This window comes from Amycolatopsis sp. NPDC039088, assembly GCF_055598845.1.
In genome coordinates, this window is record NZ_JBVKAE010000047.1 from 1 (window position 1) to 57445 (window position 57445).

56 protein-coding genes are annotated in these 57445 nt (G+C 68.5%); 26 read left to right on the plus strand and 30 right to left on the minus strand.

Features of this window, described 5'->3' with window-relative positions; translation table 11 throughout:
- Positions 1-191 (plus strand): hypothetical protein (locus ACZ7KI_RS38235; RefSeq protein ID WP_470277894.1); only part of this gene is annotated, 191 nt, incomplete at its 5' end.
- 34 nt (positions 192-225) lie between these two features.
- Here ACZ7KI_RS38235 and prcA read toward each other — a convergent pair.
- From prcA to dop, 4 genes are all read right to left on the minus strand, one after another.
- A complete protein-coding gene (gene prcA, locus ACZ7KI_RS38240) occupies positions 226-987 on the minus strand; it encodes a proteasome subunit alpha (protein WP_470277895.1) in 762 nt (253 codons plus the stop codon).
- 65 nt (positions 988-1052) lie between these two features.
- Complete coding sequence (gene prcB, locus ACZ7KI_RS38245) at positions 1053-1889, minus strand: proteasome subunit beta (RefSeq protein WP_465501853.1); 837 nt, start codon at positions 1887-1889, stop codon at positions 1053-1055.
- 73 nt (positions 1890-1962) lie between these two features.
- Positions 1963-2157, minus strand: a complete 195-nt coding sequence (locus tag ACZ7KI_RS38250; RefSeq protein WP_037319666.1) for a ubiquitin-like protein Pup — start codon at positions 2155-2157, stop codon at positions 1963-1965.
- Between the two features lie 97 nt (positions 2158-2254).
- Positions 2255-3757 (minus strand): depupylase/deamidase Dop, encoded by a 1503-nt coding sequence (gene dop / locus ACZ7KI_RS38255; protein WP_470277896.1) that lies wholly within the window; start codon positions 3755-3757, stop codon positions 2255-2257.
- Between the two features lie 43 nt (positions 3758-3800).
- Here dop and ACZ7KI_RS38260 point away from each other — a divergent pair, with 43 nt between their 5' ends.
- Positions 3801-4319 carry an NUDIX domain-containing protein gene (locus tag ACZ7KI_RS38260; RefSeq protein ID WP_470277897.1) on the plus strand — a complete coding sequence of 173 codons (519 nt, stop codon included), beginning with the start codon at positions 3801-3803 and terminating at the stop codon, positions 4317-4319.
- On the opposite strand, the gene ACZ7KI_RS38265 is transcribed toward ACZ7KI_RS38260, so the two are convergent.
- From ACZ7KI_RS38265 to ACZ7KI_RS38275, 3 genes are read right to left on the minus strand one after another with little or no spacing between them, the layout of a single operon-like run.
- A complete protein-coding gene (locus ACZ7KI_RS38265; protein ID WP_470277898.1) occupies positions 4316-4918 on the minus strand; it encodes a hypothetical protein in 603 nt (200 codons plus the stop codon). The genes ACZ7KI_RS38260 and ACZ7KI_RS38265 overlap by 4 nt on opposite strands.
- Positions 4919-4973: 55 nt before the next feature.
- Positions 4974-5927 (minus strand): aldo/keto reductase, encoded by a 954-nt coding sequence (locus ACZ7KI_RS38270; RefSeq protein ID WP_470277899.1) that lies wholly within the window; start codon positions 5925-5927, stop codon positions 4974-4976.
- Positions 5924-6268: a hypothetical protein gene (locus ACZ7KI_RS38275; protein ID WP_470277900.1), complete on the minus strand. Its 345-nt coding sequence runs from the start codon at positions 6266-6268 to the stop codon at positions 5924-5926. The genes ACZ7KI_RS38270 and ACZ7KI_RS38275 overlap by 4 nt, the downstream gene beginning before the upstream one ends.
- Positions 6269-6409: 141 nt before the next feature.
- On the opposite strand from ACZ7KI_RS38275, the gene ACZ7KI_RS38280 reads away from it, so the two are divergent.
- The gene (locus ACZ7KI_RS38280) at positions 6410-7321 is read left to right on the plus strand and encodes a DMT family transporter (protein WP_470277901.1); all 912 of its coding nucleotides are present in this window, start codon (positions 6410-6412) and stop codon (positions 7319-7321) included.
- 59 nt (positions 7322-7380) lie between these two features.
- Here the strand turns inward: ACZ7KI_RS38280 and arc are convergent, their stop codons facing one another.
- Positions 7381-9183, minus strand: a complete 1803-nt coding sequence (arc, locus tag ACZ7KI_RS38285; protein WP_465501846.1) for a proteasome ATPase — start codon at positions 9181-9183, stop codon at positions 7381-7383.
- Between the two features lie 363 nt (positions 9184-9546).
- Here arc and ACZ7KI_RS38290 point away from each other — a divergent pair, with 363 nt between their 5' ends.
- Entirely contained in the window at positions 9547-10377 is an 831-nt protein-coding gene (locus tag ACZ7KI_RS38290; protein WP_470277902.1) for a nuclear transport factor 2 family protein, read from the plus strand.
- A gap of 10 nt (positions 10378-10387) precedes the next feature.
- Entirely contained in the window at positions 10388-10837 is a 450-nt protein-coding gene (locus tag ACZ7KI_RS38295) for a hypothetical protein (protein WP_470277903.1), read from the plus strand.
- A 9-nt stretch (positions 10838-10846) separates the two neighbouring features.
- Here ACZ7KI_RS38295 and ACZ7KI_RS38300 read toward each other — a convergent pair whose 3' ends face one another.
- Both ACZ7KI_RS38300 and ACZ7KI_RS38305 read right to left on the minus strand, forming a co-directional pair.
- Entirely contained in the window at positions 10847-11671 is an 825-nt protein-coding gene (locus tag ACZ7KI_RS38300; RefSeq protein ID WP_470277904.1) for a tRNA (adenine-N1)-methyltransferase, read from the minus strand.
- Positions 11672-11732: 61 nt separating this feature from the next.
- On the minus strand, positions 11733-12884 hold the full coding sequence (locus ACZ7KI_RS38305; protein WP_470277905.1) for a site-2 protease family protein: 1152 nt from the start codon (positions 12882-12884) through the stop codon (positions 11733-11735).
- 128 nt (positions 12885-13012) lie between these two features.
- Between ACZ7KI_RS38305 and ACZ7KI_RS38310 the strand changes: the two genes are divergently transcribed.
- From ACZ7KI_RS38310 to ACZ7KI_RS38320, 3 genes are all read left to right on the plus strand, one after another.
- A complete protein-coding gene (locus ACZ7KI_RS38310; protein WP_470226946.1) occupies positions 13013-13906 on the plus strand; it encodes a RecB family exonuclease in 894 nt (297 codons plus the stop codon).
- Between the two features lie 10 nt (positions 13907-13916).
- Entirely contained in the window at positions 13917-14702 is a 786-nt protein-coding gene (locus ACZ7KI_RS38315; protein ID WP_470277906.1) for a thioesterase family protein, read from the plus strand.
- 67 nt (positions 14703-14769) lie between these two features.
- Entirely contained in the window at positions 14770-15705 is a 936-nt protein-coding gene (locus tag ACZ7KI_RS38320; protein ID WP_061986579.1) for a ParA family protein, read from the plus strand.
- Positions 15706-15777: 72 nt separating this feature from the next.
- Here ACZ7KI_RS38320 and hisG read toward each other — a convergent pair whose 3' ends face one another.
- The 6 genes from hisG to metH all read right to left on the minus strand — a co-directional run bounded on the left by hisG (position 15778) and on the right by metH (position 23279).
- The gene (gene hisG / locus ACZ7KI_RS38325; RefSeq protein ID WP_470277907.1) at positions 15778-16623 is read right to left on the minus strand and encodes an ATP phosphoribosyltransferase; all 846 of its coding nucleotides are present in this window, start codon (positions 16621-16623) and stop codon (positions 15778-15780) included.
- Positions 16624-16656: 33 nt separating this feature from the next.
- A complete protein-coding gene (locus ACZ7KI_RS38330; RefSeq protein WP_076161940.1) occupies positions 16657-16920 on the minus strand; it encodes a phosphoribosyl-ATP diphosphatase in 264 nt (87 codons plus the stop codon).
- Between the two features lie 71 nt (positions 16921-16991).
- Entirely contained in the window at positions 16992-17483 is a 492-nt protein-coding gene (locus ACZ7KI_RS38335) for a methylated-DNA--[protein]-cysteine S-methyltransferase (RefSeq protein ID WP_470277908.1), read from the minus strand.
- Positions 17484-17499: 16 nt separating this feature from the next.
- Positions 17500-18963: an AlkA N-terminal domain-containing protein gene (locus ACZ7KI_RS38340; protein ID WP_470277909.1), complete on the minus strand. Its 1464-nt coding sequence runs from the start codon at positions 18961-18963 to the stop codon at positions 17500-17502.
- Between the two features lie 55 nt (positions 18964-19018).
- A complete protein-coding gene (locus ACZ7KI_RS38345) occupies positions 19019-19699 on the minus strand; it encodes an HAD family hydrolase (RefSeq protein WP_470277910.1) in 681 nt (226 codons plus the stop codon).
- A gap of 16 nt (positions 19700-19715) precedes the next feature.
- Positions 19716-23279, minus strand: a complete 3564-nt coding sequence (gene metH / locus ACZ7KI_RS38350) for a methionine synthase (protein WP_470277911.1) — start codon at positions 23277-23279, stop codon at positions 19716-19718.
- A 39-nt stretch (positions 23280-23318) separates the two neighbouring features.
- Between metH and ACZ7KI_RS38355 the strand changes: the two genes are divergently transcribed.
- Positions 23319-24218 (plus strand): PAC2 family protein, encoded by a 900-nt coding sequence (locus tag ACZ7KI_RS38355; protein ID WP_470277912.1) that lies wholly within the window; start codon positions 23319-23321, stop codon positions 24216-24218.
- Between the two features lie 108 nt (positions 24219-24326).
- Here the strand turns inward: ACZ7KI_RS38355 and ACZ7KI_RS38360 are convergent, their stop codons facing one another.
- Genes ACZ7KI_RS38360 through ACZ7KI_RS38370 form a run of 3 tightly spaced genes read right to left on the minus strand, consistent with a single transcriptional unit; the run spans position 24327 to position 26980 of the window.
- The gene (locus ACZ7KI_RS38360; protein WP_470277913.1) at positions 24327-25151 is read right to left on the minus strand and encodes a metallophosphoesterase family protein; all 825 of its coding nucleotides are present in this window, start codon (positions 25149-25151) and stop codon (positions 24327-24329) included.
- A 15-nt stretch (positions 25152-25166) separates the two neighbouring features.
- Positions 25167-26405: an MFS transporter gene (locus ACZ7KI_RS38365; RefSeq protein ID WP_470277914.1), complete on the minus strand. Its 1239-nt coding sequence runs from the start codon at positions 26403-26405 to the stop codon at positions 25167-25169.
- The gene (locus tag ACZ7KI_RS38370; RefSeq protein WP_470277915.1) at positions 26402-26980 is read right to left on the minus strand and encodes an ArsR/SmtB family transcription factor; all 579 of its coding nucleotides are present in this window, start codon (positions 26978-26980) and stop codon (positions 26402-26404) included. Before ACZ7KI_RS38370 ends, ACZ7KI_RS38365 begins: the two co-directional genes overlap by 4 nt.
- A gap of 152 nt (positions 26981-27132) precedes the next feature.
- On the opposite strand from ACZ7KI_RS38370, the gene ACZ7KI_RS38375 reads away from it, so the two are divergent.
- Together ACZ7KI_RS38375 and ACZ7KI_RS38380 are read left to right on the plus strand one after the other, a co-directional pair.
- Positions 27133-27612 (plus strand): MarR family winged helix-turn-helix transcriptional regulator, encoded by a 480-nt coding sequence (locus ACZ7KI_RS38375; protein ID WP_470277916.1) that lies wholly within the window; start codon positions 27133-27135, stop codon positions 27610-27612.
- A gap of 149 nt (positions 27613-27761) precedes the next feature.
- On the plus strand, positions 27762-29375 hold the full coding sequence (locus ACZ7KI_RS38380) for an ABC-F family ATP-binding cassette domain-containing protein (RefSeq protein ID WP_470277917.1): 1614 nt from the start codon (positions 27762-27764) through the stop codon (positions 29373-29375).
- Between the two features lie 81 nt (positions 29376-29456).
- On the opposite strand, the gene mshC is transcribed toward ACZ7KI_RS38380, so the two are convergent.
- The 4 genes from mshC to ACZ7KI_RS38400 form a co-directional block, all read right to left on the minus strand.
- Positions 29457-30695, minus strand: a complete 1239-nt coding sequence (gene mshC, locus ACZ7KI_RS38385) for a cysteine--1-D-myo-inosityl 2-amino-2-deoxy-alpha-D-glucopyranoside ligase (RefSeq protein WP_470277918.1) — start codon at positions 30693-30695, stop codon at positions 29457-29459.
- 75 nt (positions 30696-30770) lie between these two features.
- A complete protein-coding gene (locus tag ACZ7KI_RS38390) occupies positions 30771-31535 on the minus strand; it encodes a MerR family transcriptional regulator (protein WP_470277919.1) in 765 nt (254 codons plus the stop codon).
- Between the two features lie 28 nt (positions 31536-31563).
- Positions 31564-33519 (minus strand): vWA domain-containing protein, encoded by a 1956-nt coding sequence (locus ACZ7KI_RS38395; protein WP_470277920.1) that lies wholly within the window; start codon positions 33517-33519, stop codon positions 31564-31566.
- Between the two features lie 37 nt (positions 33520-33556).
- Positions 33557-34954, minus strand: a complete 1398-nt coding sequence (locus tag ACZ7KI_RS38400) for a sigma 54-interacting transcriptional regulator (protein WP_470277921.1) — start codon at positions 34952-34954, stop codon at positions 33557-33559.
- A 136-nt stretch (positions 34955-35090) separates the two neighbouring features.
- Here ACZ7KI_RS38400 and ACZ7KI_RS38405 point away from each other — a divergent pair, with 136 nt between their 5' ends.
- From ACZ7KI_RS38405 to ACZ7KI_RS38415, 3 genes are all read left to right on the plus strand, one after another.
- Positions 35091-35543 (plus strand): hypothetical protein, encoded by a 453-nt coding sequence (locus tag ACZ7KI_RS38405; RefSeq protein WP_470277922.1) that lies wholly within the window; start codon positions 35091-35093, stop codon positions 35541-35543.
- Position 35544: 1 nt separating this feature from the next.
- Positions 35545-36762, plus strand: coding sequence for a sensor histidine kinase (locus ACZ7KI_RS38410; RefSeq protein WP_470277923.1), 1218 nt, complete (start codon positions 35545-35547; stop codon positions 36760-36762).
- Positions 36763-36832: 70 nt separating this feature from the next.
- Entirely contained in the window at positions 36833-37630 is a 798-nt protein-coding gene (locus ACZ7KI_RS38415) for a hypothetical protein (RefSeq protein WP_470277924.1), read from the plus strand.
- 9 nt (positions 37631-37639) lie between these two features.
- Here ACZ7KI_RS38415 and ACZ7KI_RS38420 read toward each other — a convergent pair whose 3' ends face one another.
- A complete protein-coding gene (locus ACZ7KI_RS38420) occupies positions 37640-38686 on the minus strand; it encodes a ferrochelatase (protein WP_470277925.1) in 1047 nt (348 codons plus the stop codon).
- A gap of 85 nt (positions 38687-38771) precedes the next feature.
- Between ACZ7KI_RS38420 and ACZ7KI_RS38425 the strand changes: the two genes are divergently transcribed.
- From ACZ7KI_RS38425 to ACZ7KI_RS38435, 3 genes are all read left to right on the plus strand, one after another.
- Complete coding sequence (locus ACZ7KI_RS38425; protein ID WP_470277926.1) at positions 38772-39356, plus strand: TetR/AcrR family transcriptional regulator; 585 nt, start codon at positions 38772-38774, stop codon at positions 39354-39356.
- A gap of 70 nt (positions 39357-39426) precedes the next feature.
- The gene (locus ACZ7KI_RS38430) at positions 39427-40605 is read left to right on the plus strand and encodes a Cmx/CmrA family chloramphenicol efflux MFS transporter (protein WP_470277927.1); all 1179 of its coding nucleotides are present in this window, start codon (positions 39427-39429) and stop codon (positions 40603-40605) included.
- Positions 40606-40613: 8 nt separating this feature from the next.
- Positions 40614-41018 carry a nuclear transport factor 2 family protein gene (locus ACZ7KI_RS38435; protein WP_470277928.1) on the plus strand — a complete coding sequence of 135 codons (405 nt, stop codon included), beginning with the start codon at positions 40614-40616 and terminating at the stop codon, positions 41016-41018.
- Between the two features lie 328 nt (positions 41019-41346).
- Here ACZ7KI_RS38435 and fabI read toward each other — a convergent pair whose 3' ends face one another.
- Together fabI and fabG are read right to left on the minus strand one after the other, a co-directional pair.
- Positions 41347-42114: an enoyl-ACP reductase FabI gene (fabI, locus tag ACZ7KI_RS38440; RefSeq protein ID WP_061986623.1), complete on the minus strand. Its 768-nt coding sequence runs from the start codon at positions 42112-42114 to the stop codon at positions 41347-41349.
- 49 nt (positions 42115-42163) lie between these two features.
- Positions 42164-42868: a 3-oxoacyl-ACP reductase FabG gene (gene fabG / locus ACZ7KI_RS38445; protein ID WP_470277929.1), complete on the minus strand. Its 705-nt coding sequence runs from the start codon at positions 42866-42868 to the stop codon at positions 42164-42166.
- Positions 42869-43059: 191 nt separating this feature from the next.
- Between fabG and ACZ7KI_RS38450 the strand changes: the two genes are divergently transcribed.
- The 8 genes from ACZ7KI_RS38450 to ACZ7KI_RS38485 all read left to right on the plus strand — a co-directional run bounded on the left by ACZ7KI_RS38450 (position 43060) and on the right by ACZ7KI_RS38485 (position 52031).
- Positions 43060-44418 carry an MFS transporter gene (locus tag ACZ7KI_RS38450; protein ID WP_470277930.1) on the plus strand — a complete coding sequence of 453 codons (1359 nt, stop codon included), beginning with the start codon at positions 43060-43062 and terminating at the stop codon, positions 44416-44418.
- 16 nt (positions 44419-44434) lie between these two features.
- A complete protein-coding gene (locus tag ACZ7KI_RS38455) occupies positions 44435-45097 on the plus strand; it encodes a response regulator transcription factor (protein ID WP_470277931.1) in 663 nt (220 codons plus the stop codon).
- Positions 45098-45100: 3 nt separating this feature from the next.
- Positions 45101-46504 (plus strand): sensor histidine kinase, encoded by a 1404-nt coding sequence (locus ACZ7KI_RS38460; RefSeq protein WP_470277932.1) that lies wholly within the window; start codon positions 45101-45103, stop codon positions 46502-46504.
- Positions 46501-47442 carry a TAXI family TRAP transporter solute-binding subunit gene (locus tag ACZ7KI_RS38465; RefSeq protein ID WP_470277933.1) on the plus strand — a complete coding sequence of 314 codons (942 nt, stop codon included), beginning with the start codon at positions 46501-46503 and terminating at the stop codon, positions 47440-47442. Before ACZ7KI_RS38460 ends, ACZ7KI_RS38465 begins: the two co-directional genes overlap by 4 nt.
- 100 nt (positions 47443-47542) lie before the next feature.
- The gene (locus tag ACZ7KI_RS38470; RefSeq protein WP_470277934.1) at positions 47543-48829 is read left to right on the plus strand and encodes an alpha/beta hydrolase family protein; all 1287 of its coding nucleotides are present in this window, start codon (positions 47543-47545) and stop codon (positions 48827-48829) included.
- Positions 48830-49173: 344 nt separating this feature from the next.
- Complete coding sequence (locus ACZ7KI_RS38475; protein ID WP_470277935.1) at positions 49174-49923, plus strand: hypothetical protein; 750 nt, start codon at positions 49174-49176, stop codon at positions 49921-49923.
- Entirely contained in the window at positions 49923-51515 is a 1593-nt protein-coding gene (locus tag ACZ7KI_RS38480) for a hypothetical protein (RefSeq protein ID WP_470277936.1), read from the plus strand. Before ACZ7KI_RS38475 ends, ACZ7KI_RS38480 begins: the two co-directional genes overlap by 1 nt.
- An 84-nt stretch (positions 51516-51599) precedes the next feature.
- Positions 51600-52031, plus strand: a complete 432-nt coding sequence (locus tag ACZ7KI_RS38485; protein WP_470277937.1) for an acyl-CoA thioesterase — start codon at positions 51600-51602, stop codon at positions 52029-52031.
- Here the strand turns inward: ACZ7KI_RS38485 and ACZ7KI_RS38490 are convergent.
- Positions 52019-53614, minus strand: coding sequence for an alkaline phosphatase D family protein (locus ACZ7KI_RS38490; protein WP_470277938.1), 1596 nt, complete (start codon positions 53612-53614; stop codon positions 52019-52021). The two genes, ACZ7KI_RS38485 and ACZ7KI_RS38490, sit on opposite strands and share 13 nt — an antisense overlap.
- Before the next feature lie 111 nt (positions 53615-53725).
- Between ACZ7KI_RS38490 and ACZ7KI_RS38495 the strand changes: the two genes are divergently transcribed.
- Complete coding sequence (locus ACZ7KI_RS38495) at positions 53726-54187, plus strand: tRNA (cytidine(34)-2'-O)-methyltransferase (RefSeq protein WP_470277939.1); 462 nt, start codon at positions 53726-53728, stop codon at positions 54185-54187.
- An 18-nt stretch (positions 54188-54205) separates the two neighbouring features.
- Here ACZ7KI_RS38495 and ACZ7KI_RS38500 read toward each other — a convergent pair whose 3' ends face one another.
- The 3 genes from ACZ7KI_RS38500 to ACZ7KI_RS38510 form a co-directional block, all read right to left on the minus strand.
- Positions 54206-55186 (minus strand): VWA domain-containing protein, encoded by a 981-nt coding sequence (locus ACZ7KI_RS38500; protein WP_465501806.1) that lies wholly within the window; start codon positions 55184-55186, stop codon positions 54206-54208.
- Positions 55183-56067, minus strand: a complete 885-nt coding sequence (locus ACZ7KI_RS38505) for a DUF58 domain-containing protein (RefSeq protein ID WP_465494975.1) — start codon at positions 56065-56067, stop codon at positions 55183-55185. The genes ACZ7KI_RS38500 and ACZ7KI_RS38505 overlap by 4 nt, the downstream gene beginning before the upstream one ends.
- Before the next feature lie 69 nt (positions 56068-56136).
- Positions 56137-57207: an AAA family ATPase gene (locus tag ACZ7KI_RS38510; RefSeq protein WP_465501805.1), complete on the minus strand. Its 1071-nt coding sequence runs from the start codon at positions 57205-57207 to the stop codon at positions 56137-56139.
- Positions 57208-57445 lie beyond the last annotated feature (238 nt).

Below are 57445 nucleotides of genomic sequence, written 5' to 3' on the forward strand. Positions count from 1 at the left end.
TCAACGACATCAGCAGCTACACCCCACAGATCCACAACCACCACAAGACCCTGACCAGCGTAAACACCACCAACCAGGAGAAAACCAACGGCATCACTCAACGTCCCAATTCCTTCATAGACGTCGGCCTGCGCCATGACGAAGAGGTCCCCGACCAGCAAGATTTCGACTTTGCCGGGACCCTGCCTTGAAAGTAGGGAAGGAGGCCTTCACGGATTTACTGGCTCAGTCCTTCTTGGACTCGCCTTCGGGCTTGTCGCCCTCGGCCTTGTCCTTCTCCGGCTCCTCCGGCTCGGGAGGCAGCAGCGCGTCCAGCGCCGCCCCGGCGATCCTCCGGAACTTGCGGTTGCGCCGCTCCCGCTCCAGGACGGCGACCTCGAGCTTCACCGGGTCCGAGTCACCGTTCGTGGGCGCCGGGGTGTTGGCGCGCAACGCCTTCACCGCGACCCCGAGCGCGTCGGCCAGCTCCATGTCCGGCTCGAAGCTGTCCTTGAGCTTCGTGGTGAGTGTGTCGGCCTGACCACCCATCACGACGAACTTCGGCTCGTCGTAGATCGAACCGTCGTAGGTCAACCGGTACAGCTGGTCTTCGGCCGCGGTCGCGCCGACCTCGGCGACACAGACCTCCACCTCGAACGGCTTCAGCTGCTCGGTGAAGATGCTGCCCAGCGTCGCGGCGTACGCGTTCGCCAGCGCACGCGCGCTGACGTCCCGACGGTCGTACTGGTAGCCCTTCAGGTCCGCGTGCCGGATACCGGCGACCCGCAGGTTCTCGAACTCGCTGTAGCGGCCCACGGCCGCGAAACCGATCCGGTCGTAGATCTCCGACACCTTGTGCAACGTCGCCGAGGGGTTCTCGGCCACGAACAGCACGCCACCGCGGTACTTGAGCACGACCACGCTCCGGCCGCGCGCGATGCCCTTGCGCGCGATCTCGGAACGCTCCCGCATCAGCTGCTCGGGAGAGGCGTACAACGGCATCGTCACTGTGGTGCTCCGCTCTTTCTGGCTCTCATCGGAAAGGGAACAGGGAGGAAGGCCTCGAAACCTACCTAGCGTCCGCGCTCGGCCCGCGCGGCCACGACGGCCTCGGCCACCGCTGTCGTCTGCTCCACCGGCACGGCGACGGCACCCTGTTCCGCGGTGACCGTGACGACCGTCGGGAAGATCCGGCGCACCAGATCCGGCCCACCGGTCGCGCTGTCGTCGTCCGCCGCGTCGTACAGCGCCTCGACCGCCACGCGGATCGCGCCTTCGGCGTCCGCGTCCGGGTCGTACAGCTTCTTCAGCGCGCCCTTCGCGAACAGCGAACCCGAACCGATGGCGTGATACCCGGCGCGCTCCTCGTAACGCCCGCCCGTGGGGTCGTACGACACGATCCTGCCCGCGTGCTTGGCGTCCTCCGCCTCGAGGTCGTAGCCGACGAACAACGGCAGCACGGCCAGGCCCGCCATCGCCATCTCCAGGTTGGACTTCACCAGCCCGGCGAGCTTGTTCGTCTTACCGTCGAGCGAGAGCGACACACCTTCGATCTTCTCGTAGTGCGCCAGTTCGACCGCGTACAGCCGCACCATCTCGATCGCCAGCCCGGCCGAACCCGCGATCCCCACCGCCGAATACTCGTCGGTGACGTGCACCTTCTCCATGTCGCGCGAAGCGATCAGGTTGCCCGACGTCGCCCGCCGGTCACCGGCGATCAGCACCCCGCCCGCGAACTTGACCGCGACGATCGTCGTACCGTGCGGCGCGTCGAGACCGGCCGCCCCGGCCGCGACCCGCCGCTCGGGGAGCAGCTCGGGCGCCTGCGCCCGAAGGAAATCCGAGAACGACGAGGTCGCAGACGAGAAGTACGCGGCGGGCAGCGCCGACTTACCCGAGGTGTGTTCCATACGTGCTCAAAGTTCCAATCTGTGTGATCCGCCGGCTCCGCACCGGCGGCCGCGCGGGCCGCCGGAAGACGAGCTACTCGCCGCCCTTTTGCACGTACGCGCGGACGAAGTCCTCGGCGTTCTCCTCGAGCACGTCGTCGATCTCGTCGAGGATCGTGTCGACGTCCTCACCGAGCTTCTCGCGTCGCTCCTGGCCCGCCGGACCGCCGTCCTCGAACTCTTCGTCCGAGTCGCCGCCGCCGTGCTTTTCGATCTTTTCCTGAGCCATCTCGCCTCCCGGTCTGGCCGATGTTTCCTAGCCTACCCAGCGGCCCCGACATTCCGTGGGACCTGTGATCGCTTAACACTGAGGAAAGGAAAACCCGCTAGTCCGAACCGGTGAGTGCCTCCACCAGCTCCTCGGCGGTCGCGGAGTCGTCCAGCAACTTCCCCACGTGGGCCTTCGTGCCCCGCAGCGGCTCCAACGTCGGGATCCGCACCAGCGACTCCCTGCCGACGTCGAAGATGACCGAATCCCACGACGCCGCGGCGATGGAGTTGGCGTACTTCTCCAGCGTGCGGCCCCGGAAATAGGCCCTGGTGTCCGAAGGCGGCGTCGTGATCGCCTCCAGCACCTCCTCCTCGGTCACCAGGCGCTTCATCGAACCCCTGGTGACGAGCCTGTTGTACAGGCCCTTGTCCAGCCGGACATCCGAGTACTGCAGGTCGACCAGCCGCAATCGCGGCGCGCCCCAGCCCAGCTGGTCCCGCGCGCGGTAGCCCTCGAGCAACCGCAGCTTGGCGGGCCAGTCCAGCCTGTCCGCGCATTCCTGGGGGTCCCGCGCCAGCGCGTCCAGGATCTCGCCCCAGACCCGCAGGACCTCCTTGGATGCCTCGTCCGCGCCGGTGCGCTCCAGATTCGCCGACGCGATCTCGTGATAGGCGAACTGCAGGTCCAGTCCGGTGTACTTCCGCCCGTTGGCCAGCGACACCTTCGCCTTCAGCGTCGGGTCGTGGCTGATCTGGTGCACCGCCCGCACCGGCTCGTCCAGTTTGAGGTCGTCGAACCGGATGCCCGACTCGATCAGGTCCAGCACCAGTGCCGTCGTCCCGACCTTGAGATAGGTCGAGTACTCGGCCAGGTTCGCGTCCCCGATGATGACGTGCAGCCTGCGGTACTTGTCCGCGTCGGCGTGCGGCTCGTCGCGGGTGTTGATGATCCCGCGTTTGAGCGTGGTCTCCAGGCCGACCTCGACCTCGATGTAGTCGGAGCGCTGCGAGAGCTGGAAACCGGCTTCCTCGCTCTGCTGACCGATACCGACCCGGCCCGAACCGGTCATCACCTGACGGGACGCGAAGAACGGCGTCAGCCCGGCGATTACCGCGGTGAACGGCGTCGACCGCTGCATCAGGTAGTTCTCGTGCGTGCCGTAGCTCGCGCCCTTGCCGTCGACGTTGTTCTTGTACAGCTGCAACTGTGGCTGCCCGGGGACGGTGGCGGCCTTGCGCGCCGCCTCCTCCATGACCCGTTCGCCCGCCTTGTCCCAGATGACCGCGTCGCGCGCGTTCGTCACCTCGGGTGCCGAGTACTCCGGGTGAGCGTGATCGACGTACAGCCGCGCGCCGTTGGTCAGGATCACGTTGGCCGCGCCCAGGTCCTCGACGTCCGGGTCGTGACCGGGGCCGCTCGGCCCGGTCAGGTCGAACCCGCGGGCGTCACGCAAGGGCGATTCGACCTCGTAGTCCCATCGCGCCCGCCTGGCTCGCGGGATGTCGGCCGCGGCCGCGTAGGCCAGCACGACCTGTGTCGAGGTGAGTACCGGGTTCGCCGTCGCGTCGCCCGGCACCGCGATGCCGTACTCGACTTCGGTTCCCATGATCCGCCGCATACCCACCACCCTACGGGGTCGGAGCCGTGCGACGATGCCCCCCATGTCAGGCAGTGACGAACTCGTTGCGCTCTATGACCTCGGCGGAACCGCCGTGGGGGCGGCCGTCCGCTCCCGGGTGCGTGCCGAGAACCTGTGGCACGCCGCCGGCGTGGTCTTGGTCCGTTCGAGTGACGGAAACTCCGTCTACGTGCACTTGCGCACGCCCACGAAGGACGTCTATCCCTCCACTTGGGACTGCTGGGCGGGAGGCATCGTCGCGGCGGGCGAGACCCCGGAGGACTGCGCACGCCGTGAACTGGCTGAAGAACTCGGTGTTCACGGAGTGGAACTACAGCCGCTTTTCGTCCACATCACCGACGACGGCACGATCCGCTGCCACAACTTCGCTTTCGAGGCGCGCTGGGACGGCCCCTTCGTGCATCAGCCGTCCGAAGTCGTCGAAGGACGATGGCTGACGCTGGACGAGTTGCGTTCGTGGCTCGAGGATCCGGAGAGCCGGTTCGTGCCGGACGGACGGCTCGGTGCGCTGGAGTGGTTCCGGCGGGAAGCCGCCCGCTAGGCCGAACGGAGGCGCTGCGCGACGATCGGCAGCAACCGCCGCGCCGCGTCGGTCGCCCGCGCCTCGGTCCCGGCGGTCACGCTGAGCGCGGAAACGAGCTTCCCCTTGGCGAGCAGCACCGTGCACGTCGTGCCCTCACACCAGGCGCGCTGTGCTTCGACGCCCGGCTGCCTCGTCAAGGTGAGTTTCTTGCCCTCGCAGTCCGCCCGGGTGACGACCTCCGAAGCGTCGCGGTCGGTGTACTCGGTGACCTGATGCTCCAGCGTCGAGCCGCTCGGATACGACCACGCCGTCGAGCGGCTCGTGCCGCGGGTGAGGCCGGTCAGACAGCCGGACACCTTGCTCTCGCTCGGGACGACCTCTTCCTCGGCGACGTCCTCGTCGGTCAGCAGCGCGGCGGAAACCGCCGCGGGCACCGGGGCCGAGGTCGACGGCGGCACCGGCGCGGCCTGCGGCTTGACCGAAGGCTGCGTGGGTTCGACCGTCGGCGTCGGCGCCGGGTCGTCGTAATAGGTGTCGAGATCGTTGGGACGGTCGGCGCATCCCGACAAACCGAACAGCGCGACCGTCGCCACCGCGAGCACCTGCCGATGACGCACCCTCAAGCCTCCCCGGTGTCCCGCCAGTGATTTGCCGCGAGACTAGACCAGTCCGTCAGTGCCAGCCGAGGCAGGACCTGCGCCGCCAGTAGGCGGTGGGTTCTTCGGCGAGTCCGCCCAGCTCCGCGAGCTCGTCCGCGGTCAGCTTCGCCTTGACGGCAAGGAGATTCTCCGCGAGCTGGGCCGTGCTCGACGGGCCGATGACCGCCACCGGCCGCCACTCCTGCGCCAGCACCGCCGCGATCGCCACCGCGTCCGGACCGGTCTCGTGCTCCCGCGCGATCCGGGCGAGCACCGAAGGCGGCTCGACCACGAGACGTCCGTTGGCGACGGTTTCCTTGACCAGGACCCGTTTTCCGGCCGCGTGTGCTTCCGCCAGCGCGGGGCCGACCGAGGGTTCGAGCAGGTTCCACGTGGACTGCACGGCGCTGAAGACCGGCGTGCCGGACACCTCCACTTCGAACGCGCGGCGGACGGCGTCGGCCTGTGCCGGGCCGGACGTGGAGAATCCCACCGGGACACCGTCGGCGGCTAATTCGGCCAGCGCGCCGATCAACCGCTCGTCGGTGAACAGCGGACTGTCCACGGTGAGCGAGTGGACTTGGTAGAGCGACACCGCTTTCCCGAGCAGGCCAACGGTTTCCGCCCACTGTCCGACGAACCGGGCCGCGGTGTGCTCCTTGACCTCGTGCACTTCCGCGTCGAGTTTCCACTCCCCCACGTAGCGGTAGCCCCATTTACTCGACACGGTGACGTCCGCGTGGGCGCGATCGGCGAGCCAGCCGGCGAGGAACTCCTCCGAGGAACCATACGAACGGGCGACATCGATCCAGCGGACGCCGGCATGGTACGCCTCGTCAAGCACGTCGTAGGTCGCCGCTCGCATCGCTTCGAACTCGCGTCCGGGCGGCAGCGCGTCCGTCCGGCCGAGATTGATGTACGCGGGCCTGCCGAGCGCGGCCAGTCCGACGGCGATCCGTTCGCCGACGGGGATTTCCGAGTCTGTCACCGGGTTCCTTCGTTCTTGTGGCGGAGGATCGCGAGCCACTGGCTCGAGTTCTGCGCCTGCCGATGGAGCTTTTCGAGACGGGCGGCCGGGGCTCGAACGTAACCCTTGCCGAAGACCGGCGCGATCTGGCGGAGGCTGGCGCCCTCTTCCCTGGCGGCGAGCAGCGCCCAGTCGGACGCGTCGGCGCAGGCCGCGGAGGCGCGCCGCAACTCCCCCAGCAGTTCGATGAGTTCGGGGGCGCTCACCTCGCCCGCCCCCACGGCGGCCGCCGTCGTTTCCAGCCACGCCAGGACATCGGCTTCGGTGATCGGCGCGCGCGGGCGCCCGGAGGTTTCGCTCACAGCCGACGAGTATAGGTCGTTATACGCACCTCGAAGAGGACCGCCACGCGGAGCGATCGGACACATCGTCCGAAAACCGCTGGAGTACACAGTGGATTCCCGATTCACTGAGCCGGGGATCAGGACTCAGGAGAAGGACAATTGGGACGTTTCGGTATCGCGATCCGGTTCGCGGCACTCGCGATCGTGTGGGGTGCGAGTTTTCTGTTCATCAAGGTCGGTCTCACCGGCCTGTCGCCCGCCCAAGTGGCGCTCTCCCGCGTCTGTCTCGGCGCGGTGGCGCTGATCGTCATCGCCGCCTGGCGGCGAAAGCCACTTCCCCGTGATCCGGTGCTCTGGGGTCACCTCGCGGTCGTCTCCGTGCTGCTGTGCGTCATCCCGTTCCTGTTGTTCTCCTGGGCCGAGCAGTACATCTCTTCCGGGCTGGCCAGCATCTTCAACGCGACCACCCCGCTGATCACCATGCTCATCGCCGCGGCGGCCCTGCCGTCCGAGCGGTTCACGAAGGCCCGCACGACCGGCCTGATCCTCGGTTTTCTCGGTGTGCTCACGATCGTCGGCGTCTGGCAAGGGATCGACGTCTCCCATGAGCTGACGGCACAGCTGGCCTGCCTCGGCGCGACGACCTGCTACGGGATCTCGTTCGTCTACGTCCGGCGGTTCATCTCCTGGCGGAACCTCGACGCGCCGACCATCGCGCTCGGACAGGTCAGCTGCGGTGCCGTGGTGATGCTGGCGTTGGCGCCGTTCATCGCGACGTCGCCGGTGCGCCTCGACACGCCGATCGTTCTCAGCATGATCGCGCTCGGCGCGCTGGGCACGGGGCTCGCCTACGCCTGGAACGCCTCGATCATCGCGGCGTGGGGCGCGTCGAACGCGTCGGCGGTGACCTACCTCACACCTGTTGTCGGCGTACTGCTCGGTGTCCTGGTCCTCGACGAACCCTTGGCGTGGAACCAGCCCGTCGGCGCGTTGCTCGTCGTGTTCGGGATCTTGGCCGCACACGGGCGGCTGAGCCTGCGCAAAAAAGCCCAGGAACCCGTACCCGCGTAAGAACACACCGAAGGGCCCTTCACCGCATGGCGTGCGGTGAAGGGCCCTTCGGTTTCGTATTACAGGTACTGACCGGTGTTCGTGGCGGTGTCGATCGCCCGCCCGGAATCCTGGTTCTTGCCGGTGACGAGCGTGCGGATGTAGACGATCCGCTCGCCCTTCTTACCGGAGATCCGGGCCCAGTCATCGGGGTTGGTCGTATTCGGCAGGTCCTCGTTCTCCGCGAACTCGTCCACGATCGCGTCCAGCAGATGCTGCACGCGCAAGCCGGGCTGCTGGGTTTCCAGCACCGACTTGATGGCCGACTTCTTCGCCCGGTCCACGATGTTCTGGATCATCGCGCCCGAGTTGAAGTCACGGAAGTACAGGACCTCCTTGTCACCGTTGGCGTAGGTGACCTCGAGGAACCGGTTCTCGTCCGTCTCCTCGTACATCCGCTCGACCGTGTGCTGGATCATCGCGTCGAACGTCGCCCGGCGGTCGCCGCCGAATTCGGCGAGGTCGTCCGCGTGGATCGGCAGACCGTCGGACAGGTACTTGGAGAAGATGTCCTTCGCGCCTTCGGCGTCCGGACGCTCGATCTTGATCTTGACGTCGAGCCGGCCCGGCCGCAGGATCGCCGGGTCGATCATGTCCTCACGGTTGGAGGCGCCGATGACGATGACGTTCTCCAGGCCCTCGACACCGTCGATCTCCGAGAGCAGCTGCGGGACGATCGTGGTCTCCACATCGGAGGACACGCCCGAACCGCGGGTGCGGAAGATCGAGTCCATCTCGTCGAAGAACACGATCACCGGGGTGCCTTCGGAGGCCTTTTCCCGAGCCCGCTGGAAGATCAGGCGGATATGCCGCTCGGTCTCCCCGACGAACTTGTTCAACAGCTCCGGACCCTTGATGTTCAGGAAGTAGGACTTCCCGTCCGCCTTGTCGCCGCGGGCTTCCGCGACCTTCTTGGCGAGCGAGTTGGCCACCGCCTTGGCGATGAGGGTCTTACCGCAGCCAGGAGGCCCGTAGAGCAGCACGCCCTTCGGCGGGCGCAGCTGGTACTCCTGGTAGAGATCCGCGTGCAGGAACGGAAGCTCGACGGCGTCGCGGATCTGCTCGATCTGCCGGGTGAGGCCACCGATGTCCTCGTAACGGACGTCGGGCACCTCCTCCAGCACGAGATCCTCGACCTCCGCCTTCGGCACGCGCTCGTAGGCGTAACCGGCCTTCGAGTCCACCAGCAGGGAATCGCCCGGCTTGAGGTGCTGTTCGGCCAGCGGATCGGAGAGCAGGACGACCCGCTCCTCGTCCGCGTGCCCGACCACGAGCGCACGGGGGCTGCCGCCCTCGACGTCCGGGGCCAGCACCTCGCGCAGCGCGCAGACCTCGCCGATCTTCTCGAAGTCGCCGCCTTCGACGACGGTGAGTGCCTCGTTGAGCCGCAACGCCTGTCCGCGCTGCAGTGTTGAGACCTCGACCGCGGGTGAGACCGAAACCCGCATCTTGCGGCCCGCGGTGAAGACGTCCACCGTGTTGTCCTCGTACGCGGTCACGAACACGCCGTAACCGCTCGGAGGCTGGGCCAGCCTGTCGACCTCCTCTCGCAACGCCAGTAACTGGCCACGCGCCTCTCGGAGCGTCTCGACCAGCTTCGTGTTGCGTTCGGTGAGTTGGCTCACGCGTTCCGACGCTTCGGCGAGTCGCTGCTCCAGCACTCGGTTCTGACGTGGCGAATCGGTGAGCTTCCGGCGCAGCAAGGCCACTTCCTCCTCGAGGAAGCGAATCTGGCGTGCCTGCTCGTCGGACGTTGTTCCAGCTCCGGTCGTTTCTGAAGGGTCGGCCTCCTCGCGCCGACCTCCGGGAAGGTCATGATGCATTGGGCACCTCCTCGGAGTGCTTTTCATTCCACGGTACCGGCGATCACCGACAATAAAAGGCCTTTCCGCATCACAAGATCGGCGCGTCGCGTTCTGGGCGACCCGACTGCACGTACGTTCCCGCCGCGCAAGGGGCCATCCCGGTGCCGGGTCCGACACTCCCATGGTCACAATCCGTCCACCTGCCCTGACCTGCGCCGGAATACCCGGCTCCGTACGGGTGCAAACGGGTTTCCGGTATCAGTTCGGCCCTAATCGAGCGGCGATCCGGGTCGATGGCTAGCATCGGGCCGACGTTCGCCGGGTCGGCGGACCGGCCTGTCGTGTTGAGCATTTTCGCAGAACAGCTAGGGGGCAACAGCCATGACTTACCCGCCGCAGCAGCCCGGCGGCTACGGGCAAGACCCGTACGGCCAACAGGGCGGGTACCCGCAGAGCGGCCCCCAGCCGCAGCAGGGCTACCCCGGGGGCGGCCAGTACGGCCAGCAGCCCGGTCAGTACGGGCAGGACCAGTACGGCCAGCAGGGCGGATACCCGCAGAGCGGGCCCCAGCCCCAGCAGGGATATCCCGGCGCCACGCAGCAGTTCGGCCAGCCGGATCCGTACGGTCAGCAACAAGGCGGTTACAACGCCTACCCGCAGGAAGGCGGCTACGGTGAGCCGCCGAAGAAAAAGAAGACCGGGCTGATCGTCGGCATCGCGATCGGCGCGGTCGTCCTGGTCGGCGGCGGGGTAACCGCGCTGGTCATCGCACTGAACTCGGGTGACGACGACAAGACCGCCGCACCGCCGGCCAGCTCCAGCAGCGCGGCGCCCACCTCGTCTCCGTCCAAGACCGCCAGCTCGCCGACCCGGACCAAGTCCAGCTCGCCGAGCACGACGTCGTCCCCCAAGGGCACCGGCCCGGCCCCGCTGGGCAAGGGGACACCGGAAGAGGTCGCGGACGCGGTGTTCAACGCCTACAACTCGGGCGATGGCAAGACCGTCGCCCAGTCGGCCTGCCGCAGCGTGAACACGAAGGACGACATCTCCATCGCGAAGGATCTCAAGATCTCGAAGGCCGGAGACCTGGCGACCACCGGGGACTCGGCGAAGCTCCCGATCACGGCCACCACGAACGGCAAGACCGAAACGGGGACTCTCAACTTCAAGAAGGAATCCGACCTCTGGTGCTTCCTCGGCGCGAAGCGCTGACCCGAAGCCGGTGTCCAGCAGGCTGATCGCCGTCCTCGCCGGATGCGGCGCGGTCGTGGTGGGTGTCGTGGTGGGGCTGCTGCTGGTGGCCCCGTCCGGCTCCGACCCGGCCGCGTCGAGCACGGCGCGGACTCCGCCGTGGCCGAGCTCGTCCCGTCCGGTCCCGGTGGATCCGGACGTGGCCGCGGTCGACGTCGTCGGCAAGGCGATCGCCGCGGCCATCGCGAACCACGACGCGACGGCGTTCGGCAAACTCACCTGCGTCCAGCAGTCGTCGGCCGAGCTGGCCGAGCTGAAACGGAAGTGGGAAGCCGCGGGCGCAGTGAGCGCCACCGTCCCGGATCCACCGTCGGTCGGCGGCGACTCGGCCACCGTCACCGTCCATGTCGAAGGCGCGGGCGGCCAGAAGGACACTCCGTTCCCGCTCAAAAAACGGGACGGCAAATGGTGCGTGCCGTGATCTCCCGCGTCAGCCCTTGCCGGAGCGGCGGTGGACCCGCGGCGAGACGGTTCCGTCGGCCAGACGGCGCGCCGTCAGCAGGAACGCGGTGTGCGCGACCATCCGATGATCCGGCCGCACCGCGAGGCTCACGACGTGCCACGGCCGCATGAGCGTCTCCCACGACTCCGGCTCGGTCCAGCACTGCTGGTCCCGCAAGGCTTCCGTGATCCGCGACAGCTGTGTGACCGTCGCCACATAAACCGTCAGCACGCCGCCGGGCACCAGATGCGCGGCGACCGTCTCCAGCTGGTCCCAGGGCGCGAGCATGTCGAGCACCACCCGGTCGACCTCGCCGGTGTGCGTCGAAAGATCCGCGACCGTCAGCGACCAGTTGTCCGGTTTGCTCCCGAAGAACTTCTCCACGTTCCGTTCGGCGTGCTCGGCGTGGTCGTCCCGGATCTCGTAGGACTGCACGGTGCCCTCCGAACCGACCGCCCGCAGCAGCGAACAGGTCAGCGCGCCGGAACCGGCACCGGCCTCGAGCACCCGCGCGCCCGGGTAGATGTCGCCCCACATCACGATCTGCGCGGCGTCCTTCGGATAGATCACCTGCGCGCCGCGCGGCATCGACAGCACGTAGTCCGGCAGCAGCGGACGCAGCGCCAGATAGTGGCTGCCGCCGGCCGAAGTGACGACCGAACCCTCCTGCGCCCCGATCACGTCGTCGTGCGCCAGCGCGCCACGATGGGTGTGATACTGCTGTCCCTCGGCGAGGACCATGGTGTAGTGCCGCCCCTTGGAGTCGGTCAGCTGAACCCGGTCACCAACACGAAACGGCCCACGGACCGACACTGAACCTCCATAGCCGCAAACACTTGATCGACGATCGATCCTCGCAGGTGGCCGGATCGCGCTACGCCGGGGGTCGGCTCCGGGTCATCGCGGCGCGCAGGTCCTCGCGGCGGAGCACCCCGGCGGGCCTGCCTTCGTCGTCCACGACGAGGAACTGCCACGCGGCGGTTTCCCGGACCCGCTCGGCGATCTCCTCCCCCGACTCCGAGGAGAGCAGCACGGTATCGGCGCGGATCGGCTCCGCGGCCATCTCCGCGGGCGCGTGCGGTGAGGTCTCGGCCAATTGCGCGGCGGCCGTCTCGTCGAGCAACCCCGCCGCGACGCCGTCGGCACGCACCAGGACCACACCGCGGCCCGCCGATGCGGCCAGCGCGTCCGAGACGGGGCTTTCCGCGGGAAGCTGGAGAACGGGCCGGATGAGTTCGCTCAGCCGTACGCCTTCGGGCCAGCCTCGACGCGCTTCGGCGGCGAGTTCGCTTCGCGCGCCGAGGATCACGAACCACGCTGTCACGACGCAGACGCCGAGCCGGAGCCAGCGGTCCTCGCTGCCGGCCGCCAGTCCCCACAACGCCCAGATGACCAGTCCGGCCGCGACGAGACCGCCACCGACGACGGCGGCGCGGGTGCCCTTGTCGCGACGCCCGGTGGCGGCCCAGACCCCGGCGCGAACCAGCCGTCCACCGTCGAGCGGCAATCCGGGAAGGAGGTTGAAGATCCCGACGGCGAAGTTCGCGACGGCGCATTCGGCGATGAGCAGCCATGCGGCGCTTTCCGGCGGGACGGCGAACATGAGCAGCCCGCAAAAACCGCCGAGCAGCAACGAAACCACCGGTCCCGCGGCGGCGACGAGCCCTTCGTGCCGGGGCTGGCGAGGCGTCCTGGCGACCTCGGAGAGACCACCGAGGAGGAACAGCCGCAGGCGCCGGACCGGGATGCCGAGACGCAGCGCCACCAGGCAGTGCCCGAGTTCGTGTGCCAGCACCGACAGTCCGAGCAGGACCGCGAACGCGGCCGCCAGCAGCCACGAGGTCAGCGTCGTCGCGCCGGGCAGGAGCCGTCCGACCAACGGCGTGTAGAGGACGACGATGATCAGGGAGCCGATCCACCACGAGGGTGCCAGCAGCACGGGGATCCCGGAGACGCGGAACAGCAGTAATCCACCGTCCGGCGCCACACCTCGTCGAGGCGGGCCCTGCTCACCCGTCACCGCCATGTGCAGAGCGTAGATGCCCAGGTGTGGGGTGCCGGTAACCCGCCCTTCCCGTCCGGGTGGTGTCGGTCATGCCCGCTCCGGTGCGTCGCGGCCACGGAACTGTCGGTGCCCGGCGCTACCCTCCCCTCATGCCCGACACCGACACGGTCACCGCCGATCCGCCGCCCGGCGCCGAAGTCCCGCGCCGTCGGCCGGCCCTGTCCCCGTCGCGTGCCAGCGACTTCAAGCAGTGCCCGCTGCTCTACCGCTTCCGCGCGGTGGACAGACTGCCCGAGATCCCGACGAAGGCCCAGCTGCGCGGCACACTGGTGCATTCCGTGCTGGAGCGCCTGTTCTCCCTTCCGCAGGCGGACCGCACTCCCCCACAGGCCAAGGAGTTGCTCGCGCCGGCGTGGCAGGAGCTGTCCGCGGAACGTCCGGAGTGGATCGAGCTGTTCGATCAAGACGATCCCGAGGCCGTCACCTCGTGGCTGGCTTCGGCCGAGCAGCTCGTTGATACCTACTTCGGGCTCGAAGACCCGCGGCGGCTGGAGCCGGAGGCGTGTGAGCTGCACGTCGAGATCGAACTCGGTTCCGGGGTGCTGCTGCGCGGATACGTCGACAGGCTGGACGTCGCGCCGACCGGCGAGATCCGCGTCGTCGACTACAAGACCGGCGCCGCGCCCCGCGAGATCGGCGAGGCCAAGGCGATGTTCCAGATGAAGTTCTACGCCGTGGTCCTGTGGCGGCTGCGCGGTGTCGTGCCGCGCCAGCTGAAACTGATGTACCTCACCGACGGGCAGTCACTGGCCTACACCCCCGACGAGGCCGAGCTGATCCGGTTCGAGCGCACGCTCGAAGCGATCTGGCAGGCGATCCTCAAAGCGGGCAAGACCGGCGATTTCCGGCCCAATCCGAGCAAACTCTGCGCGTGGTGCGATCACCAGGCGGTCTGCCCGCAGTACGGCGGCACTCCCCCGCCCTACCCCGGCTGGCCGGAACCGGATCCCGGCGAAGAGTCCGTATTGGACCGTGCGGATTAGGGTGTCCGGCGTGACAGAAGCCTTCTACGTCCCCTCAGGTGACGGAAAGTTCGTCCCGACCGAGCACACCGCGGGTCCGTGGGCCCCCGACGCGCAGCACTTCGGGCCGCCCTCGGCGTTGCTGGTCCGCGCGCTGGAGGAGATCGAGGCACCGCACGCGAGTCAGCTCGCGCGGGTGACGATCGAGATCCTCGGCCCGGCTCCGTTGAAGGAGCTTTCGGTGCGGGCGTCGGTGAAGCGGCCGGGCCGGTCGGTGGAGTGGCTGGAGGCCGAACTCGTCCACGGTGACCGGGCCGTCGCGCGGGCCTCCGCGTGGCGCATCGCGACCTCGGACACCACGCCGGTGGCCACCCCCGAAGGCCCGGCCCTGCCGTCGCCGGACGATCTCCCGGCGTCGAACTGGCCCGAAGGCTGGCACGGCGGTTATCTGGACGCCGTCGAGTGGCGGCGTGTCCGCGGCGCACTCGACGATCCCGGTCCCGCGACGGTCTGGGGACGTCAGCGTGTCGCCCTCGTGGACGGGGAGAAGCCGAGCGCGCTGCAGCGGCTGTTCGTACTGGCGGACTCCGGCAACGGGATTTCGAATTTCCTCGACCCCCGCGAATGGTGGTTCATCAACTCGGAGCTGACCGTGCACCTCCGTCGTCCACCACTGGGTGACTGGATCGGCGTCGACGCGGCCACCCTGGTCGGCCCGAACGGCATCGGCACGGCGACGACCACGCTGCACGACACGTCCGGACCACTCGCCTCCGGAGCACAGGCGTTGCTGGTGCGGCCGCGACAGGCGGGCTGATAGACGCGCTTTCTCGGCGTGTTTCCAATAGCCTTCCCGGAACAACAGACGCAGGGAGCGCTTCGGCATGCAGATCACCTCGGTGGTCAACCAGAAAGGCGGGGTCGGCAAGACCTCACTCAGCGTGGGCGCGTCGGCCGCACTGGCCGAACGCGGTCGCCGGGTGCTGCTGATCGACCTCGACCCACAAGGGCACGCGACCACCGAACTCCTCGGCTTGGACGAGGTGGCCCCGGACGCGCCCAGCCTGGCGAAAGCCCTGACCAAGGTGTGGAAGGGCCCGATCGAGGAACTGGCCGTGCGGCATCCGCGCAGCAACATCGGGCGCGGTGGCGCGTTCGACGTCATCCCGACGTCGCCGGGCATGTTCGACCTGATCAGGCGGCTCGACCAGTTCCGCGTGCCGGGCTGGCAGCTGGCCAGGGTGATCCAGTTCGCGAACTACGACCACATCATCATCGACTGCCCGCCCGCCCTCGACGTCCTGACCAACAACGCGCTCGCCGCGTCACACGGCATCCTGGTACCGGTGCAGCCGGACCGCACGAGCATTCGCGCGCTGCGCCTGCTCTCGGACCAGGTGCGTTACGTCGAACAGACCGTCGGCCGTCCGCCGATCGCCTACTACGGCCTCGTTCCCGGGCTGTACCGCCGTCCGATCTCGCATTACGCGGCGGCGGCGCTCCAGGAGCTGTACACGTTCGGGATCCCGATGCTTTCCCACGTCCCGCTGGGCGTGGTGATGAACGAGGCCGCGGCGCACGGTGTGCCCGTGACGACCTACGCGCCGGAAACGCTGCAGGCGCTGTCGTTCCGGGAGATCGCGGAAACGCTGGACGGGTATCTCCGGAACCACCCGGCGGCGGCGATCGTGCCCGCGGACGAAGAGTTCGTCTTCGAAGACTTCATCACCGAGGTCTCGGTGGCCCGCAGCGCCAACGACAACGGCGCGCGGAAGAAGCTCTACGACCTGATGCCCAAGAAGCCGAACAGGCCTCGGTAGCCAACGCCATGAAAGGTCCTTTCCTCGCAAATTTCGCAAGGAAAGGACCTTTCATGGCGTCTGTGACCAGGGTCAGAGGCGGCAGGCCCGGATGTCCGAAGCCAGGACGGCCTTCGCGCCGGTCTCGGCCAGTTCGTCCATGATCCGGTTGACCTCCTTGCGCGGGACCATCGCCCGCACGGCCACCCAGTCGTCGTGCGCGAGCGGCGCGACGGTCGGCGACTCGAGGCCCGGCGTGATCGCGATGGCCGCGTCCAGCAGCGAACGCGGGCAGTCGTAGTCCAGCATCATGTAGTGCTGGGCGAACACGACGCCCTGCAACCGCGCCTTCAGCTGGTCCTTGGGCCGGGTGTGGTCGGTGCCCGCGCGCTGCAGCAGCACCGCCTCCGACACGCAGATCGGGTCACCGAACGCCACGAGGTTGTGCTGGCGCAGCGAACGACCGGACTCGACGACGTCGGCGATGGCGTCGGCGACGCCGAGCTGGATCGAGATCTCGACGGCGCCGTCGAGGCGGATGACCTCCGCCTCCACCCCGTGCTGCTTCAGGTTCTCCCGGACCAGCCGCGGGTACGACGTCGCGAGGCGTTTGCCCTGCAGGTCTTCGGCTTTCCAGTCCTTGCCCGCGGGCGCGGCGTACCGGAAGGTGGAGCCGCCGAAGCCGAGGCCGAGGATCTCCTCGACCGGGGCGCCGGAGTCGAGCGCGAGGTCGCGGCCGGTGATGCCGAGGTCCAGTTCACCGGATCCGACGTAGATCGCGATGTCCTTGGGGCGCAAGAAGAAGAACTCCACCTCGTTGACCGTGTCCAGCACGGTCAGGTCGCGGGCCTCATGTCGCTTGCGGTAGCCGGCCTCTCCGAGCATCTCCGACGCGGCGGCGGCGAGGGCTCCCTTGTTCGGCACGGCGACACGCAGCATTGCTTCTCCTTGGTTCTCCGGGACGCGAACGCGTCACAGGTACCGGTACACGTCCTCTGTCGACAGCCCACGGCCGAGCATGAGCACCTGCACCCGGTACAGCAGCTGTGAAATCTCCTCCGCGAGCCTGTCGTCGGATTCGTGCTCGGCGGCGATCCACACCTCGCCCGCTTCTTCGAGCACCTTCTTGCCCTGGGCATGCACTCCAGCGTCCAGCGCGGCGACCGTGCCGGAACCGTCGGGGCGCGTGACCGCGCGGTCGGCAAGCTCGGCGAACAGCTCATCGAAGGTCTTCACGGGTCGAGATCCTTCCATCCGCATCGCGACCGCGCTGCCCCGGGCCGGTGTGGTGACACCGGCGTCACACCTCAGAACAGTGTCGAACCACCCCGCTCGAAGTCCAGCAGCTGCCGCTTCCGTTCGATACCACCGCCATAGCCGGTGAGATCGCCGTTCGAGCCGATCACCCGATGGCATGGCACGATGATCCCGAGCGGGTTCTTCCCGTTCGCGAGACCGACCGCCCGCGATGCCGTCGGCCGCCCGAGCCGGTCGGCGAGTTCGCCGTAGGTGACCGTCTCGCCATATGGGATCCCGAGCAGGCCTAGCCAGACCATCCGCTGGAATTCGGTGCCGCCGAAGCTCAGCGGAAGGTCGAAGTCCCTCCGTTGGCCGGCGAAGTACTCCTTCAGCTGTTTCTCGGTCTCCACGAAGATCGGCAAGCTCGGATCAGGATGACCGAAGGTCTCCTCGGCCGGACGGTGCCGCTGCTGGACCATGTACAGGCCGCAGAGACCTTCCCCGTCCGCGACCAGGGTCAATGGGCTGTAAGGACTGTCGATGACGGTATGCGTGCGCATGACGCTCCTCGCGAACTCAGGCGGCGGGCAGCCGGTTGATCGGGTGATCCCCGGTCGCCCAGAGGTGTTGGACGGCGTAGGCGCGCCAAGGCCGCCAGCGCTCCCCGTGCGCGACGAGCGCGGCCGGGGTCAGGCCGTACTCCTTCGCCGCGACCTTGACGCCGAGGTCGGTCGGCAAGAAGGCGTCCGGGTCGCCGAGGGAGCGCATCGCGATGCTCTCGACGGTCCACGGACCGAAGCCGGGCAACGCGTGCAGGCGTTCCCGGGCGCGCTGCCAGTCGCTACCCGTCCCGAGGTCGAGGTCGCCGTCGGTCAGTTCGGCGACGAGGCCGAGCAGCGTCCGCTTGCGGCTCTGAGGCATGGCGAGGCTTTCCGGGTCGATCTCCGCGAGCGCGGTGGCGTCCGGGAAGACGTGGGTGAGGCCGCCGTCCGCGTCGTCGATCGGTTCGCCGTGCGCGAGGACCAGCCGGGCGGCGTGCGTCCGCGCGGCGGCGGTCGACACCTGCTGCCCCAGCACGGCGCGGACGGCGAACTCGTCACCGTCGACGGTCCGGGGCACCCGCCTTCCCGGCGCGGCGGCCACGAGCGGCGCGAGCAGCGGGTCCGCGCCCAAGAGGTCGTCGACGGCGACCGGATCGGCGTCGAGGTCGAGCAGGCGGCGGCAGCGGCTGATCGCGGTCGAAAGGTCGCGCAGATCCGACAGCGTGAGGCGGCAGCCGATGTGGCCGTCTTCGGGTTTGAGCGCGACGACGCCCGCACCATGCGGGAGCCGCAGCGTCCGGCGATAGGCGCCGTCACGCCACTCCTCGACGCCGGGGACGCCGGTCGCGACGAGATGCCCGAAGAGATTGTCCGGGAACAACGGCTTCCGATACGGCAGGCGCAGGCTCAGCGTCCCGGCCGCGGCCCCCGGCGTGGTGCGCACGCGCGCCCGCAACTCCGTCGGGGACAGCGCGAAGACCTCGCGGACGGTGTCGTTGAACGTCCGGACACTGCCGAAACCGGCGGCGAGCGCGACGTCGATCATCGGCAGGCTCGTCGTCTCGATCAGCAGCCGCGCCGTCTGCGCGCGCTGCGCCCTGGCGAGGCTGAGCGGGCCCGCGCCGAGTTCGGCGCGCACGTGCCGCTCGACCTGCCGGACGCTGTAGCCCAGGCGGGCGGCCAAACCACTCACGCCGTCGGTGTCGACGACGCCGTCCGCGATCAGCCGCATCGCCCTGGCCACCAGATCCGCGCGTTCGTTCCATTGAGGCGAGCCGGGGCTGGCGTCCGGGCGGCACCGTTTGCAGGCGCGGAAACCGGCTTCCTGCGCGGCCGCCGCACTCGGGTAGAACGTCATGTTCTCCGGTTTGGGCGGAACGACCGGACAGCTCGCCCGGCAGTAGATCCGCGTCGTCAGGACGGCGGTGAAGAACCAGCCATCGAAACGGCCGTCCTTCGCCTGAACCGCACGGACGCAACGCTCGAAGTCCTCATGCACCCAGCCAGCATCACCGACCGCGAGGCCGGGGTCTAGCGAAAATGCGACATGGAGGTCAGGGCAGGAGGGCGGTCAATCCGGGCACGTCGAGGCCGACGAGCGAGGAACGGAACACACGCCGCTCCCCCGGCTCGACGTCGACGTCGTTCGGGATCACCACCACCGTGCAGCCCGCCGCGGCCGCGGAAGCCGCGCCCGGCGGGGAATCCTCGATGGCGACGCACCGGGAAGCCTGGACTCCCAGCAGCTCCGTCGCCAGCTGGTACGGCCTGGCGTGCGGCTTGTTCAGACCATCGACCTCGTCACCGCAGACGGTGGCCGCGAAGTACTCGCGTCCGATGGTGTTGAGGGCGAGTTCGGTCAGCGATCGTTCGGTGGAGGTGACCAGCGCCATCGGCACCCCGTGCGCGCGCAGCAGCTCAAGGAGTTCCTGCGCGCCGGGCCGCCACGGCAGGGGCCCGTCGAAGAGGTTGGCCGTGCGCTCGCGGATCCACTGCCCCATCTCCACGATCGACTCGGGGGTGACGGGTTTGGCGCACACTTCGAGCAGGAACGCGGCCGTGTCGTCCATATTGGACCCGACGAGGCTCAGCCGTTGCTCCTCGGTCAAGGTGCCGCCGAGGGATTCGACAGCCTCGTAGAGCGCGACGTCCCACAGCTTCTCCGAGTCGACCAGCGTGCCGTCCATATCCCACAGCACGGCGGCGAGTCCGTCCGGTGTGGACGGTTCGGTCACGGCTCCCCCTTCACGATCAGGTGTTGAAGTACTTCGCCTCCGGGTGGTGGCAGACGATCGCGTCGGTCGACTGTTCGGGATGCAGCTGGAACTCTTCCGACAGCTTCACGCCGATCCGCTCCGGGCGGAGCAGTTCGACGATCTTCGCCCGGTCCTCCAGGTTCGGGCAGGCGCCGTATCCCAGGGAGAACCGAGCCCCACGGTAGCCGAGTTTGAAGAACTCCTCGACGTCGTCCGGATCCTCCTCGGCCACCGCCGCTCCGCTCGCGAAGCGCAGCTCCTCGCGCACCCGGCGGTGCCAGTACTCGGCCAAGGCCTCCGTGAGCTGCACGCCGAGGCCGTGGACCTCCAGGTAGTCCCGATAGGAGTTCCCGGCGAACAGCTCGTTGGCGTAGTCGGCGATGGGTTGCCCCATGGTGGCGAGCGTGAACGGAATCACGTCCACCTCGCCGTCGGCCAACGCTTGGTCGCGTGGCCGGTAGAAGTCGGCGAGGCACAGCCGCCTGTCCCGGTGCTGCCTCGGGAAGGTGAACCGCGCCCGTTCCGGGGCGTCCGGCCGCGGCTCGGTCAGCACCACGACGTCCTCGCCGTCGGCGACGCACGGGAAGTACCCGTAGACCACGGCGGCGTGCGCGAGTACGCCGTCCGCGGTGAGCCGGTCCAGCCAGTACCGCAGCCTCGGCCGTCCCTCGGATTCGACCAGTTCCTCGTACGTCGGCCCTTGGCCACCGCGCGCGCCTTTGAGCCCCCACTGGCCCATGAAGGTCGCGCGTTCGTCGAGCATGGCGGAGTAGTCGGCCAGCGGGATCCCCTTCACCACCCGGGTGTCCCAGAACGGCGGCGAGGGAAGCGGGACGTCCGTGGCGACGTCGGAGCGGGCCGGAAGGTCCACTTCGGACTCTTCGGCGGCCTTCTTCGCCTTCCGCGCTTCGGCGATCCGCAGGGACCGCTCCCGGCGTTCCTTGCGCTCCTGCCGTTTCCGCTCGGCTTCGGCGTCCACGATAGGTGATTCGCCGCGTTTGGCCGCCATGATCGTGTCCATCAGGCGGAGCCCCTCGAACGCGTCGCGGGCATAGCGGACGTCGCCGAGATAGAGCTCCGCGAGGTCGTTCTCCACATAGGACCGGGTGAGCGCCGCCCCGCCCAGCAACACCGGCCACCGCGCCGAGACACCACGGGAGTTCATCTCCTCGAGGTTCTCCTTCATGATCACGGTCGACTTCACCAGCAGACCGGACATGCCGATGGCGTCGGCCGCTTTCTCCTCGGCGGCCTCCAGGATCGTCGTGATCGGCTGTTTGATGCCGAGGTTGACGACCTCGTAGCCGTTGTTGGACAGGATGATGTCGACGAGGTTCTTGCCGATGTCGTGGACGTCGCCGCGCACGGTGGCGAGCACGATGCGGCCCTTGCCGGAGTCCTCCTCCTTGTCCATATGCGGTTCGAGCAGCGCGACGGCGGCCTTCATCACCTCGGCCGACTGGAGCACGAACGGCAGCTGCATCTGCCCGGAGCCGAACAGTTCGCCGACCGTCTTCATCCCGGCCAGCAGCGTGTCGTTGATGATCTCCAGCGCCGGACGCTGTTCGAGTGCCGCGTCGAGGTCGGCGTCGAGGCCGTTGCGCTCGCCGTCGACGATCCGCCGCTCCAGCCGCTCGAACAACGGCAGCGCGGCCAGTTCTTCGGCGCGGGACGCCTTCGACGACGCGGTGCTGACGCCCTCGAACAGCGCCATCAGCTCCTGCAACGGGTCGTAGCCCTCGCGGCGGCGGTCGTGGACGAGGTCGAGGGCGACCGCCCGCTGCTCGTCGGGGATCCGGGCCATCGGCAGGATCTTGGACGCGTGCACGATCGCGGTGTCGAGCCCCGCCTGCACGCATTCGTGCAGGAACACCGAGTTCAGCACCTGCCGGGCGGCCGGGTTGAGCCCGAACGAGATGTTCGACAGGCCCAGTGTGGTCTGGACCTCGGGATAGCGGCGCTTGATCTCGCGGATCGCCTCGATCGTCTCGATGCCGTCGCGGCGGGACTCTTCCTGTCCGGTGGCGATGGTGAAGGTCAGCGGGTCGATGATGATGTCGCTGTGCCGCAGGCCCCAGTTGCCGGAGATGTCCTCGATCAGCCGCGCGGCGATCGCCGTCTTGTGCTCGGCGGTCCGCGCCTGGCCCTCTTCGTCGATGGTCAGCGCGACGACGGCGGCACCGAACTCGCGCGCCATCTCCATCACCCGGGTGAACCGCGATTCGGGCCCGTCCCCGTCCTCGTAGTTCACCGAGTTGATCGCGCACCGGCCGCCGAGCCGTTCCAGCCCCGCGCGCAGCACCGGGACCTCGGTCGAGTCGAGCATGATCGGCAGCGTCGACGCCGTCGCCAGCCGTCCGGCGAGTTCGGCCATGTCCGCCGCGCCGTCCCGGCCCACGTAGTCGACGCACAGGTCCAGCATGTGCGCGCCGTCGCGGGTCTGGTCGCGCGCGATCTCGACGCAGTCGTCGAAGCGGCCTTCCAGCATCGCCTCGCGGAAGGCCTTGGAGCCGTTGGCGTTGGTCCGCTCGCCGATCATCAGGACACTGGAGTCCTGCTGGAACGGGACGGCCTGGTACAGCGACGACACGCCGGGCTCCGGCCGGGGACGCCTGGTGGCGGGCCGGACGTCCGCGACCGCTTCGGCCAGCTGCCGGATGTGTTCGTCAGTCGTCCCGCAGCAGCCGCCGACCAGCCCGACGCCGAACTCGCGGACGAAACCGGTCAGCGCTTCGGCCAGCCCTTCGGGCGACAGCGGATAGACCGCGCCGTTCTGGCCGAGTTCGGGCAGTCCGGCGTTCGGCATCACCGAGAGCGGGACGCGCGCGTGCTTCGACAGCTGCCGCAGGTGCTCGCTCATCTCGGCGGGCCCGGTGGCGCAGTTGAGGCCGATCAGGTCGATGTCCATCGGCTCCAGTGCCGCCAGCGCCGCGGTGACCTCGGTGCCGAGCAGCATCGTGCCGGTGGTCTCGACGGTGATCGAGGCGATCACCGGAACCCGCCTGCCCTCGGCCTTCATCGCCCGGTGCGCGGCGATGATCGAGGCCTTCGTCTGGAGGATGTCCTGCGTCGTCTCGACGATGATCGCGTCCACGCCACCGGCCAGCAGCCCGCGGACCTCCTCGACGTAGGCGTCGCGCAGCGTGGTGAACGGCGCGTGCCCCAGCGTCGGCAGTTTCGTGCCCGGCCCGACCGACCCGAGCACATAACGCGGGCGCTCCGGGGTCGCGTACTCGTCGGCGACCTCACGGGCGAGCCGCGCGCCCACCTCGGACAGCTCGAAGATCCTGTCCGGAATGCCGTATTCGGCCAGATTCGCGTAGTTCGCGCCGAAGGTGTTCGTTTCGACGAGGTCGGCGCCCGCCTCGAGATATCCGCGATGCACACTGCGGACGACGTCCGGACGGGTGACGTTGAGGATCTCGTTGCAGCCCTCCAAGCCGGCGAAATCATCCAGGCCGAGGTCGTGCGCCTGCAACGCGGTCCCCATCGCACCGTCGGCTACCAAGACTCGAGTACGCAGCGCGTCGAGCAGCGATGACGAAAGGCGATCGGACATGCCCAACAGGGTACGACCGCCTGGTCGTAGGCTGGTCCGGTGAGTGAGCCCGTCGACGAGACCCAGCGGCCCGGCCGCGACCACCCGGACGAGACCAAGCCGATCATGATCGTCGCCTTCGAAGGCTGGAACGACGCAGGTGACGCGGCCAGCCGGGCGGTCGAGCATCTCCAGCTCAACTGGGATGCGACACCGCTGAGCGAGCTGAGTCCGGACGAGTATTACGACTTCCAGGTGAGCAGACCGACCGTGCGCATGGTCGACGGTGTCACTCGAAGGGTCGACTGGCCGACCACCCGGCTCTCGGTGTGCCGCCCGGAAGGCTTCACCCGGGACGTGGTGCTGGTCCAAGGGCCCGAGCCGAACATGCGCTGGCGCGCCTTCTGCGGCGAGCTGCTCGAGCACATCCAGCAGCTGGAGGTCGCCACCGTCGTCACCCTCGGCGCGCTGCTGGCCGACACCGCGCACACCCGGCCCGTCCCGGTGACCGGGACGGCGTACGACAAGGACACCGCTTCACAGTTCGGCCTGGAACTGAACAACTACCAGGGCCCGACCGGCATCGTCGGCGTCCTGCAGGACTACTGCGTACAGGCGGGCGTCCCGGCGGTGTCGATCTGGGCGGCCGTGCCGCACTACGTCTCACACCCGCCGTCACCGAAGGCCACGCTCGCGCTGCTGCACAAACTCGAAGACGTCCTCGACGTCGAGATCCCGCTCGGCGCGCTGCCGGAGCAGGCCGAGGAGTGGCAGCGGACGGTCACCGACATGGCCGAAGAGGACGAGGAGATCAGCGAGTACGTGCGGGGGCTCGAAGAGCGCGGTGACGCGGAAACCGAGTTCACGCTGGACGACGTGAGCGGGGACAAGATCGCGGCCGAGTTCGAGCGATACCTGCGGCGGCGTCGTCCGGGACAGGATGGTCCGGGGCGGGGCTGACAGCGGCCCCCTCAATCCCGCTCCCTACCCGCGCCATGAAAGGTCCTTTCCTTGCAAATTTTGCAAGGAAAGGACCTTTCATGGCATTGGGGTAGTGGCGGCGAGACCTCAGAAGATGCGTCGCAGTGGGATGGGGCCCCGCGCCCGCTTCCGCCACTCCCGCGGATAGCCGAGCGAGACCTCCTCGAACCGCACCCCATCCGCTTCCGTGGACCTCGGGATGTGCAGGTGCCCGTAGACGGCGACCTCCGCGCGGAACCGCAGGTGCCAGTCCTCGGTCTCGGTCGTCCCGCACCACAGCGCGAACTCCGGCCAGTACAGCGGCGCGGTCGGGTGACGGTGCAGCGGCCAGTGCGACATCAGGATCGTCCCGTGGTCCTCCGGGATCGCCTCCAGCCGCCCGGTGCTGATCTTCACCCGGTCGGCGCACCACGCCTGCCTGCTGGGATACGGGTCCGGATGCAGGAAGAACTCGTCCGTGCACAGCACGCCGGCGTCGCGCGCCTGGTCGATGGCCGCCTGCATCGGCAGTCCTTCGGCCGCCGGGGCCCGCCAGCTGTAGTCGTACAGCACGAACAGCGGGGCGATCGTCAGCGGCTTCTCCTGGTGTTCCCACACCGGGTACGGATCCTCCGGAGTGAGGACATCGATCTCCCGGCATCGCTCGACCAGATGCTCGTAACGCGCCTGGCCTCGCAGCTGGCATTCGTCCTTCTGGGTGGTCCACAGCTCGTGGTTGCCGGGGACCCAGACGACCTTCGCGAAGCGTTCCCGCAAGGTCTTGAGCACCCCGATCACGGATTCGGCGCGTTCGGCGACGTCACCGGCCACGAGCAGCCAGTCGTCGGAGGTACGGGGGACGACCTCGTCGACGAGCGGGGCGTTGCCCTCATGGGTGACGTGGAGGTCGCTGGTGGCGAAGAGATGCGGCACTCCACCACCGTAGCTTCACTCGGACCGGGGAACCGCCAAGACCGCATGACGGCGTAAGCGTCCCGACGCCAGGACGCCCAGCACGATCAGCGCGGAGACGGTGTGCAGGGCCGCCTGGACGTTCAGCAGGACTCCGGTGCCCAGCACGCTCACGAGCCCGCCTGCCAGGAGCGCGCCCAGCGCGGTGAAGCCCGCCATCCCGGCGAACATCGTGCTGAGCACGCGGCCGGAGCGCTCTGGCGACGCGGCCGTCTGGACCAGCGACAGCAGTCCGGAACCGGCCAGTACCCCCGGTGCGCCGACGAGCCCGAAGAGTCCGATGTAGACACCCAGTGACGCCGTGAGCGACGGCAGGTTCCAGATCAGCGCCGACAGCAGGCCGAGTGCGAGCCCGCCCCAGCCGAGCAGTGCGGCGGGGGTGACCTTGCGGGCGACGGTGGCGACGGCGAATCCGGCGGCGAGCCCGCCGAGCGCCTGCACCCCGCGCAGCAGACCGACGTCGCCTTCGGTGCCGTCGAGGATGTCGAGCACGAAGACCACGAACAGCACCAGGAACATCCCCTGCGCCAGCGAGATCAGGACCACGACGACACCGGCGACGCGAAGCCGTCCCTCCCGCCCGATCTCGCGAAGGCCGTCGAGCCACGCCCGCAGCACCGACTCGTGCGGGCCGGCCGCCAGTGGCGCGGCGACGCGGCGGAACGGACGCGCCAGCAGAGCCGACGCGATCATCAGTACGCCGAGATAGGCCACTACGACCCAGCCGAGGCCGCCGAAGCCGAGCAGGAGACCGCCCGCCCAGCCACCCACGAGGCGAGCGACACTGCCGTTGATGCTCATGAGGCCGTTGGCGCCGGTCAGCTCGTCCGGGCCGACCAGTTCCGGTACGAGCGCGTTGCGGGCGGGTTCGAACAGCGAAGCCAGTCCCGCTTGGCCCGCCATGACCGCGTAGACCACGAACACGGGACCGCCTGTCCCGACGAACAGCAGCGGCAGGGCCACGAACGCCTGCGCCACGCAGACCACGCACAGCACCAGCCGCCGGTTCCAGCGATCCGCGATCACCCCGGCGACGGGACTGAGCAGCACCGCGGGCAGCAGGCCGAGGACGATGCTCAACGCCGTGGTGGCCGCGGAGCCGGTCGCCTGGAAGACGAACACCGGCAACGCGATCTGCAGCATCCATTCGGCGGTCTCGGAGAAGAAGGCGGCGATCCACAGCCGCGCGAAAGCGGGCTCCCTCAACGGTTTCATCTGCTCGGCTTCCCCTCCGCGTCGATGCGCGGGAACGCGCGCAACCCGAGGTGCACCGGCCGGGCCTCCTCCGGCGCGTCCTCGCGGATCGCGCCGACGTAGGGCCGGACCAGGGCGTCGATCCCCTCGATCAGCTTTTCCAGCTCCGCGGCGGTCACCCGCAGCGAATAGGTGTTGATGCCGGAGGCGTCCTGCCACTCCTTTTCCAGCCGGTCCGCGGCCGCTAGGTAGCGCTCGGTCAGTTCCCGCTCCCGCGCGAGCGTCGTGCCGACGACGGCCAGTTGCGCCCCGCGCGATCCCGGGTCGTCCCCGAGCTCGATCCCGACCTGGCAGGCGCGCCAGGGCCGCTCGCGCCCGTCCTCCCCCTCGACGCGTTCGACCAGGCCGTGCCGGGCGAGCTGACGCAGGTGCCAGCTGATGTTCGAAGCGCTCGAACCAACGGCCGTCGCGCATTCGCTGGCGGTGCGCGGCCCCACCGCCATCAGGTGGTCCACCAGCGCCGCACGCAGCGGATGCGCCAGCGCCCGCATCAGCTCGACGTCCTCGATCCGCTTGCGCGGCGGCAACCCGGTCATCGCCCGATCCCCTCTGAAAGATCTCTTTCGAAAGTTCTCTTTCAGAGTTTCAAACACTCGTCCCCTTGTCAATCGCCCTCGATACCCTTTGCCCAGACAGTTGCTGCATTCGACAGTGACTGCACGAGTCAACTACTGCTTGAGGAACACACATGCCTGACCAGCGAGAACTCGCCACCTCGGCGGCTTTGGAGATCCCCCGGTTCGTCAGCGCGACCGTGCTGTTCCAGACGGCCATGGCGGAACGACTCGGGATCAGCCCTACCGAGCTGCACGGCCTCCAGCTGGTCATCAGCGGTGCCGCGACCTCGCCGACCCGGCTCGCCGGCGCGCTCGGCATGACGACCGGCGCGGTGACGCGAATGCTCGATCGCATGGAGAAGCAGCGGCTGGTCGAGCGCGTCCCTGACCCGGCCGACCGTCGCCGCCTCCTGATCCGCCCGCTCCCCGACCGGCTGGACGACGTCGCCGACCTCTACGCCCCCATGGCCCGCTTCTTCGGCGAACGCCTCGGAAAGCTCGATCGCCGCCAGCTCGCCGCGCTTCTCGGCGTCATGACCGACGGCCGCGCCTTCGCCGAACGGGAGGCCGCGCGCCTGCGATCCGGGCCACCGGAACCAGGGGTTGACTAACGCTACATGGGTTGCGTTAGACTGGTCGCATCATGGACAACTGACACCGCATCCCTCCCCGCTCCGAGGCGGCTTCGGTAGAGCACGGCTCCCGCAAGCGATCAGGCCCGGCGGGGATCCCTCACGGATCCGAAACGCGGTGATGTCGTATGTCTTCTTCCCTTTCTCTGATCGCCAAGGACCTCGTCCGCTCCTACGGCACCCGCGTCGTGCTCGACGGTGTCAACCTCACCGCTTCGGCGGGGCAACGGCTCGGTCTCGTCGGCGAGAACGGCGTCGGGAAGTCCACGCTCCTGCGCCTGCTCGCCGGGGTCGAAGAGCCGGACGCCGGTGAGGTGCTCCGTGGCGACGACGTCGGATTCCTGTTGCAGGAACTGCCTTTCCCCGCGACGGCGCGGTTCTCCGACGTCATCGACGACGCGCTCGCCGAAATCCGGCAGGCGTCGGCGAGACTCGAAGAACTGACCGCGGCGCTCACGGAACGTCCTGACGACGCGGCGGTCCTCGACGAGTACGGCACCGTCCTCGAATGGGCCCAGGCGCACGATCTCTGGGACGCCGACCGGCGGGCCGAGGTCGTCTGCGCGGGTCTCGGGCTCGCCGGGATCGATCCGGCACGGCCGTTGGGCACGCTCTCGGGCGGGCAGCGGTCGCGGCTCGGGCTGGCCGCGCTGCTGATCCGGCGGCCGGGAACGCTGATCCTCGACGAGCCGACGAACCACCTCGACGACGTGGCGATGGAGTTCCTCGAACGGCATCTCGCGTCGCTGACCGGTGTCCTCGTGCTGGCGTCGCACGATCGCGTGTTCCTCGACGCGGTGTGCACCGACATCGTCGACCTCGATCCGGCACTGGGCGGGCCGACCCGGTACGGCGGCGCGTATTCCGCCTATCTGGACCAGAAACGGGCCGAACGGGCGCGCTGGGAACAGCGGTACGCCGAGGAACAGGACGAGCTGAAGGAACTACGCGAATCGGTGGCCGTCACCGCGCGCAACGTCGCGCACAACCGGCCTCAGCGCGACAACGCCAAGATGCTCTACGACTTCAAGACCGGGAGGGTGCAGAAACAGATCTCACGCCGGGTCCGCAACGCCCAGCTGCGGCTGGACGAACTGGAACGCGATCAGGTGCGGAAGCCACCCGCCCCGCTGCGGTTCCAGGCGGAACTGACCGGCACACCCGGTGAGGACAAGACGGCGATCTCGGTCCGGGACATCCACGTCCCGGGACGGCTGCGGCTGGAGACCCTCGACATCACGACCACGTCGAGGCTCCTGATCACCGGCGGGAACGGCGCGGGGAAATCCACGCTCCTGTCCGTGCTCACCGGCGCGCTGACCCCGGACGCCGGGACCGTCCTTCGTGGACGCGGGGTCCGGATCGGCCTGCTGGCACAGGACGTGGAGTTCGCCGAGCCGGACCGGTCGGCGCAGCGGGTCTACACCGAAGCACTCGGCGAGAGTGCGCCGCCGTTGCGGAGCCTGGGTTTGCTGGCTCCGCGCGACCTCGGGACCAGTGTCGGCGCACTGTCGGTCGGGCAGCGGCGGCGGCTCGCGCTGGCGTTGCTGATCGCCGATCCGCCGGAGGTCCTCCTGCTCGACGAGCCGACGAACCACCTCTCGCTCACCCTGGCCGAGGAGTTGTTCGCCGCGCTCGACACCGCTCCGGGCGCCGTCGTCGTCGCTTCGCATGATCGCTGGCTGCGCCGGGACTGGGCGGGCGACCACCTGCGGCTGACGGACGGCCGCGTGGCGGTATAGGGCGTTATACGGTCTTCGCGTGTGTCATGAGGGGTCCCCATGGGACGAATTTCGTCCCATGGGGACCCCTCATGACGTTTTTCAGAGCACGATGCCGAGCAGCGCGTCCACGGCGTTCCGGATCAGGCCGGGCGCCACCGGGTCGGTGCCGGAGCGGTTCAGCGCCTCGGCCACCCACGCGTCGACGGCGGCGAGTGCCTTCGGGGTGTCGAGATCGTCGGTCAGGTGGTCGCGGAGGCGGGTGATCGTGTCCTCCGCGGCCGGACCGGTGCCGAGTGAAACAGCGTCACGCCACCGGGCGAGCCGGTCTTCCGCGTCCGTGAGCAGCTGTGCGCTCCACGGGCGGTCCTCCCGGTAGTGACCGGCGAAGAGGGCGAGCCGGATCGCGCCGGGGTCGACCTTGTCGGCGCGCAGCCGCGAGACGAACACGAGGTTCCCCCGCGACTTCGACATCTTCTCGCCGTCGAGACCGATCATCCCGGCGTGCACGTAGTGGCGCGCGAACGGCCGGTCCCCCGCGACGGCTTCCGCGTGCGCGGCGCTGTACTCGTGATGCGGGAAGATGAGGTCCGAGCCGCCGCCCTGGACGTCGAAGCCGAGGCCGAGGCGGTTGACCGCGATCGCGCTGCACTCGATGTGCCAGCCGGGCCTGCCCGCGCCCAGTTCCGACTCCCACGACGGTTCGCCCGGTCGCGCCATCCGCCACAGCAGGGCGTCGAGCGGGTGCTGCTTGCCAGGCCGGTCCGGGTCTCCGCCGCGTTCGGCGAAGTACTTCGCCATGGTCTCGGCGTCGTAGTTCGACTCGGAGCCGAAGTGGCCGGTCGCGTTGTGGTCGAAGTAGATGTCCGGGTACTCGGCGTCGTCGGCGCGGTACGCGCTGCCGTTCGCCAGCAGCTTGGCGATGACCTCGACGATCTCCGGGATGCTCTCCACCGCCCCGACGAACTGCCGCGGCGGCAGCACCCGCAGCGCGGTCATGTCCTCGCGGAACAGCGCCGTCTCGCGCATGCCGAGGACGACCCAGTCGTCCTTGTCCCGCTCGGCCCGCTCCAGCAGAGGCTCGTCGATGTCGGTGACGTTCTGCACGTAATGGACGTCGTGCCCGGCGTCGCGCCACAGGCGGTTCACCAGGTCGAATGTCAGATAAGTGGCGGCATGCCCCAGATGGGTGGCGTCGTACGGCGTGATGCCGCAGACGTACATCCGAGCGGTGGACCCGGGCGCCGTGGGGCGGATCTGCCCCGTCGCCGTGTCATGGAGCCGCAGCGGACGGGGGGTGCCGGGGATACGGGGCACGTCGACCGATGACCAAGTCTGCATACCTCGACTGTAAGCGGAGCCGCCACGCCGTTCCCGTCCGGTGGGAGACGAACACGGCCGGAGTAACCGAACTCGCTATCGCCGGGCACGGACCGCGTTGGCGCGGACGGCGTCCCGGATGTACGCGCCGAGGCCCGGCCGCTGGTCCGGCTCGCGCACCAGGAACCCGAGCTGGACCGGTTCGGTCGCGTACAGCCCGGCGATCTCGCGGTGCAGGGCGTGATCACACTCCCCCATGAACGCGGCCAGCATCAGCCGGTGCTCTTCGGCGAGGTCCATCGCCGCGGCGCCGTCCGGGGGCGCGCCGGAGTCGACGACGTCGAGGAGCCGCCGGACCCAGTCCTGGCGGACCTTCTCCGCCTCGATCCATTCCTCCTTGGACAGTGGCCTCGCCGCCGCCTGCCATTGCGGCGTCTCGCCCCACCGCCGGACCGCCTCCTCCGCGTAGCCCTCCGGTTCACGGAACTCGCCGAAGACCTCGAACTTCTCCTCCGGCGTCAGCGCACCGTTGACCTGCTTCGCCTTGATCACCCGCTCGACGGACTCGACCATCCGGGTCAGCTCGCCGATCCGCTCCTCCAGCAGCGTCCGCTGCCGCCGCAAGTGCTCCAACGCGTCCAGGCCCGGGTCGTCGACGACCTTCGCGATCGTCTCCAGCCCGAACCCGAGCTCGCGGTAGAAGAGAATGCGCTGCAAGCGGTCGAGGTCGTCGTCGCTGTAGCTGCGGTAGCCCGCCGCCGTCCGCCCGCTCGGCGAGAGCAGGCCGATCTCGTCGTAGTGGTGCAGCGTGCGCACGGTGACCCCGGACCACGCCGCGACCTTCCCCACCGGATACCCCATCGGCCCAGCGTAGGTGTACTCCGGCCGCCTACCGTTTCCTGGTCCGCAGGTAGTCGCCGACCACGGCGGCACCGAGCCCGTCGAGATCCGGCGCGACGACCCGGCCGCCCGAGCGGCGCGCGAGCAGATCGACGAACGCGGTCAGGCGCGGGTCGTCCCCGAGCCGGAACACCGTCACCGAGGCACCCAGCTTCGCCATCCGGTCCACTTCGGACAGTGTCTTGAGCAACGTCCTCGGCTGGGGCGGATAGTCGAACTCCGCCGTGCCGTCGGGTTCCAGATGCGCTGTCGGCTCGCCGTCGGTGACCATCAGGACCACCGGCTGCGCGTCGGGGTGCCGCCGCAGATGCCGCCCCGCCAGCAGCAGGGCATGATGGGCGTTGGTGCCCTGTTCCCAGGCGCCTTCCAGACCCACCAGTTCGGCGAGCTCGACCGATGTGGCGTAGCGGCCGAAGGTGATCAGCTGAAGCGCGTCGTTGCGGAACCGGGTGCTGATCAGCTGGTGCAGGGCGAGCGCCGTCCGCTTCATCGGCAGCCAGCGGCCCTCCTGCACCATCGACCACGAGGTGTCCACGAGCAGCGCCACCGCCGCGCGCGACCGATGCTCGGTCTCGACCACTTCGACGTCGGAGACGTCCATCCGGACGGACCGCTCGCCGACCGAAACCGAACGCAGGACCGCGTTGCGGACCGTCCTGGAGACGTCCCAGGGCTGCATGTCCCCGAACCGCCACGGCCTGGTCGCCCCGGTCGGCTCACCGGCGGCACCGGCGGATTCGGTCTCCCGCTGACCGGCCTTGCCGCGCAACGCGTTCACGACGTCGGCGAGCGCGGTTTCCCCGAGTCGCCGCAAAGCCTTGGGAGACAGCCGAAGCGTGCCGTCGGGCGCGCGCTCGAAGATACCTTGCCGCCGTAGTTCGCGTTCCAGTTCGGACAGTCGCCGGGCGTCGACACCGGCGTCCGGGCCGAGCTGCCGTTCGAGCGCGTCGACGTCGATGTCCTCCAGCCTCGCGCCGGGATAGGACTGGCCGAGCTGTTCGGCGAGCGCGTCCAGTTCGGCGAGATCGGACATGGCGCGAGCGCCCTCGCCGAGACCGAGCGGATCGTTGCCCCGGAAGCGTTCCGAGGACGTCCAGTCCTCACCTGGCCGCAGCGCGCGCAGCTGCGAGTCCAAAGTGGACAACTGCTGCGCGAGCCGAGGGTCCCCGAACGCCTGCTGGGACAGCTCGGCCAGTTCGGCGCGCTGCTCGGGGGTCATCGAGTTGAGCATCCGCTGTGCCGCCGCGGCACGGGCGGCGAGGACGTCGATCAGCTCCTCGACGTTCTTCGGGTTCTCCGGGAAGAACTCGCCGTGTTCTCGCATGAACCCGGCGAACCGCTCGGGCACGTCCTCGCGGCCCTGCGCGTGCGCGGCCAGCAGGTCGTTGAGATCGGCGAGCATTTTGTTTGCCCGCTCGACATCCTCGGGGCCCGCGTTCCGCAGCGCCTCCTTCATCCCCTCGAAGCGGGAATCCAGCAGCTCACGGCCGAGCAGGTCACGGATCTTCCCGTAGTTCTCCCTGCCTTGCTCCGAACGCCAGTCGTACTCGGCGAGTTCGCGCACGGCCGCCGCCGTCCCCGGCGGCAACGCGTCCAGGCGCGCCTCCCGGAAACGGGCGTCGTCGTCCGGATCCGGGAACAGGTCACGCCGCTCCGCCTCCAGCGCCTCATCGAGCAGCCGCTGGACCTCCTGCAGGGTGCCGTCCAGCCGGTGGCGGCGCTGGATCTCCGACCGGCGCTGCCAGAGCCGTCTGGTCAGCTCGTCCAGCCCGGCGGTGCGCGGGGTGCCGCGTCGCAGCAGTTCCTCCAGCGCGGACCGGGGCGAGGCACCCGCCATCACGTCGCGGCCGATCTCGTCGAGCGCGTCGCGCAGATCCGCGGGCGGCGCCAGCGGATCCGGGCCGTCGTGCCACGGCCCGTACGAATACCCTTCCGGCTGTGTCATCGCCGCCTCCGCGGGAGTAAGTACGTCGGCGGTGCGCTCATCGGCCGTAGACGGTCGTCGAGTCGTCGGAATCCTTGGCGAGTTTCCGCGACAGGAACAGGGATTCCAGCGCCAGTTCGACCGCGGCGGCGATCCGGCCCGCGGGTTCGTCCGGGCCGACACCGGCCCGCGCGGCGACGTCGTGGAGCACGGGCAGTTCCGGCAGCGCGGCCAGCACGTCCTTGCCGGGTACGCGTTCTCCGGTGGTGACCAGGTGCCCGTCCTCGACGGCGTCGGCCAGCGGCAGCAGGTCCAGGCCGGCGAACCGCGAACGGGCCGTCTCGGCGACCGCCCGGCGCAGCAGGTGCACGAGGTGCTCGGTCTCGCGCCCCTCCTCCCCCGGCTCGAATTCGAGCTTGCCGCGCAATACGGCCGGAACCGCGTCGAGGTCGACGGGCCGCGCCACGGCGGGTTCTTCACCGGTCAGCGCGGACCGGCGCAGCGCCGCCGCGGCCACGGTCTCCGCCGCCGCGATGGCGAACCTGGCAGAGACGCCGGAACGCTGGTCGATCACCGGCGATTCGCGCAGGTTCCGCACGAACCGGGCGAGCACCTCCAGCAGCGGCTCGCCGACCTCGGCGACCAGGCTCGCCTCCTGCCGCACGACCGCGATCTCCGCGTCGACGTCGAGCGGGTAGTGCGTCCGGATCTCCGCGCCGAACCGGTCCTTGAGCGGGGTGATGATGCGGCCGCGGTTGGTGTAGTCCTCCGGGTTCGCCGTCGACACCAGCAGGACGTCCAGCGGCAGGCGCAGGGTGTACCCGCGCACCTGGATGTCGCGTTCCTCCATCACGTTCAGCAGCGCGACCTGGATGCGCTCGGCGAGGTCCGGCAGTTCGTTGATCGCCACGATGCCGCGGTGCGCGCGCGGGACGAGTCCGAAGTGGATGGTCTCGGGATCGCCGAGGCTGCGGCCTTCGGCGACCTTCACCGGGTCGACGTCGCCGATCAGGTCACCGACCGAAGTGTCCGGTGTGGCGAGTTTCTCCGTGTAGCGCTCGTCGCGGTGACGCCAGGTCACCGGCAGGGCGTCGCCGAGTTCGGCGGCACGCCGCCGCGACTCCGGGGTGATCGGGTCGAGCGGGTGCTCGCCCAGTTCGGCACCCTCGATGACGGGCGTCCATTCGTCGAGCAGCGCGGCGAGACTGCGCAGCAGCCGGGTCTTTCCCTGACCGCGTTCACCGAGCAGGACGACGTCGTGGCCGGCGAGCAGCGCGCGTTCCAGCTGGGGCAGGACGGTGCGCGAGAACCCGACGATCCCCGGCCAGGGGTCTTCCCCGGCGCGGAGCTTGACGAGCAGGTTGTCGTGCAGTTCTTGTTTGATCGAGCGCGGCGCGTGGCCTGCCGCGCGAAGGTCCCCCGCAGTGCGGGGCAGAGGTGCGGGAACAGCGTTCACCTGTTCGACGCTACGTCGCGATCGTGTGCCCTGTCGACGTGAAGCAACTCCAGCCCGAGGATCAACCGATCGGTGGATGGGGTTTTCCAGAGATCGGTCGATGTGGAACCGGGTGCCCGCGCGCGAGGCTGGTCCCATGCCCAAAACCCGCAAACCACCGGTGGCCCGAGCCGAACTCGAGCACCCCCGCAGCCGCGCGGCCTTCCGGTGGATCAAGATCCTCGTCTCCTGCTACGTCGGTCTCAGCGTGCTCGCCCTCGTCGTCGCGTATCTCTGGCGTGACCGGCCGGACGTGGTGACCGACCTGGTCTGGGTCCGCGGCGAGGGCGTGCTCATCGCCTCGGTGGTGCTGCTGCTGTTCGTGTTCGGTGCCGCTCGCGGACGACGTGGCGCGTACCTGCGGTTGCGGATCGCCTCGGCGGCGATGGTGGTGGCGATCGCGGTGCTGGTCTCGATCCCCGGCTTCCTGCCTGCCTGGATGCGGATCGAGCAAGGGCTCTGCGGGCTGGTCCTGATCGGTGTCGCGGTGATCGCCAACGGCGGTCATCTGCGATCGTTGTTCGCGGGCGGTCGGACAGCGGGAGTGTGATTTGAAGGTTCCGGAGCAGTTGCGGGGTCCGGTAGCGACCTACCTGCCCTTCGTGCTCCTGGCGACCCTGACCGGTTTCACGCTGTCGGCGGACGGCCCCCGTGCCCTGGAACTGGCCCTCTGCGGACTCGCGGCCGGATGGATACTGGGCCTGTTCGCCCTGCCGCCGGCCTGGCGGGAAAGCGTCACGGTGATGGCCGTCTTCCTCGGCGTGCTGACAGCGATCACCCTGGTCCTCGTGCTCGAGGCGCCGTGGTTCGGCTGCTTCACCCCGGCGCTGTACGTCTACGCGTTCCGGCTCCTGCCGTGGCCGTGGGTCCTCCCCGGCGTCGCGGCGGTAGCGGTGGTGGCCGGGACCGCACAGGCCTACGACGTCGAGACGGACACCTTCTCCGGCGTGCTGATCTACCTTGCCGTACTGGTCGTCAACGTCGGGCCGATGTGCGGTTTCGCCTGGTTCGCCTGGCGCGGTGGCGAGCGCAACCGGCAACGCGAGCAGGCGTTGCGTGAGCTGGCCGAAGCGAACCGGCGGCTGGAAGCGAGCCTCGCCGAGAACGCCGCCCTGCACGACCAGCTGCTCGCCAGGGCGCGCGAGACCGCCGTGCACGACGAACGCGAACGGATGGCACGCGAAATCCACGACACGCTGGCGCAGGGGCTCACCGGGATCATCACGCAGCTGCGGGCGGCCGAGCACGACCCGGAATCCTGGCGGCGGCGTGCCGCCACGGCGACCGCGCTGGCGCGGGAAAGCCTGGCCGAAGCCCGGCGTTCGGTGCACGCACTGCGGCCCGAGCCCTTGCGGACGTCACGGCTGGGCGAGGCACTTGGCGACGTCGCCGAACGATGGTCGGCACTACACGGCGTCACGGTGCGGGTCACCACGACCGGGACCGTGACGCCGCTGTCCCCGGAGACCGAGGTCGCGTTGCTGCGCACCGCGCAGGAGGCGCTGGCGAACGTCGCCCACCACGCTCAGGCGACCACGGCGGGGGTGACACTGTCCTACCTGGAGGGTGAGGTGGCCCTGGACGTGCGGGACGACGGCCGGGGTTTCGACCCGCTGGATCCACGCGGTGACACCACCGGTGGCGGTTTCGGACTGACGGCGATGCGCCAGCGGGTCGAGAACCTGTCGGGAACGTTGCGGATCGAGTCCGAACCGGGCGGCGGCACCGGGATCTCGGCCCGCGTCCCCCTCGGGACGGACCAGGGGTGACACCAGCGCATCCGCCGAGCTGAAGCGCCCTTTTCCGGGTTTCGTTGGGACCACGACTAAAATAGGTCCAGTGTGCCGATCCAGTGCGACCCTCGCGGTCTGGTCTTCTGCGTGGCTGAACGGGGCCGCCGCCTCCGACGACGTCCTTGACGCCCTTCAGGTCTGGGGTGAGGCCCACGACGTCGTCGCCGCGGACGCCGCGGCCGCCGAGGCGTTCGACCTGCCGCTCGCGTTCAACCGCGCCGCGACCCCGGTCCAGTTGCTGCTCGCGCTGCGCTCGCAGGGCGCGAAGAGCATGGAGCTGCTGCTGCCGGTACCCGGCGATGTCCGCGGTCTGGGTGGCGGTGGCCAATTCATGGCGGCCGCGTTGCGGACCGGCGAGGCGGTCTTGTTGCCGGATCTCGGCTACGGCCTGATCCCGGAGTCGATCGCCGAAGGTCTCATGCGCTGGACCGTCTACTCGGTACCCACCCCGGGCGTCCTGGAGTTCCGGTCGCTGGGCGAGGCCGAACACGGCCTGACCGACGCGATCCGCGCGAGCGCCGGCGCGCTGCAGTCGCTCGACGTCGCCAGCGAGCGACCGGGGGTGCGTGCGGAACTTTCGGCGAGGCTGCGGGCGGCCACCGACGCACCGTGGCCCGCCGGTATGCCGGGCCGTTCGCTGCGCGTGCTGCAGCGGTCGGAGGAGATCGCGGCGATCCTGGCGATCGCCGAATCCGACGATCCGGGCGGCGCGCTGTCGGCTTCAGCCGCGCTTCGGCGGTCCGAGGCGTTGCGGCCGCTGAGCGAGGCGGTCCGGAACGCGCGGTGCGCCGCGATCAACGAAGCGGTGCGGGTGTTCGCGGACCAGGCGGATCGACACCCTTAGCCGTACGGTCTACGGACGCGCTGGCCTCTTCGCCGGTTCACAACACGCCACCGCGCAAGGCGCCCCGTTCACCGTGCACCCGGCGGCGGGGAACGGCGACAGCTTCCGCGCCGGCGCGCCTTCCGTGTGCTCACGGATCAGCTCCACGACCAGCTCCGCGAACCGGGGATCGGTGTCCGGGGTGGCGGCCCGCGCGAAGGCCATGCCGTGTTCCGCGGCGCGCTCGGCGGCCTCGTTGTCGAGGTCCCAGATCACTTCGAGGTGGTCCGACACGAATCCCACCGGACAGACCACGACCGAGGTGACGCCCTCCGCGTGCAGCGCGTCGATGTGGTCGACGATGTCCGGCTCCAGCCACGGCACCTGCGGCGGGCCGGAGCGCGACTGCCAGACGACGTCGTAGGTCTCGATCCCCGCTTCGGCCGCGACGAGACGGGCGGCCTCGGCGATCTGGCGCGAGTAGCGGTGGCCGCCTTCCGAGGGGGGTCCGGACGCGGCGTCGGCGGACTCGGGGACCGAGTGCGCGCAGAAGACCGTCCGGGTTCCGGGCCGGTTCCCCAGCTCGGCGTGGGCGGCGCGGACGGCGTCGGCGAAGGCCGCGATGAACAGCGGGTGGTCGAAGAACTGCCGCAGCTTCACCAGTTCCGGCGCGCCGTCCCCGACGGCCGCGCGGGCGCGCTCGATGTCCTCGTCGTACTGGCGGCAAGCGGAGTAGCCGCCGTACGCGCTCGTGGGGAAGACCAGCACGCGCTGGGCTCCCGCCTTGGTGATCTCCGCCAGGGTCTCTTCGACCATCGGCCGCCAGTTGCGGTTGCCGAAGTGGACGGGCAGGTCGATCCCGGCCACCGCGAGCTGCTTCTCCACCGCGGAGATCGCGTCACGGTTCAGGCGGTTGATCGGCGAGACCCCGCCGAAGTGCTGGTAGTGCTCGGCGACCTCGAGGAGTCGTTCCCTCGGGACCCCCCGGCCCCGCGTGACGTTCTCCAGGAACGGCATCACCTCGTCGGGTCCCTCGGGACCACCGAACGAAAGCCAAAGCAGCGCGTCGTAACCCACCCTGACATCTTGCTCTTGTGGCGCCCCGCACGCTGACCCGACCCGTTTTGAACCAGTCGATCCAAAACCTGGTACGGTCGCTTCCATGGCCAGGCCGAAGGAATTCGACGAGCGCACCGCGATCGGGCGCGCCATGGACGCGTTCTGGCTTCGCGGTTACGAGGGCACGTCCACCCAAGCCCTCTGCGAGGCCACCGGCCTCGGCCGCAGCAGTATCTACAACACCTTCGCCAGCAAGCACGAGCTGTTCATGCGCGCGCTCGACCACTACGCCGAACGCGGTATCGCCTCCAGGGCGGCGTTGCTGGAGGAGGGCGAGACAGGCATCGAGCGGTTCCGGGCCCTGTTCTCCTACACCATCGACGAGGAGGTCGCGACCCATGGCCGCGGCTGCCTCGTGGTCAACACGGTGGCCGAGTTCGGCGATCGCGACGCCGAGGTCAAGGCGCGGATCGACGCCGACACGAAACGACATCTGACCCTCCTCGCGGCCTGCGCCTTGGAAGGCCAGCACGATGGGACTGTCGACAGGTCCCGTAAGCCCGCCGATATCGCCGAGTTCGCGCACAGCACCGTCGCCGGGCTCCGGTTGATGTCCCGGCGCGGGGCCGACCGGGCGGCCATGGAGGCCGTGGCGGGCATCGCCCTGGACGCGATCGCCGCGAAGTAGACCCGACAGAACCCGGGTGCGACGCTGCCCACATTTTGGACTGATCAATACAAAACCTGGAGGAAGTCCCGTGCCTTTGGCAGTCTGCGTCCTCGGGCTGAGCGTGTTCGCGCTCGGCACGTCCGAGTTCATGATCACCGGCCTGCTGCCGGGGATGGCGGCCGACCTGAACGTCGGCATCCCCGAAGCCGGGCTGCTCATCTCGGCCTTCGCGATCGGCATGGTCGTCGGCGCTCCCCTGCTCGCGATCGCCACCCTGCGCGTGCCGAGGCGCGCCACCTTGATGGGTTTGCTCGTCGTCTTCGGGCTTTCGCACGTCGTCGGCGCGCTCGGTTCGGGTTACCCGCTCCTGTTCGCGACCCGCGTCGTCAGCGCGGTCGCCTGTGCCGGGTTCTGGGCGGTCGCGGCCGCCACCGCCGTCGCGCTGGTCCCGGCCGAGCGACGCGGGCGCGCACTGGCCATCCTGGTCGGCGGACTCACCGTCGCGAACATCGCCGGCGTCCCCGCCGGAACCTTCCTCGGGCAGCACGCGGGCTGGCGGGCGGCGTTCTGGGCGGTCACAGCGCTGACCGTCGTCGCGCTGATCGGCGTCTTCGCCCTCGTCCCGGAGACACAGGACGGCGCCAAGACCGAGATCGCGACCGAGCTGCGGCTCTACCGCGGCGGCCGGTTCTGGCTGGCGCTGGGCGTGATCGCCCTCGCCCAGGCGATGATCTTCGCGACGTTCAGCTACCTGGCGCCGCTACTGACCGACGTCGCCGGATTGCCCGAAGGCTGGGTTCCCGGCGTGCTCTCCCTGTTCGGGCTCGGTGCGTTGATCGGGATCACCGTGGGAGGGCGCCTCGCGGACGCGAGGCCATTCCTGACGCTCTACGGCGGTCTGGCCCTCGCTCTGCTCGCCTTGGTCCTGCTCGCGGTGTCCGGCCCGGTGACCCCGTTGGCGATCTTCGCGGTCTTCCTGTTCGGCGTCGCGGGATTCGGCGTCAACCCCGCCTTGAACGTGCGCGCCTTCGCCGTGGCGGGCAACGCGCCCACGCTCGTCGGCGCGAGCACGACTGCCGCGTTCAACGTCGGCAACACCGTCGGCCCGTGGCTCGGCGGCGAGTCGATCGACGCCGGTCTCGGCTATCCCAGCGTCGCGTGGGTGAGCGTCGGCCTCGGCGTCGCCACGATGCTCGCCCTCACCTTCGCCGCCGGTGTCCAGCGCACCGACGACACCCGCTTGGTCCGCGAACCCGTTACCCAGTAAGGAGAACAATGTCCGAACGCACCGAAGCCACGCTCACCGAGTTCTTCCGCCGAATGTCCACAGGGGACACCGACGGAGCCACGGAACTCTTCGCCGACGAGGTCGCGTGGGACATCCCCGGCGCGACCGAACTGGTCCCGTGGATCGGCCCGCGCCGGAACCCGGCGGAGATCCGCGAGTTCCACGACCTGCTCGACAAGGGGCTCGTCAAGGACCGGTTCGACGTCGAACGCCTCCTCGTCGACGGGCCGCACGCGGTCGCGGTCGGCCGTCTGCGCTCGACGATCCGCACTACCGGCAAGGTGATCGAGACGGCCTTCTCCATCCAGCTCGAGGTGAACGACGACGGCCTGATCACCAAGTACCTGCTGCTCGAAGATTCCTGGCATGTCGCACAAGCCGTCCTCCCCTGAAGGGGACGGCGGCGGCCGCTCCTATTGTCCACAAGGAACACAAGTGAGGGCTTCGCGGCGACGCTCCGGTCCCGGTGACGAAAGTCAGCCGCGACAGCCGTAGGCCTTCACGGACTTCCAGCACGCTCAGCGCCGCTCTTGATGGTCCGGATGTGACATCACTGGTGCCTGCAAGGTTCGGGCGATGGAGGATTTGGGACGTTGAACGTCCCAAATCCTCCATCGTCGGCCTGCGCCATGGCGAAGAGGTGCCCGACCTGCAAAGTGCCGACTTCGCCGGAACCCCGGCGTTAGCCCCAGAAGGGGGCCGTCACGCGCGGGGAAGACCTCAGAAGCCGGTGGCGTGCAGACCGCCGTCGACCATGATCATCGAGCCGGTGGTGGCGGGCAGCCAGTCCGACAGCACGGCGCAGACGGACTTCGCCGTCGGGTCCGGGTCGGAGCTGTCCCAGCCGAGCGGAGCGCGGTCGCCCCAGCCGTTCTCCAGATCCGCGAAGCCCGGGATCGACTTCGCGGCCATGGTCTTCATCGGACCGGCGCTGACCAGGTTGACCCGGATGCCCTGCGGGCCCAGGTCGCGGGCCAGGTACCGGTTCACCGACTCCAGCGCGGCCTTCGCGACGCCCATCCAGTTGTAGGCGGGCCACGCGACACGCGCGTCGAAGTCCATGCCGACGATCGACGAACCCCGCGAGAGCAGCGGCAGCGTCGCCACGGCGAGGGCCTTGAAGGAGTACGCCGAGACGTCGACGGCCACCTTCACGTCCTCGCTGGGGGCGTCCAGGAACGGCGCGCCGAGGCAGGACTGCGGGGCGAACCCGATCGAGTGCAGCACACCGTCGAGACCGTCGACGTGCTCACGGACACGGTCGGCGAGCGAGTCGAGGTGTTCCTGGTTGGTGACGTCCAGCTCCAGCACCGGCGCCTCCTCGGGGAGACGCTTGGCGATGCGCTCGACGAGCGACAGCCTGCCGAAGCCGGTGAGCACGACCTTCGCGCCCTCCTGCTGCGCGATCTTGGCCGCGTGGAACGCGAGCGAGGCGTCGGTGATGACGCCGGTGATCAGCAGGCGCTTGCCTTCGAGCAGTCCTGGCACGGGACCTCCAGTCCGGAATGGGTGAGCAGTACGGGAAAAGCGGGGGACGTCAGTGGCCCATGCCGAGGCCGCCGTCGACCGGCAGCACCGCGCCGTTGACGTACCCGGCCTCTTCGGAGGCGAGGTACCGGACGGCGGCGGCGATCTCCGACGGCTCGGCGTACCGGCCGGAGGGAACCTGGGCGAGGATCTCCTTCTTGCGGTCCTCGCCGAGTTCGTCGGTCATGTCCGTGGCGACGAAGCCCGGGGCGATGACGTTCGAGGTGATGTTGCGCGAGCCCAGTTCACGGGCCAGCGATCGGGCGAGACCGACGAGGCCCGCCTTGCTCGCCGCGTAGTTGACCTGGCCGGCGGAACCGGTGAGGCCGACGACGGACGAGATGAAGATGTAGCGGCCCCACTTGCCGCGCAGCATGCCACGAGAGGCGCGCTTGGCGACCCGGTAGGCGCCGGTGAGGTTGGCGTCCACCACGCGGGTGAACTGGTCCTCGCTCATGCGCATGAGGAGGGTGTCATCGGTCATCCCGGCGTTCGCGACCAGGACCTCGACGGGCCCCTGGTGCTCCTCGACGAGCTTGAACGCGGCGTCGATCTGCTCGGCGTCCGTGACGTCGGCTTGCACGCCGAAGAGGCCTTCGGGCGCGCCGGAACCGCGGTGCGTGATCGCGACCTTGTGTCCCTGCGCCGCGAGGTCCTTCGCGATCGCCAAACCGATGCCGCGGTTGCCGCCGGTGACCAGTACCGACCGTCCCACTTAGCTCTCCTCGCCTCGTCCTCGTCCCGCTGACGCACTGAGGTTATCGGCTCACCCGGGACCGGCCGGAGCCGCGCCACCGCTACCTCCGAGTAACCGCGACCGTCCTAAGCGGATGTTAGGAACCGGGCCGAAACCTTGCCCAGTCGTCACGGATTGTTCACCGTGAGCCGGAACACAGGAGGTCAAAGATGACAACCCGGATCGGTGAACCGTCGCCGCCCGTAAGCGAGAGGCGAGTCGTCGGCAACGTGCTGCGCGGCTCGATCGGCAACCTGGTCGAGTGGTACGACTGGTACGCCTACGCCGCCTTCACCACGTATTTCGCCAAGTCCTTCTTCCCGACGAAGGACACCACGGCGGCCTTCCTCGGCACGGCGGCGGTGTTCGCCGTCGGGTTCCTCATGCGGCCGCTCGGCGGCTGGATGCTGGGCCGGTTCGCCGACCGGTTCGGGCGGCGAAGCGCTCTCGTGCTTTCCGTCACGTTGATGGCGGCCGGGTCGCTGATGATCGCGCTGACGCCGACCTACGCCACGATCGGGATCGCCGCGCCGATCCTGCTGCTGGTGGCCCGGCTCATCCAGGGGCTCTCGGTCGGCGGTGAGTATTCGACCTCCGCGACCTATCTGTCCGAAGTGGCCACTCCCGGCAAACGCGGCTTCTACTCCAGCTTCCAGTACGTGACGCTGTACGGCGGCCAGCTGCTGGCGCTCGGGCTCCAGCTGCTGCTGCAGGCCATCCTCACCGAACAGCAGCTGACGTCGTGGGGCTGGCGGATCGCGTTCGTCGTCGGCGCGCTGGCCGCGGTCGTGGTGATGTTCCTGCGCCGCGGGATGGACGAGTCGGCCAGCTTCGAGGAGGCCAAGGCGTCCGGCACCGGCAAGGAGGCGGGCGACAAGGGCACGCTGCGCGCGCTGATCAAGTACCCCAAGGAGATCGCGCTCGTCGTCGGGCTCACCCTCGGCGGCACGGTGTCCTTCTACACCTTCGCCACCTACAGCCAGAAGTTCATGGAGAACACCGCCGGTATCCCGCGCCGCACGGTCACGCTGATCCTGTTCTGCGCGATCCTCGTCGCCGCGATCCTGCAGCCGTTCGCCGGCAAGCTGTCGGACCGCATCGGCCGTCGCCCGCTGCTGATGTTCTTCGGGATCGCCGGCACGCTGCTGACCGTCCCGATCATGACGCTGATGGGCGGGACCAAGCAGCCGGTGCTCGCGTTCCTGCTGATGCTGGCCGGACTCGTCATCGTCACCGGGTACACCTCGATCAACGCGATCGTGAAGGCCGAGCTGTTCCCGACGAAGATCCGCGCCATCGGCGTCGGGCTCCCCTACGCGCTCACCGTGGCGATCTTCGGCGGCACCGCCGAGCTCATCGCGCAGGCGCTGAAGGGCGCCGGCCACGAATCGGTGTTCTTCTTCTACGTCGCGGGCTGCGTCCTGGTGTCGCTCATCGTGTACGGCACAATGCGGGAAACCTCGAAGACGTCGGAGCTGGACAAGAAGACCCGTCCCGAAGCCGAGCTCGTGTCCGGCCGCGAAGGCTAGGCGGGAAGGTGTGGCCGTGCGCGTGCTGCTCGTCGAAGACGACGCCGGAGTCGCCGACGCGCTCGTCGAAACACTCCAGGCGCGCGGCCACACCGTCTCCCACGCGATCCGCGGCAGCGACGCGCTGCACCGGCATCGCGCGGCCGACGTGATCCTGCTGGATCTCAACCTGCCCGACATGAACGGGCTCGACGTCCTCAGGAAGGTCCGGCAGGTCTCGCCGGTTCCGGTGCTCGTGCTCACCGCCATCGGGGACGAGCGGTCCGTGGTGCGCGGCCTGCGGCTCGGCGCCGACGACTACCTGACCAAACCGTTCCGCCTGGCCGAACTGCTGGCGAGGATGGACGCGGTCGTCCGGCGAGCCGCGGTCTCGACCGCTCCGCAAGACGGCGTCGTCCGCGTCGAAGACGTCGAGATCGACCTGCACGCGCGGCGCGTGCTCGTCGACGGGACCGACATCGGGCTCACCGCCAAGGAATTCGCCGTCCTGGCCGTGCTCGCCGCGCGGCCGGGTACCGCGGTGAGCCGCCAGCAGCTGATGGACGAGGTCTGGGGCGACGCGTACCTCGCCGTCTCCCGCTCACTGGACGTGCATCTGACCCAGCTGCGCGCGAAGCTCGACAGGCCGGGACTGCTGACGACGATCCGGGGCTTCGGCTATCGGCTGGGCCGGGACTGACCGGTGCGCACCCGCCTGCTGGCCGTCCTCGTGGCACTCGCGCTGACCGTGGTCGCCGCGTTCGCGGTCCCGCTGTTCGGCTCGACCGCGGCGCAGCGGACCCAGCAGCTGGTCATCGCCCGCAACGCCGACGTCGACCGGTTCGTCGTCCTCGCCCAGCAGGCCGTCGACACCGACGATCTCTCCGCGCTGGCGGTCGACGCGGCGCGGTATTCGTCGTTATACGGCGAGGCCGTCGTCGTGGTCGACGCGCGCGGTATGCCGATGGTCGAGACCGGCGGGATGGCGGCCGCGGAACCGGTGGTGCGCTCGCTGGTCGAGTCCGCCCTGCGCAACCAGCCCGCGAAAGGCCCCGAACAGCTGAGCCCGTGGTCCGCCGACCCGGTCTACTTCGCCCGTCCGGTCGGCACCGGGACGCGGGTGGCGGGCGTGGTCGTGCTGCGGGCGTCCGTGGCGACCGCCGCGGCCGACGTCGCCGCCCGCTGGGCCGCGATCGTCGCGGGAGCGGTTCTGGTGGCGGCGTTGTTCGTGCTGCTCGCGGTCCTGCTGGCGCGGTGGATGGTGCGGCCGCTGCACGAACTGGAAACCGGCGTCCAGGCGGTGACCGAGGGACATCGCGCGCAGGTCCCCGACCGGGCGGGGCCGAGGGAACTGCGGTCGCTCGCGACCTCGTTCAACCGGATGTCCGACGCCGTCGTCGAGGCCTCGGAACAGCAGCGCCGTCTCGTCGCGGACACGTCACACCAGTTGCGGAATCCCCTGGCCGCCTTGCGCCTGCGGGTCGATTCGCTGGCCGCGCAGGTCGGCGGTGACGGCCAGCGGGCCTACCGGGCGACCGTCGCCGAGGTCGAGCGCCTGGAATCCCTGCTCGACGGACTGCTCGCGCTGGCACTCGCCGAAAGCGCGGTGACCCGGCTGGCCGCGGGCGAACCCGGCGACGAACCCTGCGATCTCCCTTCCGTGCTCGCGGAACGGGTCGACGCGTGGCGTCCGTCGGCCGACGACGCGGGAGTCGACCTCGCGGCCGCGGAAGGCCACCACGAGCCGGTGACCGTGCGGTGCCCGGAAGGCGATCTGGGCCAAGTGCTCGACGTCCTGCTGGACAACGCGGTGCACTACGCCGGCCGCGGCGCGACCATCACCACCGGCTACGAAACCGGTGACACGACCGCCACGGTCTTCGTGTCCGACAACGGACCCGGACTGTCCACAGAGGACCGTGAACGCGCGACCGAACGGTTCTGGCGTGCCGGTGGTGACGGCGCGCCACGGGGAACGGGACTCGGGCTCTCGATCGCGAACCAGCATGTGCTCGCCAGGGGCGGGAAACTCGAACTGCGCCAAGCCGAACCGCACGGACTCGAAGTCCGCGTCGAACTCCCTCTGGCGACGGGAGGAACGCCATGACCGTCACGAGGCGCACCGCCATCTTCGCCGGCCTCGCCGCCCTCGCGGGCTGTTCGACGGCGGGGTATCAAGGGCCGGAACGCGAGGTCGTCATCGCGGCGGGCGAGAGCGGCGGTTTCTACCTCGCCTTCGCGGAACTGCTGGCCCAGCAGCTGAACCGGGCCGAACCGCGGCTGCGCGCGACGGCCGTCGCGACCGAGGCCAGCGTCGAGAACCTGCGACGGCTGCGGGACGGCCGGGCCGATCTCGGGCTCGTCCTCGGCGACGTCGCCGAATCCGCCTTCGCCGGCGCGGATCCGTTCACCGTCCCGATCGCGTTCTCGGCCATCGGCCGCGTCTACGAGAACTATCACCAGCTCGTGGTCCGCGCGGACGGCGGCGTGCGATCCCTCGCCGATCTCGCCGGGCGGCCGGTGGCGATGGGCGCGAACGGGTCCGGCGTGGCGGTGTTCAGCACCCGGCTGTTCGCCAGGGCCGAAGTCCCGGTGAAACCGAAGAACCTCCTGCTCGGAGAAGCGATCAACGCGCTGGTGGCGCACGAGGTCGACGCGCTGTTCTGGTCGGGCGGCATCCCCACGCCCGCGCTGACCGAGCTGAACCGGACCACCGCGATCACCCTCCTCCCCCTCGACGCGCACCTCCCGGCGTTGCGCGCGGGCTACGGACCGGTGTACGACCAGGTCCACGTTCCGTCGCAGGCCTACCAAGGAGTCGGCGAGCTGCGCACCATCGGCGTCGCGAACCTGTTGCTGGCGGCGCCTTCCCTGCCCGACGACGTCGCCGCCGCCGTCGCGCGCACCCTGGCCGGACACGCCGCCGACCTCGTCCCGGCGCCTGCCGTCGGGACCCAGTTCCTCGACGTCCGGACGCTGATCGGCACCGGCAAGGTGCCACTGCACCCTGGGTCCGCGTCGGCCTACCGTGCCCTGCACGGGTGATCCGGACTCCATCTCCAGAGGGATGCGCGTCGCACCAGGGCGCTGCCAGGGTCGGAAGAAGGCGGCCATCGGGCCGCCCCGATCCGGAAGGACTCCAGCAGTGTCATCGAGACACACCAGGGTGGTGCGGGGTTCGGCGCTGATCGCGGGCCTCGCGCTCGCGGGCGGGCTCGTCACGGCGGCCCCCGCCGTCGCGGCCGACCAGGCCAAGCTCACCGCACCGGCCCTCACCGGCCACTACGACGTCGGCACCACCGACCTCCATCTCGTCGACGGCTCCCGCGCCGATCCGTGGCAGCCGGAGCGGCGCCGGGAACTCATGGTCACCGTCACCTACCCGGCGGAGCGGTTCGCCGAAGGGCCGCGGGCGCCGTGGCTCACGCCCGGGATGAGCGCCGTCATCGACCAGGCACTGGCGGGCGAGGACTACCTCGGCCTCCCGGTCGGCTCCATCGACTGGGCGTCGGCGAAGCGGAGGGCCGAGATCGGCGTCCCCGTGGCGCACGGCGCCCCGAAGCCGGTCGCGCTCTTCTCCCCCGGTTTCGGCGGCCCACGGGAGACGTACTCGGCGATCGTCGACGATCTGGCGAGCCGCGGCTATGTGGTCGTCTCGCTCTCGCACACCTACGAGAGCGCGGCGGTCGAATTCCCCGGCGGACGGCTGGAAACCGCGCTACCGCCCGGAGAAGGTCCCGAGTTCATGAAGAAGGCGCTCGACGCGCGGGTCGCCGACAGCCGGTTCGTCCTCGACCAGCTCGCCAAGATCGCCAAGGGCGAGAATCCCGACGCGGAGAAGCGGCAGCTCCCCCAGGGGCTCGGCTGGTCGCTCGACCTGTCCAGGGTCGGCGCCTACGGGCATTCCTACGGCGGGTTCACCGCCGGTGAGACGATGGTCCACGACCGCCGGGTCGACGCCGGGATCAACCTCGACGGCGCCATGGCGACCGCGTTCGGCTATCCGCCGGGCAGTGCCTACGTGCCCGGCGAAGTCACGAAACGCGGGCTCGACCGGCCGTTCATGCTGATGGGTGCCGAGGGTGTCGACGAGAACGGGAAGCCAAGGGAGCACACGCACCGGCATCCCGAATTCGACCGCAGCTGGGCGGATTTCTGGGCCAGCCAGCGGGGCTGGAAGCGGGATCTGCTCCTACGCGGCGGCAGCACGCACATGTCGTACAGCGATCTGCAGGTCGTGGTGCCGCAGCTCGGTTCGCGAGTGGCGCCGGAGAAGCGGGAAGCGGTGATCGGCACCATCGATCCCCGTCGTTCGCTCGCCGCGCAACGGGAGTACATCGGCGCGTTCTTCGACCTGCACCTGAAGGGCCGGGACAGGCACCTGTTCGACGGTGAGTCGCCACGGCATCCGAACATCGACTTCATCGACTGACCGGACGCGCGTGAAGGCCTTCGTCCCAGACGGGGATGAAGGCCTTCACACAAGTCGGGAGCTAGCCACCAGGTCCACGCCGCCCTAGCCAAACCCAGCTGCCCCACGAAGGAGGTCGCCACGTCGTATCGCACTAGTATGTTTCAGACATGGTGACGTAACGCAACCACACGCTCAGACGACCTCTGACACATGCGGTTACTTGCCACAGAAGCGCGAGACAGAGCCAAGGCCCCCTGGCAGGGGCACACGGATACACGCTTGGCAAATGCGACAGCAGTGCCAGAAGAAACACATTTGAATGACCTATATTTGCCTCCAGGCCTATCTGCGCAGGCCCTCCGATGAGCAGCCCGAAATCAACAAGGAACTCCACTGCAGAGCAACATTTAATTGAGATAAACCGCGACGCTAGCGATTCAATCAAACAAACTTTGGAGTTTCATCGCGATCGAGTTGGAAAGCTTCTACAGCTCGACATCGACATCAAGACGTGGGAAAAAAGGTTGTCAAGCCGCCCCGAAATCAGTCAAATTAGAGAGGGGCAAGTAAGTCTCGCGCATTCTATATACGCCGCAGCCGCCGGCCAGTACAGGCACGCATATTCAGGGCTTCGACTATTTTTAGAGCTAAGCTTTGCGGCAGTATACTTTTCAGCAAATGAGCTATCGCGCAGGCGATGGATATCAGATCGGCAGGATTTTTCATGGTCGCGCGCACTCGACGAGACTGAAGGAATTCTCGCAAAGGACTTCGTCCAGGAGTTCAATCCACGAGCCGTCGAGAGTGCAGCAAAGTATGCCGTCGCGGCTGCTTCGTGCTACAGAACCTGCTCCCAATTCCTGCACGGAAAAGAAACAGTAACACGCGACCTGCCAGTATCATTTTCTTATACTGAAAGCGCCTTTGTGCCATGGAGCGAGGTGGCGCTAAAGTCTGCTGAATGCGTGCTATTTTTGATATTCTGCAGGTACGGCGACGAGACTTCGCTTGCCGACCAGGGAATTTTAGCGACCCTTGAGCACTCCTTCTCGCACATCGAATTTATGCGAGAAATACTTGGCATGCCCGTAGAAAAGAAGGCGGATCAGTAATGGCCGGGGATTTCTTCTTCAGGACAGAAGATATCAGACGCGAAGAAGTTATGGATTACCTGGTCGAAACCACAACAGACAGGACAATTATTGATACGCTCAAAGGTCGTTCGCCGGTAATCCTTCGAGGCAGCCGCGGCGTCGGAAAATCTTTTTTGCTGCGCGTCGCCGAAACAGAGCTACTTACGTCCATCAATAGCGATAAGGTTCTTCCCGTATATGTAACATTTGCTCGCGCAACGCTAATAACCGACCCTACTGCGGAGAGGTTTCTTTTATGGATGATGGCCAAGCTATGCAACCAGATAGTTCGCGCAGCCTCAGTCAATGGATACACTCTCCCTGAAGGTGCGACGATTGCCGCCATTAGAGGCGAAAACTCCTCTTCCACTCGATCTCACCTGCAGAATATTGAAGACAGCTTCGAAAACGCCTGGCGCGGCGCCCAGGAAATCGACCCCAAAGACGTCCCCGGACCAGAAACAATCAGGGACGCCGTGGAAGATCTGTGTCGCCACACGGGATTAAATCGCATTGCGATTTTTGTAGACGAGGCGGCTCACGTATTTCTACCAGAACAACAGCGACAATTCTTCACGCTCATGCGCGACCTCAGAAGCCCATTTATATCCGTCAAAGCTGCAGTTTATCCCGGCGCGACCGCGTTTGGCCACTCGTTCCAGCCCAGCCACGACGCCACGGTTCTAACCGTAGATCGAACTGTAACAGAGCGACAATATCCCGAAGCGATGCGCGAAATTGTACTCAAACAAGACAGGTCCATCAGTACTTCAATAGAGCGCAACGGCGAGATTTTTGATGTTTTAGCATACGCAGCCACCGGAAATCCGCGAATTCTGCTCAAGACGTTAAGTCGCAGCACTCCTTTCAATAGAAGAAACGTCCAAGAAAGCATTCGCGAGTACTATCGCGAGGAAATCTGGGCGGAACACTCGAGTCTGGCCGAACGCTTTCCCGGCCATCGCGAGCTCATCGACTGGGGCAGAACTTTCATAGAAAGCGACGTTCTACCAGAACTTCATAGGCGCAACAAGGGAGGAAATAAGGAAACGTCCTCATACATATGGGTCCATCGCGACGCCCCTCAGGCGGCACGCGAAGCACTACGTCTTCTATGCTATAGCGGAATCTTACAAGAAGGCGTCTCCGGAATCAGGGCCACTCGCAGCGAGGTTGGCACTAGGTATATGGTAAACCTTGGTTGCCAGTTCGCATTAAATGCAGAACCCGTTGCCTACGGAGCCCATGTCCGAAAGTCTTTATCAATAAAACGTTTTGTCGAGTTCGGCGCAAATCACTACGCATACAAGAAAATCAAGGATTTTGCGATCGGCGATCTCGATGCCAGCGACAACTTGGCACTTACCGCGCGTCTTGCCACCTCAAGTAGCGTTCTCGATATATCCTCGTTTCAGAAGTCAAAATTAGCAGAGCTAAATCTCGCAACAATAGGTCAAGTCCTCGGCGCCAGCGAAAAAGACTTCACAAAAGCGTATTACGTCGGCGAGAAGCGCGCACGCCAAATGCGCAACGCTGCGGTAGCCGCAGTTCTGGAGTACCTCTCTGGCTAAAGAATGCTTCACTGCCCTTGAAGGGGTTTTCTCATGTCCGGCATGAGACAACCCCTTCAAGGCGAAGGCGGTAGGGTTGGAATCGTGACAGAGCCACGGAAACCGATCGTCGAGATGCCGCTGCGCGTGCGCTACCACGAATGCGACGGGCAGGGCATCGTCTTCAACGCGCACTATCTCGCCTACGTCGACATGGCCATGTTCGACGTGGAGAAGGCCCTCTTCGGATCCCACAAGAACGCGCTGGAGCACGGCGCCGACCTCGTGGTCGCCGAATCGAACCTCCGCTACCACGCGCCGTGCCGCTACGACGACGACCTGGTCATCGCCGTTTTCCTGGACCATCTCGGGACGACGTCGCTGATCATCGACTTCGAGATCCGCCGCGGCGGAACCCTGTGCACGGAGGTGAAGACGCGCTACGTCTTCGTCGATCCGGTGACGCTCAGGAAGGCGGCGCCGCCCGCGTCCGTGCGCGAGGCGTACGCCGCCCTCCTGCCCGCTCAGGCGGACTGAACGCCGGGGCGCCGGTCCTCCACGGCGTAGCTGGCCCGCGTGCTGATCGGCGCGCCGGGGGTGTTGACGTAGGGCACCACCCGGAAGTCGCTGCGCCAGCGCTGGCGGTTCACGTTGACCCGGACGTAGCCGCGCTGGTTGTTGAAGAACTTCATGTGCGGGTTGGCCTTCAGCAGGTTCTCCCCGGCGGGTGTCATGTCGGCGCCGTTGCCACCACTGGTGATCGACGTCCCGACAAACTCGCTCGCCACGGTGGGCGAACCCGGGTCGCCGAAGTCGCGCTTGAGGTCCCAGGCGTAGTTCTGGTGCCGGTCGCCGGTGATGACCACCAGGTTCCGCACGCCCCGGTCCTGAGCCGCGGCGAGGACACGGTCACGGTCGGCGACGTAGCCGTCCCACGGGTCGAGGTAGACGTTGGTGGCGGCGCCCGCGTCAGTGTCGGTCTGGCCCATCGGCGCCTGGTTGCCCAGGATTTGCCATCGCGCGCGGGATCGGGAAAAGCCGTCGAGCAGCCACTGCCGCTGTTCCGCGCCGAGCAGGGTCCTGTCTTCGTCGAAGCGATCGGTGCAGTTCGCCGACTGGCCGTCACCGCAGGGCTGGTCGTCGCGGTACTGGCGGGTGTCGAGCATGGTGAACTCGGCGAGCGTGCCGTAGCTCAGGCGCCGGTGCAGCCGCGCGTCCGGCCCCTTCGGCAGCTGGGCGACGCGGTACGGCAGGTGCTCGTACATCGCCTGGAACGCCTGGGCGCGGCGCTGGCGGAACACCGCCGGGTCCTGGTCGGGTTCGTTGTCGGCTTGGGAGTGGTCGCCCGCCCAGTTGTTCTCGACCTCGTGGTCGTCGTTGACGTGGATCCACGGGAAGGCGGCGTGCGCGGCCATCAACGGCGCCTCGGACTTGTAGAGCGCGTACTGCAGCCGGTAGCGGGCGAGATCGAAGGTCTCGCCCTTGAACTGCGGCCCGACCGGCGTGCCGCGACCGACGCCCGTGACGCCGCTTTCGTAGAGGTAGTCCCCCAGGTGCACGACCAGGTCGAGGTCTTCGGCCGCCATGTGCTCGTACGCGGTGAAGTGCCCAGCCTCCCAGTTCTGGCACGACGCGAACGCGAAGTTCAGCTCGCGCGGCGACGACCACGCGACCGGCGCGGTCCGCGTGCGGCCGACCGGAGAGATCTCCCCGCCCGCGCGGAAGCGGTAGAAGTACTCGTGGTCCGGCGCGAGACCGTGGATCTCGGGGTGCACGGAGTGACCGAGTTCGGGCGTGGCGACCGCGGACCCGCGGCGGATCACGGCGCGGAACCGCTCGTCGAGCGACACCTCGTACTCGACGCGAACCGGCGTCCGCGGCATACCGCTGAAGCCGTCGGCTTCGTAGGGCCGCGGCGCGAGCCTGGTCCAGAGCACGACACCGCCGGGCAACGGATCGCCCGACGCGACGCCGAGGGTGAACGGGTCGCCGGCACCGCGAGCGAGCGGCATCGCGCCGGCGGCGTTCCAGGCACCGGTCCCCAGCAGGACGGCGGCCGCCCCGGCGGAGCCGTAACCGAGGAAGCGACGCCGCGACAGGGGGTGAGGGAGCGAAGGCATGAAGCCCTCCTGTGGTGGGATGGTCACGGGCGGGCCTCATGCTCGTCCGGCTTGATGGCCACCCGGCCGCGCTCAGGCGAAGCGCCCGTGAACGAAAGACGATCAACCCTCGTGTTCCGCATCCTGTTCTACCGCCCGGAAATCCCGCCCAACACGGGTAACGCGATCCGCTTGACCGCGAACACCGGCTGCGAACTCCACCTGGTGGAGCCGCTCGGTTTCACGCTGGAGGACAAGCAGTTGCGGCGTGCCGGGCTCGACTACCACGACCTCGCGCGCGTCCACGTCCACGCGGACCTCGACGCGGCGTGGGCGGCGCTGCTCCCCGCGCGGGTGTACGCGTTCAGTGCTTCGGCGACGCGGCTGCACACCGACGTCGCGTACGAGCCAGGAGACGTGCTGATGTTCGGGCCGGAGTCGGCCGGGCTGCCTCTTGAGGTTCAGTCGGCCCCCGAGGTGACCGATCGGGTGCGGCTGCCGATGCTGCCGTCGAGCCGGTCCCTGAACCTTTCGAACACCGCCGCGATCAGTGTCTACGAGGCTTGGCGGCAGAACGGCTTCGCGACCCCGTGAAGTGTCATGAGGGGTCCCCTACGGCAACCGCTGCCCCAGGAAGAGCGAAGCGGCGGCGCCGATCATCAAGACCAAAGTCCCGATGATGACCCATGGACGGCTCGCGTCGGCGTCCTTCAGTTCGTAACCGATCTGCTCGCCGAGGTCGTTGTACACGCGTTTCAGCTCGTCCGCGCTGGCCGCCTTGTAGAAATCGCCGCCCGAAAGCCGCGCGATCTCCTCCAGCGACTCGTCGTCGACCTTCACGTCCTGGGGTTTGCCGTCGATGTCGACCGAGCCGTGCGTGGTCCCGAACGAGATCGACGAGATCGGCACCTGTGCCTGTTTGGCGGCCTGCGCGGCCGTGTAGCCGCCTCGCGGTGCGTACAGGTCGTCCGGGACCGTCTGTTTGCCGTCACTCATCAGGACGATCCGGGCGGGTGGCGGGCCTTCCGCGCCACCGACGATCGCCGAGAAACTCTCGATCGACTGCAGCGCGGCGAAGATCCCTTCACCGGTGGCCGTCGACTGCGCGAGCTTCAGGTTGTCGATCGCCTTCACGACACCGCCGCGATCGGTGGTCGGCGCGACCAGCACGGTCGCCGTCCCCGCGAACGAGATCAGCCCGAGGTTCACCCCCGGGGTCATGTTCTGCGCGAACGAACGCGCCGACTCCTGGGCCGCCTTCAGCCGGGTGGGCGCGACGTCGGTCGCTTCCATCGACAGCGAGGTGTCGATCACCAGCATCACGGTGGCCCGGTTGCGGGGCACCTTCTGCTCGGCCGTCGGTCCGGCGAGGGCGACGGTGAGCACCAGCAGCGACAACACGATCAGGATGGCGGGAACGTGCCGCACCCAGCCTTGGCTCTTCGGCGCGATCTTGTCCAGCAGTTCCAGGTTGGCGAACCGCATGGTGCGCTTGCGCCGCGCGCGCTGGGAAAGCACGTAACCGACGGCGACCGCGGCGACCGCCAGCAGCAGCAGGAACCACCACGGCGAGGCGAATCCGGTCAGGCTCACGCGACACCACCGGACCAGCGGCGTTTGCGGGCCACCACAAACCGGACCATGTCGGCGATCCAGTCCGAATCGGTGCGCAGCACCAGATGCGCGGCACCGGCCCGCCGCAGCGCGGCCGCGACCTCCTGCCGGTGAGCGTGCGCCGCGGCGCCGAATTCCTTGCGCAGCAAGGCCGAAGCGTGCACTTCGCGCTGTTTCCCTGTCTCCGGGTCGGCCAGCACGACGGTGCCCACGTCGGGCAGGTCGATGTCGCGCGGGTCGAGGACTTCGATGGCGATGAGGTCGTGGTGCCCGCCGAGGGCACGCAACGCGCGCTGCCATTCCGTGTCACCGAGGAAGTCGGAGATCACGACGGCGAGCCCGCGACGGCGGGGCGGACGGCGCAGTTTCTCCAGCGCCGCGGCGAGATCCCCGCGGACACCCACTTCGGCACGCGGGGTCTCGGCGATCTTGCGGACCAGCCCCCGCGCGTGCGGAAGACCGCCGCGCGCCGGGATACGCGTGATACTGCCCGCCCCGTTCGTGACCAGCGCGCCGATCCGGTTGCCGCCCCCACCGGTCAGGTGGGCGACCGCGGCCGTCGCGCAGACGACCAGGTCACGCTTCTCGCACAGCGCGGTACCGAAGTCGAGGCTCGCGGACACGTCCGCCACCAGCCACGTCTCCAGTTCACGGTCGGCGACGGTCTCCCGGATATGCGGACTCGTCGTCCGCGCGGTGACCGCCCAGTCCATCCGGCGGACGTCGTCGCCGGGCTGATACGGCCGGGCTTCCCCCGGTTCCGAACCCGGTCCTGGCACCAGTCCGAGGTGGTTTCCCTGCAGCAGACCGTCGAGACGGCGGCGCACGTCGAGTTCGAGCGTGCGCAGGCCCGCCTCCATCCGCTCCCCGCGGAGTACCGGCGGAGCCCAGGAAGGACGTTCGCCCTTCTCGTTCTTCACGCGACTTCCCTACCTGACCGGTACGCCTGCCGGGACCGGGCCGCCCTGCCCGGTGCCGCCCTGCGGACGGGCCGAGACCTGCGGCAACGGCACGGTCTGCAGCACCCGCGTGATGATGTGGTCGATGGGGACGCCGTCGGCCAGCGCGTCGTAGGACAGCACGAGCCGGTGACGCAGCACGTCCGGGACGACGTCGACGACGTCCTGCGGCAGCACGTAGTCGCGGCCGCGGACCAGCGCCAGCGCCCGCGAGGCGGCGATGATGCCGAGGCTGGCACGCGGCGAGGCACCGTAGGACACCCAGCCCGCGACGTCGGCGAGACCGTGGTCGTTCGGGGTACGGGTGGTCAGCACGAGACGGACGACGTAGTCGACCAGCGCGTGGTGCACGAACACCTGCGAGGCCACGCCCTGCAGCCGGACCAGCTCACCCGGGGAGAGCACCTCCTGCGGGGTGGGCGGGGTGACACCCATCCGGTAGATGATCTCCCGCTCTTCCTCGGCGGTCGGGTACTCGACGACGATCTTGAAGAGGAACCGGTCGCGCTGCGCCTCGGGCAGCGGGTACACGCCCTCGTTCTCGATCGGGTTCTGCGTGGCGAGCACGAGGAACGGGTCGGGCATCTCGAAGGTCTGCCCGCCGATCGACACGTGCCGCTCCGCCATCACCTCGAGCATTGCCGACTGCACCTTCGCGGGCGCGCGGTTGATCTCGTCGGCGAGCACGAAGTTCGCCACCACCGGGCCCAGCTCGACGTCGAACCGCTCGGCGCCCTGCCGGTAGATCCGGGTGCCGAGGATGTCTGCGGGGACCAGGTCAGGGGTGAACTGCACGCGGGAGAACGAGCCCCCGACCACTCGCGCGAAGGTCTCGACGGCGAGGGTCTTCGCGACACCGGGGACACCTTCGAGCAGGAGGTGGCCCTTGGCCAGCAGGCCGACCAGCATCCGCTCGACCAGCCTGTCCTGGCCGACGATGATCCGCTTGACCTCGAACACGGTCCGCTCCAGCAACTGGGCGTCCCGCGCCGGCGTTCCGGGCTGCTGCTGCGCGCCGTCGGCGTAGCCGGGCTCGGTCACTCGTGCCTCCTGTGTTCCCCGCTTGCGTTCTTGCGTCCGGATGTGACCGTAGTGGTCGGTGGCACAGCCGTGCGTGAAGGTAGCCAACCGGACCACCGGTATGACGGCTGTGAAGGGGGCCATCCAGGCTAGGCCGTGTCCTAAGAGCCTGTCTGTGATCCCGATGGTGGGTATGGGTCGGGCCTCTGCTAGTGATCTAGACACCACATCATGATCACGACCAGCAGAGGCCCGATCT

Bases quoted from the DNA above. Each gene is read 5' to 3' on its own strand.
- ACZ7KI_RS38465 (WP_470277933.1), top strand. From the start codon at position 46,501: ATGACCGTCACGAGGCGCACCGCCATCTTCGCCGGCCTCGCCGCCCTC.
- ACZ7KI_RS38505 (WP_465494975.1), bottom strand. From the start codon at position 56,067: ATGGAGGCGGGCCTGCGCACGCTCGAACTCGACGTGCGCCGCCGTCTC.
- ACZ7KI_RS38425 (WP_470277926.1), top strand. From the start codon at position 38,772: ATGGCCAGGCCGAAGGAATTCGACGAGCGCACCGCGATCGGGCGCGCC.
- ACZ7KI_RS38435 (WP_470277928.1), top strand. From the start codon at position 40,614: ATGTCCGAACGCACCGAAGCCACGCTCACCGAGTTCTTCCGCCGAATG.
- ACZ7KI_RS38395 (WP_470277920.1), bottom strand. From the start codon at position 33,519: ATGACACAGCCGGAAGGGTATTCGTACGGGCCGTGGCACGACGGCCCG.
- hisG (WP_470277907.1), bottom strand. From the start codon at position 16,623: ATGCTGCGTGTCGCCGTGCCGAACAAGGGAGCCCTCGCCGCCGCCGCG.
- dop (WP_470277896.1), bottom strand. From the start codon at position 3,757: ATGCGGCGGATCATGGGAACCGAAGTCGAGTACGGCATCGCGGTGCCG.
- ACZ7KI_RS38405 (WP_470277922.1), top strand. From the start codon at position 35,091: ATGCCCAAAACCCGCAAACCACCGGTGGCCCGAGCCGAACTCGAGCAC.
- ACZ7KI_RS38290 (WP_470277902.1), top strand. From the start codon at position 9,547: ATGACTTACCCGCCGCAGCAGCCCGGCGGCTACGGGCAAGACCCGTAC.
- ACZ7KI_RS38365 (WP_470277914.1), bottom strand. From the start codon at position 26,405: ATGAAACCGTTGAGGGAGCCCGCTTTCGCGCGGCTGTGGATCGCCGCC.
- prcB (WP_465501853.1), bottom strand. From the start codon at position 1,889: ATGGAACACACCTCGGGTAAGTCGGCGCTGCCCGCCGCGTACTTCTCG.
- metH (WP_470277911.1), bottom strand. From the start codon at position 23,279: ATGTCCGATCGCCTTTCGTCATCGCTGCTCGACGCGCTGCGTACTCGA.
- ACZ7KI_RS38450 (WP_470277930.1), top strand. From the start codon at position 43,060: ATGACAACCCGGATCGGTGAACCGTCGCCGCCCGTAAGCGAGAGGCGA.
- ACZ7KI_RS38320 (WP_061986579.1), top strand. From the start codon at position 14,770: ATGCAGATCACCTCGGTGGTCAACCAGAAAGGCGGGGTCGGCAAGACC.
- ACZ7KI_RS38335 (WP_470277908.1), bottom strand. From the start codon at position 17,483: ATGCGCACGCATACCGTCATCGACAGTCCTTACAGCCCATTGACCCTG.
- ACZ7KI_RS38390 (WP_470277919.1), bottom strand. From the start codon at position 31,535: ATGGGGTATCCGGTGGGGAAGGTCGCGGCGTGGTCCGGGGTCACCGTG.
- mshC (WP_470277918.1), bottom strand. From the start codon at position 30,695: ATGCAGACTTGGTCATCGGTCGACGTGCCCCGTATCCCCGGCACCCCC.
- ACZ7KI_RS38490 (WP_470277938.1), bottom strand. From the start codon at position 53,614: ATGCCTTCGCTCCCTCACCCCCTGTCGCGGCGTCGCTTCCTCGGTTAC.
- ACZ7KI_RS38375 (WP_470277916.1), top strand. From the start codon at position 27,133: ATGCCTGACCAGCGAGAACTCGCCACCTCGGCGGCTTTGGAGATCCCC.
- ACZ7KI_RS38380 (WP_470277917.1), top strand. From the start codon at position 27,762: ATGTCTTCTTCCCTTTCTCTGATCGCCAAGGACCTCGTCCGCTCCTAC.
- ACZ7KI_RS38260 (WP_470277897.1), top strand. From the start codon at position 3,801: ATGTCAGGCAGTGACGAACTCGTTGCGCTCTATGACCTCGGCGGAACC.
- ACZ7KI_RS38370 (WP_470277915.1), bottom strand. From the start codon at position 26,980: ATGACCGGGTTGCCGCCGCGCAAGCGGATCGAGGACGTCGAGCTGATG.
- arc (WP_465501846.1), bottom strand. From the start codon at position 9,183: ATGCATCATGACCTTCCCGGAGGTCGGCGCGAGGAGGCCGACCCTTCA.
- ACZ7KI_RS38310 (WP_470226946.1), top strand. From the start codon at position 13,013: ATGCCCGACACCGACACGGTCACCGCCGATCCGCCGCCCGGCGCCGAA.
- ACZ7KI_RS38305 (WP_470277905.1), bottom strand. From the start codon at position 12,884: ATGGCGGTGACGGGTGAGCAGGGCCCGCCTCGACGAGGTGTGGCGCCG.
- ACZ7KI_RS38250 (WP_037319666.1), bottom strand. From the start codon at position 2,157: ATGGCTCAGGAAAAGATCGAAAAGCACGGCGGCGGCGACTCGGACGAA.
- ACZ7KI_RS38475 (WP_470277935.1), top strand. From the start codon at position 49,174: ATGAGCAGCCCGAAATCAACAAGGAACTCCACTGCAGAGCAACATTTA.
- ACZ7KI_RS38480 (WP_470277936.1), top strand. From the start codon at position 49,923: ATGGCCGGGGATTTCTTCTTCAGGACAGAAGATATCAGACGCGAAGAA.